Origin of the sequence: Desulfurobacterium sp. (assembly GCF_027028515.1) — a bacterium.
GTDB lineage: Bacteria > Aquificota > Aquificia > Desulfurobacteriales > Desulfurobacteriaceae > Desulfurobacterium_A.
Map to the genome: position 1 here is coordinate 1 of NZ_JALVIW010000013.1, position 43,836 is coordinate 43,836.

Sequence of the window (43,836 nt, forward strand, 5' to 3'; positions counted from 1 at the left end):
CTCAACGGCGTTGTTTACCTTCTCTATGGCTTTTTCTATCTCTTCATCTGAAAGAGTTGGTCTGAGTATGTAAACTGTTTCATAGTAGTATTCTCTCATTCTTTACCTCCTTTGTAGGTTAGAAGCTCGCACTTTTAGCTTCTGCGGGTTTCCCTTCAATAATTTCTGCTATCCAGTCTGCCGCTTTCTCAACTGCCTGTTCAGTCACAGGTAGTTGCTCTTCAGTAAATGGCTGCAGTACATAGTTTACAACTTCTTCTTTTCTTGCCGGTCTTCCGATACCTATCTTTAGCCTTGGAAAGTTATCAGTTCCAAGGTGCTTTTCTATTGACATTAAACCTCTATGCCCGCCGTGCTTTCCCTTAAGTCTCATTCTAACTTTTCCGACAGGCATATCTAAGTCGTCGGAAACGACTAATATCTCTTCCGGCTTGAGCTTGTAAAACTTAGCGGCCTCAATTACGCTTTCGCCGCTCCTGTTCATAAACGTTAACGGCTTTAGGAGCGTTACCTTCCCGTGTGTGCCGGGAATTTCCGCGACGATACCTTTAAATTTTTCTCTCGAAAATTCTTCGTTGAACCTTTCTGCAACCCGGTCGAGCACCCACCATCCTATGTTGTGCCTTGTTAATGCGTACTCTTTCCCGGGATTTCCAAGCCCAACGATGAGTCTAATCATCGTTATTCTGCTGCCTCTTCAGTTTCTTCTTCACCCTCTTCCGGTGTTACCTCTTCTGTTTCAGAAACAACAACAACTGCCGTTTCCAGGTCTTCAAGAATCTTTACACCTTCAGGGACAGGTATATCGCTGATGTGGAGGGCATCGCCTGCGTGCAGGTTAGAGATATCTATAACCAGTTTTTCTGGAATGTTTCTTGGAAGTGTTTCAATTTCAACTTCTCTGAAGAAGATTTCGAGGACTCCATTTTCTTCTTTAACGCCAATAGGTGTTCCTACAAATTCAAGTTCTACTGTCGTTACGATTGTTTCGCCGAACGTTACTTCATGGAAGTCCACATGGATTGGTACATCGCCGAGGTAGTTGTACTGAATCTCTTTGAGAATGCAGATCCTTTCGTCACCCTCGATGTTGATGTTGATAAGACCTGAGTGGTGTTTAAGTTTTTTCAGGTCGCTCGCTTTTATTGCGATTGGTGTTGCTTCCGGTCTCCCTCCGCCGTAGATAATTGCTGGAAGGAGGCCTTCCCTGCGTAACTTCCTTGCTACCCCTTTGCCTGTCTTTTCTCTGCGGGTAGCCTCCAACTTTACTGTCTCCATTCTTACCTCCTGAAAAAATTTTTGCGGGAAAGCACGCAATATTTACATTCAAATTGGCAATTTGTCAAGGGGTAAAAGCTGTTGTTGATTGTATGGTATATTCTTTATTAAAGCTGGAGAAAAATATGGAAGGAATACGGAGTCTAAATACAAATGTAAAAACGCCTGCCGGTGATTTTCATGTCCAGACAGAGTTTTATCATACGTCTCAGAGAATAATAACCCTTCTATTTTATGCCGGGCAAGCCGTTATAAGAATAGAAGATTTACCCAATTTAGAGTCTGCGGACTTAGATGACGAAATAAAAAGGGTTCACGAGTCTATAGTCAGACGTCTTTCTCTCATAAGGGTTCCGGTTTCTATGGAGAGGGTTGAAGAGCTTTTAACTTTAAGGACAGGTTTAAAAAACGTGGCCTTTATAGAAGAGATAGTTTCTATTAAAAGGGCTGATGAGATTTTTGATTTTGGGATTCTTGTTGCAAGTGGAGCACCGGTACCTGCCGGAATTGTGGTTTTTCCCGGGGCTTCTGAGGAAGAGATAGAGAGAGGTTTTTACCTTTTAAAGGAAAAGTCAGGGGCTGAAAGGTTTATTGCTAAAACGGGGAAAAAAGAGGGGAGGGTGACTTTTTTCAACATCGGATCTTTAGGAAAGCTGAAAAGAGCCGTTTTGCAGATTATTGAAGAGATGGAGGATACGGCGATTGTTTCTGAAATGATAGATGCAAGGAGTTCGGGATTCCTGTACTCTTCTGATCCTCTTACCGGTGATAACACGGTGATAATTGAATCAAGCTGGGGTATATGTGGATATATAAAGGGTAACAAGCTCAACCTTGATAAATATAGGGTTGACAGGGAAACCTTTGAATTCTGGAGGATAAAGAAAGAGATTGTCAGAAAGTACACAGAGCTTTCTATAGATTCTGAAACCGGAAATATTACAGAGGCAGAAATATCCGATGATAGAGCTTTGATGGCAAGTCTCTCCGATGAGGAGGTGTTGACACTTGCCAAATTTGCCCTTTCCGTAGAGAAAAATTTTAGTAGAGCTATAAGGCTCGATTTTGTTATTTCGAGAGGGGGCGATTCCTATTTTACAGATGTTTGTGCTGTTGGAATCAAAGAAAAAAAAGAGCTGCTGAGAAAGATATCTGTTCTTGAAGAAGTTCCCTTTTATCCTACTGGTGTTAAGGTTTTTGCGGAAGCAACAGATGTTGACGTTGCCAGAACCTTAAGTTTCCTCCCTTGTGACGGGATATTCTTCAATATCGGTGGCGTTAACAGAGAGATTTTTGAGAAAGTTTTGCTTGAGACAGCGGAAACGGCCTTTCCAAAGCCGGTTATAGTAAATGTAGAGGAAGAAGCAGTGCTGAAAACAGTTAAAGAGGCAAGGAATAAAGGTTTTACAAATGTGTGGACTGCTTCTTCTCCCAGCGTTAAGATTCCGCCCGATGTTCCATCTTTTTGCAAGGAAGAGACACCATTTGTAACCGGTAGTGTTTTTAAAGGTAACTATGGAAAACTTTTTGTCAGTGGGGATACACTGCTTTCTCCAAACCTTTCCCTTATAAGAGAGCTTATTCGTTCCGGTTTTGATTTTATAGCGGTTCATCCTGATGAGATAGCGTATATAAAGAAGGTAGTGGCTTCTGAAGAAAAGAGACTGATGTTAAAGATGGCCCGTCGGTTTCTAAAGTTGGAGGAGCGTATTTGACTTTTTGACAAAACGAAAAGGTTGCATATAATTTCCTTCTACAAAATCTTAAATTCCGATAGGTTTGTCTATTTAGAGTTTTAGGAGGTGCAAATTGTCAACAAAGAGGACTTATCAGCCGAGTAGAATACACGGAAAGAGAGTTCACGGTTTTAGAGCTCGAATGAAGAGTAAGACTGGAAGAGAGATTCTCAGAAGAAGAAGGAAGAAGGGCCGTAAGAAGCTTACGGTAAGTGACGAGTGGAGAAGAAGATAACTTTTACCTTTTCCAGCGAGGAGAGGATAAGAAAGAGTTGTGATTTTAAATATGTTTTTGAATCTGGGAAGAGCCTGGGTGGTTCCACCATGGCTCTTTATTTTATTTTGAAGGAAAGTGGAAAGCCAAGGGCTGGTTTTATAGCTTCAAAACGTTTTTCAAAAAGAGCGGTTGATAGGAACAGAGCGAAGCGTTTAATGAGGGAAGTTTTCAGGCTTAACAAACACAGACTCCTTCCCTGTGATATAGTTTTTATAGCAAAAAAAGGTATGAATGGTGCTTCTTACCGTGAAGTAGAGGAAGATTTTTTAAAACTTGCTTCGAAAGCCGGCATTTTAAAGGATTGATGAATAATGGTTAAGAGAGTGCTAATAGAAATTATAAAAGGTTATAAAAGGTTTATTTCGCCCGTTTTACCTAAAAGCTGTCGTTATTATCCAACATGTTCTGATTATGCTATTCTTGCGATAGAAAAGTATGGAATTTTTAAAGGTGTTTTGAAGGCCCTTTGGCGCATTTTGAGATGCAATCCTTTTTCGTCGGGCGGTGTTGATTATCCATAAAATTTGAGGAATGGAGAGAGAGTATGAGTCAAGAGCAGAATAAGAAGTTGCTTGTAATCATGCAGGCAGTTGCTATAACTTTCTTGGTTTTTGCCCTTTTTACAAGATTTACTAAGGGTAAGCAGCAGATTAAAAAGGCCAGCACGACAGCTTCAACGGTTAAAGAGAATGTTTATAGATTTCCCGTTAAAGGACTTGAAAAGACCGGAGCTTTTATTAGAGTTGATACACCCCTTTACACGGCTAAAATCTCAAAAGTTAATGGCGCAGTTGTGAGCTTTTACGTTAAAAAGTACAAGGCGGAACTTGTTTCTGATGCGGCGGAGAGATTAAAGCTCTTTCCTCTTACGACCGTTTCAAGCAATGAGACGGTTAATAGGTGGCTTCTTTCGGAACCTCTTGAAGCTTCTGCCTCTTCTATTTCCCTTTCTAAATCACCTGAGAAACTTGTCCTTAAGGGAGCTTTACCCGACGGAAGGGTCTTCGTTAAAGAATTTACCTTTCATCCCGATAACTACGTAATTGATGTTAAAGAGAGCTTAAAAGGCACAAAGCTTTCGGTAATAATCGGACCTGACATAAAGATTAACGAGGCTCACACATCACGTATGGGACATATAGGTCCTGTAGTTGAGCTTTCAAACGGAAAGGTGGAGAGGATAGACGTTAAAAAGATTACATCTGCATCTTTTAACTCTGTAAAATGGGCGGGAGAAGAAGATAAATACTTCTTATGTGCTGTTAGGGATTCGGCCTTTTCCGTTGACATTGTTGCCTCAAAGGGCAAGTCCATCGTAAATAGCCACGTGGCTTCCTTTAAGGCGTTTTTTGGACCCAAGGAGCTTTCTCAACTTGAAAAACTTGGTATGGATAAGGCTATCGATTTTGGTATTTTCGGTTTTCTTGCCAAACCGCTCCTTAAATTCTTTCTCTTCCTTCATCAATTTATTCCAAATTACGGCCTTGTAATTATTGTTTTAACTCTGATTATAAAAATTATAATGCATCCTCTTACTCATAAAAGCTTTGAATCAATGAAAAAAATGCAGGTTCTTGCTCCAAAAATGGAGGAGCTGAAGAAGAAGTATGCAAAGGATCCTAAAAAACTCAATGAAGAGATGATGAAACTATATAAAGAAGAGGGCGTTAACCCCATGGGCGGCTGTCTGCCCATGATTCTTCAGATTCCCATTTTCTTTGCTCTTTACGAAATATTTCTTAATGCCGTTGAGCTGAAAGGTGCAAGTTTTCTGTGGATTAAAGATCTTTCAACACCGGATCCTACGTTTGTTCTGCCTATACTTATGGGTCTTTCAATGATTCTTCAGCAGAAGTTAACGCCAAGTGCCAATCCTGAGCAGCAGAAAATATTTTATGTTATGGCGATAGTTTTTACGTTCATGTTTGCAAAATTTCCGGCAGGACTTGTCCTCTACTGGATGACAAACAACCTGATTACCGCCGCCCAAAACTTTATAATAAATAAGATGATTCATCACGGAGAGTCGTAAAAGATGGATCCGGGCGGTGGTAGTAGCGTAATAGCTGAAGGATTGATTTTAGCAGTTCTTCTGCTGTTTTCGGCTCTCTTTTCCGCTTCTGAAACGGCATTCTTTTCTCTGAACCGTTTGAGGGTTGAGAGGCTTGCTCTTGCGGGAGATAAAGCAGCTAAAGAGATATACGACTTTCTTCAGAATCCTGCGGAACTCATAGCCACGATCCTCATAGGAAACGAGATGGTAAATATTGCCATCTCTTCAACGGCTGCCCTCCTTTTTATAGACCTCTTTGGTGAGAAGGGTTCTATCTATGCCGTTCCATCTACAGTTGTTGCTCTTTTGCTTTTTGGCGAGGTTACGCCTAAAACTTTTGCTGTTAAATACAGTGAAAAGTACGCGTTTTTTGTTGTAAAGTTTATTAAATTTGTCAGTTTCATACTTACGCCTGTAAGAATTCTGCTTATAAGTTTTGTTTCCTTAATTTTAAAGCCTTTTGGTATTGAACTTTTCAGTGAACAGAAAGTTATTTCTGACGAAGAGTTTATGATATTAGTTGAAGAGGGTGCGAAAGAAGGAGTTATTGCTAAAGAGGAAAAGGATTTGATTGACAGAACTCTTGACCTTGATGAGAGTGATGTCAAAGAGATAATGATTCCAAAACATGAAGTTTTCGCTCTCCCTGCCGGTATGAAGGTAAAAGACGCTTTAAAAAGGATAAAAGAAAGGCGGTTTTCCCGTATTCCCGTTTACGGTAAAGACTTTGACGATATAAAAGGGATCCTCTATACAAGGAGGATAATTCCTCTTCAGTTGAAGGAGGAAGACTTTGAAAAGCCCATCGTTGAGTTTACTGACAAGCCATTTTTTGTCCCTGAGTTTAAAGAAATTGATGACCTTCTTGAAGAGATGCAGAGGAAGAAGAAGCACCTTGCTATAGTTGTTGACGAGTACGGGAACACGGCTGGCATTGTGACGCTTGACGACATTCTCTCTTCTCTTATCGGTGAAATTCCAGATGAGCGGCAGACTGAAGAGAAGGATTTTGAAAAGATAGGGAATAAGAAATACAGAGTTAATCCAAGTGTCAGTATAGAGGATTTTAAAGAGTTTTTCGGTATAGATGAAATGACGGAAGAGGAAAAAGAGGTTGATACTGTAGGGGGTCTTGTTATGAGACTCCTTGATAGGATTCCCAGAGAAAGAGATTGCGTAGAGTGGAGTGGTTTGAAGCTCAAGGTTGAGAGGATGGAGGGCAACAGGATTAAATCTCTTATCGTGGAGCGGATGTGAACAGTTTTTACGTGGTTGCCATACTGATCTGTGTTGCCTTTGAAGCTTTCTTTTCGGGAAGTGAGATAGCTATCATATCTGTCAGTCGCGTTGAGCTTAAAAAGCGCCTGAAAAGAGGTGACAGGACCGCAATGCTTTTAAATCAGCTCTTGAAAGAGCCCGAAAAGATTCTTGCAACGACTTTGGTCGGGACGAACATTTCAACAGTTTCAGCCGCTACACTATTTACAGCGCTTGTAGTAAATAACGTCTCTTCTGTTTATCCTTTCGTTAGAAATTATCCTGAACTTTTTACCGTTGTAACGCTTACGCCTTTAACAATCACTTTTGGTGAGCTTATACCTAAAAGTCTATTTCAGAAGTATTCGGATAAGATTGCGTTTAAAATAGTTTATCCCCTTTACTTTTTCCATCGATTGTTCAGACCGTTGACGTTACTTATCACCTTTGTTGCTGCGTTCCTTACCAGCCTTTTTGGTGAAGAGACGAAGAAGAATCCTTTTGTTACTAAAGAGGAACTTGAACTTCTTGTTGAGAGTGCCTCCCGCTCAGCTTTTGAAAAGACGGAGAGGAAGATACTTAAAAATGTTTTGAGGCTTAAAGAGAAGACGTTAGGCGACATATATGTGCCTCTTGTAAATGTGGTTGCCGTTAACATGAATTCAAGGGTAAAAGAGGCTTTGAGACTTTTTAATAAGACCGGATTCTCAAAGCTTCCCGTATATAGGGAGCGGTTTGACGATATAGTCGGTTACATTCTGATTACAGATCTGCTTGATGCCGCTGATAAGTTTGTCTCTGTCAAAAACTTTTTGAGGCCCATTCTTGTTCTTCCCGAATACATGAGCCTCATTGATGCTTTAAAAGAGTTGAGAAGGGCAAAGACTCAGATGGCCGTCGTGGTTGATGAGTTCGGTTCAACGCTCGGGATAGTTACGATAGAGGACATACTTGAGGAAATAGTCGGAAGAATAGATGATGAGTTTGGTGGTGAGCATTCGCTGGTTAAAAGGCTTTCTGACGGTTCTCTCCTTGCAGATGGTTCTGTAGAGATAAGTGAAATAAACAGATATCTTAAAACTTCTCTGCCTTCGAAGGCGGACTACGTAACACTTGCAGGCTTCGTTCTTAAAACTCTTGGAAGATTTCCGAAGGAGGGTGAAAAGGTGAATTATCACAACCTTACGATAGAGGTTGTTGACGTTGATAAAAGAAGGATAAAAAAGCTAAAGCTGAAGGAAAGTTAGTTCTTGGTTGCATTATCACTGCCGTTTTTCCTGCACTTTTTGCATTTATACATGTTTTTATCCGCTCTTAAAATGGCTTCTTCGGGGTCTTCGTAAGCTTTTAAGATTTCGTAACCTATCGATACGCTTAAGTTGAAAGGCAGACCAAAGATAGATGCAGACCTTGCTACATTTTCTTCTATCCTTTCTATGATCTCTTTTACCTCTTTTTCTGTTATTCCAGGGAGAACTATTATGAATTCGTCACCGCCCATCCTGACGACTACATCGTTCCTTCTGACGGCCGATTTTACTGCTCTCGCTACGGCGTAAATGGCTTTGTCGCCCATTTCGTGACCGTAGCTGTCATTGATTTTTTTAAGGTCGTCCATGTCAACTAAAATAAAGGCGACAGGGGCAAGGCGCAGCTCTTTTATCTTTTTGATTTCTTCTTCAAGTACGTACCTGTTGTAGACGCCCGTTAAACTGTCGTGGTAAGCTTTCCACCTTATAGATTCTGATAGTGTTACTTTAAGTATTTCCCTGCAGGTTTTTTTGGCAAGTTCAACAAGTTTTAGTATCAATTCTTTTTCTGTATCGCCGTCGAACTTTTCCGGAGATGGGCTGAAGTTCCCGGCTATTAAATATTCTATTGCATCCATAAGGTCATTGGTGTAGGGACATTCGGGGGTTTTTTTCTTTAAGGCCATCCTTATATTGAGGACTTCTATGAATTTTTCAAGTGATTTCATTATACATTCGTTGTTTTTAATTTCTCTGAAGAATATGTTTCTATTGCTGGTCATCAGATAGCGCTTATTTATAAACTCTTCTTCGGCAAGTTTTAAAAGCTTTCCTTCTGGAATGTTAGCCTTTCTTGCTATCTCTATTAATTTTCTCCGTCTCCTCCGGGAAAAGCTTGCCACCCCTATAGCACCTGTTCCTATACCTTTAAATTTTCCTTCAATGTATAGCGGGATGGTATATACCAGCTTTCCTATGGGACATTTTGTTATGAAGGGTTTGTCTGTTCCTTTTGCTCTCTTGAAATTTTCTTCAAGAAATTCGGAGCACATTTTTGTGTCTTGCCTTCTTAAAATGTTGCACAGTGAGGAGATTCTCGCTGCGTATCGAATCTTTCTTTTTTCGTCTGTGATAATGCAGGAGCCCCCGAGAGGAAGGACAAACTTTTCTAACAGATACCCTATTTCTTTGTAGCTTACAGAGTTTTTCTTCTCCTTTTCCATCTGTTCCTTTGAGTAGGTTTAGTCTATTTTAGTAAATTCACATTTTAGCAATATTTCCTTATGTTTTCAATTCCCATAGAATATAGTTGTTTTTCTGTGAATTTATCATAAGTTGAAAGAATGTTGATAATCATTAGCATTTATCAGGAGGATTTGATGGCTGCAAAAGAGATAAAGAAAGGTATTCACTGGGTAGGTGCAGTTGACTGGGACAGGGTTCTTTTTGATGAAATCGTGGCTCTTCCCGAAGGGACAAGCTACAATGCCTATCTTGTCTTAGGAGGTGAGAAGGTTGTACTTATTGATACAGTGGAGCCTTACAAGAGAACTGAGCTTTTTGAAAACCTGCAGGAGCTTGGAATCGAAAAAATTGATTATATTGTTTCTAATCATGCTGAACAGGACCATTCCGGTGCTATACCATATGTTCTTGAAAGATTTCCGGAGGCTAAAGTTGTTACAAATGCTAAGTGTAAAGCAATGCTTCAGGACTTGCTTTTCCTTTCCGATGATGTTTTTAAAATTGTATCTGACAGAGAAACTTTGAATCTTGGCGGTAAGACGCTTCAGTTTTTCCTGGCTCCGTGGGTTCACTGGCCGGAAACAATGTTTACCTATGCTGTTGAAGATAAAGTGCTTTTTTCATGCGATTTCCTTGGTTCTCACATTGCAACGAGTGAGCTTTTTGACACTACTGACGAAAGCAGAGCAAAAGTTTATCTGGAAACAAAGAGGTATTATGCAGAAATAATGATGCCTTTCCGGAACTTTATAAAGAAACATCTTTTATTAATAGAGGAACTTTCTCCTGAAATAATAGCGCCGAGCCACGGCGTTGTCATAAAAGAGACAGAATTTATTTTGAACGCTTACAGGGAGTGGGTTTCTGATAATGTTAAACCGCTGGTTTTAATTCCGTTTGTTTCTATGCATGGGAGCACGCGGACGATGGTTGAATTTTTAACCAGAGAACTTTCAAGGAGAAACATTGAAGTTCGTCCGTATAACTTAATAACTGCTGATTTGAGCAACATTGCTATGGAACTGGTTGATGCCGCGGCCGTGGTTTTTGCATCTCCGGCAGTTCTTGCAGGTGCTCATCCTTCCGTTATCGGATTTGCTTACCTTATGAATGGTTTAAGACCCAAGACGAGGTTTCTCTCCATTATAGGCTCTTACGGATGGAGCGGGACTGTGGTTGAAAAACACCTGAAGGCGGTTTTATCTTCCATTAAGGCAGAATGGATAGAGCCTGTAATGATTAAGGGATTTCCCGGAAGGGATGACTTTGAAAGACTGGAAACTCTGGCTGAAATTCTTTCTGAAAAGCTAAAAACCGCATGAAGCGCCTGCTTTATGCGGCCGTTTAAATGGGCAACTATAAGAAAACCATGTCGTCTCTATGAATGCACTCCTTGTCGAAGGAGTAAAGTTCTCTGCTGCTGCACCTGACGATACCTTTGAAAAGGGTCTTCCCGTTTACGTCTAAAACTTCAACAACATCGCCTTTTTCAAACGTTCCTTCTATTATTTTTACACCTTTAGGTAGAAGGCTTTTCCCTTTGTTAATTACGGCTTCGGCAGCCCCTCTGTCTATTATCAATTTCCCCTTTGGTTTCTCAAGGTAGAGAATTCTGTACGCTTTTGCTTTAAGTTCCTTTTTAGGTAGGAAGAGCGTACCTCTTTTTTCTCCTTTCAGGATTCTTACCGTTATTTTCTCTTCCCTTCCGTTGGCTATGATGACAGGTATCCCTTTTCTTGCTGCTTTGAAGGCGGCTTCAACTTTCGTCCACATGCCGCCCGTTCCGAAAGAGCTCTTTCCGGAAAAGTCGCAGGTAAGCTGAAGTTCACTTATGTCATTTACAATATCTATCTTTTTTGCATCAGGAAAGGTGTTTGGATCCCTGTCAAATATGCCGTCTGTTGTTGTTAACATTATCAGGAGGTCTGCTTCAACGACGACAGATACGTGGGCGGCAAGGTTATCGTTGTCTCCGATTTTTATCTCTTTAACGGAAACGGTATCGTTTTCGTTTACTACTGGTATGACGTTAAGTTTAGACAGGGCGTGGAACGTATCTTTTGCGTGGGTAAACCGCCTTTTTGAGCGCAGGTCTTCCGCCGTCAGTAGAACCTGCGCTATGTTGTATCCGTGCTTTTTAAAGGCTTCTGTGTATGCTGCCATCAGGTACGGCTGTCCAACTGCTGAAAGTGCCTGCTTTTCCTGGAGAGACTTGGGCTTCCTTGAAAGGTTTAAAACTTTTATTCCGGCAAGGACGGCACCAGAGCTTACCAGGATAACCTCGTTCCCCTCTTTTTTAAGAATGGAGAGCTCTTCTGCTATTTTCGCAATGAAGTTCCTGTTAAGTCCGTTTTGTTCTGCTAACAGTTGACTTCCAACCTTTACAACAACTCTTTTAACCTGACGGAGCATCAAAGTACCTCTTAAAATTTGTGGCGCTTAAAGAATATCATTTTTCTTTCCGATTGCTCAAACGGAAAACTTTTTATAAACTTGTTCTGTAGTGTGAACGGAGGTTCAGATGGATACGCTTCTTCGTGTTGAAAACCTGTCAGTTACCTTTGAAAATAGGGGAATATTCAGCTCGGAAGTTTTTCACGCCGTTAAAGGCGTGTCGTTTTCGCTGAGAAGGGGAGAAGTTTTAGGTATAGTTGGTCAGAGTGGTTCAGGTAAAACGACTGTTGGAAGGGCAATTTTGGGGCTTGTTCCTTATGAAGGAGAGATAGAGTTTAGCGGAAAGACCATGTCATGCATGTTTCAGGATCCTCTTGCTTCTCTACATCCTTATCTCTCTGTCAGGAGGCAACTTCTTGACATTCTACCTGACGAAGAAAAGATAAGAGAACTTTTTGTTAGTTTTAACCTTAACTATGATAGGCTTTCGGTTAAAAAACCTTCTGAGCTCTCAGGTGGTCAGAGACAGAGAGTCATTATCATAAGGTCGCTCCTGGTTTCACCTGATCTGATAATTGCAGATGAACCAATTTCAATGCTTGATGTTACGCTTAAAATGTGGGTTTTAAAAACGCTTAGAGAGCTAAAGGAGAATTTTGGACTCTCTATGCTCTTTATTACTCATGATCTTTTAACGACAAAGTATATCTGTGATCGAATTATGGTTATGAAAGACGGTGAAATTGTTGAAGAAGGAACACTTGAAGAGATTTTTGAAAATCCAGGGAAAGATTACACGAAAGAACTTTTAGATGCTATTCCAAGATTGTGAAAAAATTGGTTGCGGGGGAGGGATTTGAACCCTCGACCTTCGGGTTATGAGCCCGACGAGCTACCAGACTGCTCTACCCCGCGTCAGTGCAGTGTATAATATAGACATCTGGTTCCGGGTGTCAAGTGGGTGTACAAGTTCAATACATGGCGGGCACTCTTATATTTTCCAGTATAACCCTAAAACTTCTCAGCGAGAGCCGTATTGAGGTTCATAGAATTGATCCGGATAATTGTTCTAAGTCTGTTTGAGGTTGCCTCTATCTGTGAGAGGCTTTTACCGGATTAATGTTTTTTTCTTTCTGAATCTTTAACAGTACACTTTTGTTTTGCTGAGTTATAAATCCACACTTCTTCTCTTTTGTATTTAAAGCAGGCAGATAAATGATAAACTTTATTTATAAACACTTATGGACTTGCAGGAGGTTATTTATGGGAGTTGCCTTCATATTTCCTGGACAGGGTTCTCAGTATGCAGGTATGGGAAAAGAGCTTTACGATGCGTTTCCTGAGGCACGTGAAGTTTTTGAGATGGCGTCTGAGGGTGCCAAGATTGATATGGCAAAGCTTTGTTTTGAGTCTTCTGAAAGCGAATTGACACTTACATATAACGCCCAGCCGGCGATTCTAACTGTTAGTATGGCTGTGCTTGCAGTTTTAAGGAAGAACGGATTTTCAGTTGAACCTGAACTTGTGGCCGGACACTCTTTAGGCGAATTTTCTGCTTGTTGTGCAGCTGGTGGTTTTTCTGTTACAGATGGTGCTTATCTTGTTAGAAAGAGAGGTGAGTTTATGCAGGAGGCTGTACCAGAAGGTGTAGGTGGCATGACCGCTGTTATTGGTCTTCCTGCAGAGAAGATAGAGGAAATTTTAAAGACGGTAACTTCAGGATTTGTACAGGTGGCAAACTTCAACAGTCCCGAGCAAACAGTTATTTCCGGTGAGATAGAAGCGCTAAAAGAGGCAGAGTCTAAGCTTGAAGAGGCGGGTGCTAAAAGAATAGTGAGGCTTGCCGTTTCTGCTCCTTTCCACTCTGAACTTATGAAACCTGCTGCTGAGAAACTTGCAGAAGAGATGGAGAAAGTGGCGTTCAATACGCTTACCGTCCCGCTCCTTAACAATGCTGATGTAAAGGAGTTAAAGGAACCTGAAGAGTTGAAGGATTCTTTCTATAGACAGATGTTTTCCCCTGTCAGATGGGTTGAGGATGTTAGATATATGGAAAGTAAAGGTATAGATTTATGTTATGAGATAGGTCCGAAAAATGTTTTGAAAGGTTTGATGAGGCGAATAACGAGGAACATAAAGGTTGTTAATGTTGAGAAGCCGAAGGATATTGAAAAGCTTCTTGAAGGGTAGAAGATGAAGGTGAAGTTGACAGGAAGGGATGCTTTAATCGTTGTTGATGTTCAGAAGGACTTTTGTCCTGGCGGTGCTCTGCCGGTTCCCGATGGTGATAAGGTAGTTGAGCCTTTAAACATCTATATAAAGCTGTTTTCAGGAGCCGGTTTGCCTGTCTTTGCGACGAGGGACTGGCATCCTGAAAATCACATATCTTTCAAGAAAAATGGCGGTATTTGGCCTGTTCACTGTCTTCAAAACGGTAAAGGTGCTGAGTTTCACGATGATCTTATGCTTCCGCCGGATGCTTTCATAATAAACAAGGGAGACAGGCCGGAGCTTGAGGCCTATTCCGGTTTTCAGGGAACAATACTTGATTCCCTTTTGAAAGAGAGGGGAGTAAGGAGGATTTTTGTAGGAGGTCTTGCAACAGATTACTGTGTTAAGCATACTGTCCTTGGTGGATTGAACCTTGGTTATCATGTTTTCCTCCTCTCTGATGCTGTTAGAGCAGTTAATGTTAATCCTCATGATGGTGATAGAGCGGTTGAGTTAATGCTTGAAAAAGGTGCGGTTAGTATCGTTGCGGGGGATATAGATGTATAGTTATGATCTTTCTAAACTTGATGAAAATAGAATAAGAAAGGCTACTCTTGATTACCTTTTAGGAATGGAGTTTGATAAAGATACATCTGAGGTGATAGCAAACACCGGTGTTGAGAATTTGAGGGAGAATATTGAAGAGCTGATAAATACTTTAAATGGTGGCGACTTGCAGAAAGCTGCCGACGTCGCCCACACGATTAAAGGCATACTCTGGAATATGGGACTTCAGGAGGAAGGCAGCCTTTTTAAAAAGGTTCAGCTTGCCATTCTTGATGGTGCATCTGAAGATATTGTAAAAGATTTGCTTAGTAAAGCCTTAGATGCAATTTCTAAGTAGCTATCGGAGGTGGCTTGAAGTCTATGTAGTCGTTAAAGAGGGAGTGGGAGGCTTTACCATCGGGAGTTAAGCGCTCTTTTATTTTAAGGATTTCATCTTTTACTGAAAGGAAGACCTTGACAATTTGTGGGTCAAATTTTTTACCTGCATTTTCCTTTATGAATTTGAAAACGGACTGAATATTCCATCCTTTTTTGTATGGTCTTGCTTCACCGAGGGCGTCAAACACGTCAGCAACAGAAACGATCCTTGCTTCAACAGGAATTGCCTTCCCTTTCAGTCCGTATGGATATCCACTTCCATCCCAGTTTTCATGATGGTAAAGGGCAATTCTTGCTGCCATTTCGAGAACTTTAACTTTACTGTTTGCAAGGAGTCTGTAACCGTATATCGTGTGTTTTTTCATTATTTCCATTTCTTCCGGTGTTAGTTTACCCTTTTTCTTTAAAATGCAGTCAGGTATGGCAATTTTTCCTATATCGTGGAGAGGAGCAGCAAGGTAGATATCCTCGCAGAAGGCATCACTATAGCCAAGGTTTTTTGCTATTAACTGTGAGTACAGAGCAACTCTTTCAATGTGGTGTCCGGTCATTTCATCTCTAAATTCTGCTGCCATTGAGAGTCTCAGGATAATTTCCCGGTCTCTCATTTTTATCTCTTTTAGTGAGCGGTCAATTTCATATTTCAACAGCTGGGCTTTATTTTTAAGGAGACACTCTTTGAGGCGCAGTCTTAAAAGATTTCTGACCTTTGGAATGAATTCCAATTTATCCAGAGGTTTTGTCAGAAAATCGGTAGCCCCGAGAGCAAGGGCCTTTCTCTTTATGTTTCTTGCATGTTCTGCCGTAACCATAATAAATATTACAGATTCTTTATCCGGAAGTTGCCTTACCTCTTGAAGAAGTTCTATCCCGTTCATCTCAGGCATTACGTAATCGGATATGATCATATCCACGTTGTTTTCTTCTATGAAGTCAAGAGCATCCTCGGCATTGCGAAACGACTTTGTTTCTATAGGAATTGGAAAGTCAATTTTTTTTATCATCTCTTCCATAAAAAGGAGGAAAAATGGCTGGTCATCTATCAGTACTATTGTCATTGTTTTCATCTGGATTTTCCTCTACCTTCACCTTAAAGAACTTCTTTATCCGGACAACTTCAAGACCTGCTTCCCGGGCTATCTCTCCTGCGAGCCAATCCGGATAACCTTCAACGTATATGATTTTTTTGATACCTGCATTTATTAACATCTTTGTGCACAGGCTGCATGGACAGTGGGTGCAGTAAAGAACGGCACCTTTGGTTGAGACGCCGTGGAGAGCAGCCTGTATTATTGCGTTCTGTTCAGCGTGTAATCCTCTGCACAGCTCGTGCCTTTCACCGCTTGGTACGTTTAACTTTTCTCTAAGGCATCCCACCTCATCAGGATGCTGCAGTCCTGACGGTGCACCGTTGTAACCGGTTGCAATTATTCTTTTGTCCTTGACAAGCACGGCACCAACTTTCCTCCTCAAACACGTGGAACGGCTGGAGACCATGTAAGCTATGGATAAAAAGTAGTCGTCCCATGAAGGCCGTTTCATCGTCTCACGCTTTTAAAACAGTTTCAACTATGGATTTGAACATTCTAAATCCATCTGTGCTTCCAAGGACTTCTTCGGATGCCCTTTCGGGGTGAGGCATAAGACCGAACACGTTGCCTTTCTTGTTGCATATTCCCGCTATGTTGTTTAGGGAACCGTTTGGGTTAAACTCTTCGCTTACCACTCCTTCCGGCGAACAGTACCTTACCACCACCTGTCCGTTCTTTTCGATTTCCTTCAGGATTTCCGGCGTGCAGGTGTAGTTTCCCTCTGCGTGGGCGATTGGTATTCTTACGACTTCACCCTTTTTGTACAACGAAGTGAAGGGTGTTTCGTTGTTTTCTACTTTCAGGTAAACAAATTTACAGATAAAGGAGAGGCTTTTGTTGGGCATCATTGCTCCCGGAAGGAGTCCCATCTCAAGAAGTATCTGAAAGCCGTTACAGATGCCCATTACAAGGCCACCTTTTTCGGCAAAATCGCATATTGCTTCTGATATTGGAGAAAGTTTTGCCATTGCACCGGCTCTTAAGTAGTCGCCATAGGAGAACCCACCCGGGACTATTATGCAATCGATGTCGGAAAGATTCCTTTCTTCATGCCAGAGGTACTTTACCTCTTTGCCTAAAACTTTCTCTACAACCCATCCTATATCTTTGTCGCAGTTGCTTCCCGGGTAAACTGGTATGCCAAATTTCATCTTTAACCTCTGTTATTTTTCTGAGATTTCAAAAGTGTACTCTTCAATTACAGGGTTTACTAAAAATCTCTTTGCCATTTCTCTTATTTCCTGCTCCACTTCCTCTTTTGAGTTAGCTTCTATTTCCAGTGTGATGTATTTTCCAACGCGGACGTTTTTTACCTTTTCGAAACCGAGGCTGTGAGCTGCCTTCTCCACTGCAACACCTTGAGGGTCAAGGATGCCCTCTCTATAAGATATGAAAACCTTAACACTGTAATTTGCCATTTCTATCACCTCTGTTGCATAATTTTAGTGAAAATTTTATCACATGGAAGGTTTGTCGTGTTTTTGAAGCGGTGTGAAAGGTGTCAGTTTATGAAGCCTTACTTCGCCTTTTTTGTAGGGGAAGGATTGTCCGTTACGCTTTATCCGCCTTTAGAGCCTCTTGTTAACGTTATCTGTCTTGTTGCTGTTCCTGTTCTGATTTACAAGAAGCGGTTTGAAGAACTGGGATTTAAAAACTTTAAAAAGGGATTTGTTTATGGTCTCTCGTTCCTTATTTTTCTCCCATTTGCGAGCTGGATTTATCTTCCCGTAGCGGTTATTGATGCTTTTTCTCAGGAATTTTTCTTTAAAGGATTTTTCTACTCTGTCTTTGAAAATGAATATATCTTCTGGAGAGTGTCAAGGTTGAACCTTATTTCCAGTTTTCTTTATTTTCTTGTTTTTTTGTCAATTTCAAGGAACCTGTGTTCCGTTTCTTATTTTTTCATTTCTATTGTTTGTGGTATTCTTTACGAGGAAAGCGACTCAATCATTGCACCCTTTCTTTTTCATCTTGGATTTTTTCTCAGTAGATTTTCAGGTATATGGAGGTGATGTTTGATCCCTTTTTTGGTTGTTAGTGCAGTTTTTATTATTGATAGGATAACCAAAATATTCGCTATGAAATTTTTGAAAGGGAAGGTTGTTACTGTTATTCCTGGTTTTTTTAGCCTTGTATTTGCGGAGAACAAAGGTGCCGCTTTTAGTATTTTTTCATCGTCAACGGGTGCTGGCAGATTTTTGATGCTTATCGCTTTTCCGGCTGTTATTATAGTGGCTCTAATTTATCTTCTTTTGACAAAAAAAGAGTATCCTCTGTATTTAAAAATTTCTTTGTCTCTTATTCTTGGCGGTGCACTTGGTAATCTCTATGATAGAATTGTCTACGGAACGGTCGTGGATTTTCTTGACTTTCACGTGGGGAAGTATCACTGGCCTGCTTTTAATGTTGCCGATATTGCTGTCTTTATAGGAACGGTTATGTTGATTCTTAATGTGTCTGGGAAAGAAGAGGCTTAGTTCTGATGTGATAAAATAACTATCCCTTCCGTTTCATAAATTACACTTTCAGGAGGCGAAAATTGGAAAGAAAAAAAATAACAATAGTTGGAGCCGGAAACATAGGTGCTACTCTTGCACTTCTTCTTGCCAGGAGAGAAGTTGCCGATGTGTATCTTATTGACATCGATGAAGGAATTGCAAAAGGGAAAGCTCTTGATATTATGGAGGCTTCTCCGATTCTAGGCTTTAACTCAAGAGTTATAGGAACTGGAAATTACGAAGATACTGCAAATTCTGACCTTGTCGTAATAACGGCCGGTTTTCCAAGAAAGCCAGGTATGAGCAGGGATGACCTTCTTTTTAAAAACTTTCAGGTTGTTAAGAGTGTAACGGAACAGATTAAAAAGTACTCTCCGGAAGCGTTCATTATCGTTGTTACGAATCCTCTTGATGCTATGACATATACGGCACTCAAAGTATCAGGATTTCCGTCTCACAGAGTTATGGGAATGGCTGGAGCTCTTGACGCTGCCCGTTTTGCTTATTTCCTTTCGGAAAAGACAGGAATATCCGTTGAAAACATAAGGGCTTTTGTTATAGGAAGCCATGGTGACGACATGGTTCCTCTTAGAAGATATACAACGGTTAGCGGTATTCCTGTTAAGTATTTCCTTTCCGATGAAGAGCTTGACAAACTTGTTGACAGAACAAGGTTTGCCGGTGGTGAAATAGTTTCGCTGCTTAAAAGGGGAAGTGCTTTTTACGCGCCAGCTGCTTCCATCCTTGATATGGCAGTATCAATTCTCTGGAATAAGAGGAAGATTATTTCCTGCAGTGTCTATCTTGAAGGTGATGCAGGAGAGTATTACGGTGCTGAAGGTCTTTGTGTTGGCGTGCCTGTTGTTCTTGGTAAGAATGGTGTGGAGAAGGTTATAAAGCTGGAACTTTCTGACGAAGAATGGGCTCAATGGAGGAAATCTGTTGAGTCTGTTAAGAACCTTGTTGATAAACTTCCTCTTTAGGAGATGGAGAGATGAGAGAAATTCATGTTGATAGAATAAGGGAAGCGGTTAAGAATCTCTGTATGGATGTTAATTACTATCTTCCGAAGGATGTTCTTGCATCCTTTGACAGAGGGATAAAAGAAGAGAAATCATCTGTTGGAAGAAACGTTTTTGAAATTCTGAAGGAAAATGCTGCCATAGCTTCGGAGAAGAAAATTCCCTACTGTCAGGATACTGGATTTGCCGTTCTCTTTATTGAAATAGGACAGGATGTCAGGATTGTTGGTGGTGATATAAACGAGGCAATAAAAGAAGGTGTTGCCGAAGGTTATACGGAAGGTTACCTGAGGAAGTCCATCGTTACAGATCCGCTTTTTGACAGGAAAAACACGGGAGACAATACGCCACCAATTATTCACTACTCAATTGTTTCAGGTGATAAGTTGAAGATTAAGATGGCTGCTAAGGGTGGTGGAAGTGAAAATATGAGCCGTCTTGCGATGCTTAAACCGGCTGATGGTGTAGAAGGTGTTAAGAGGTTTGTCCTTGAAACAGTAAGTGAAGCTGGGCCCAATCCGTGCCCACCAATAATTGTTGGTGTCGGTATTGGTGGAACGTTTGAAAAAGTGGCCTATCTTGCAAAAAAATCTCTTATGAGACCGATAGGTGACAGAAATCCCGATCCAAGATATGCAGCGCTGGAAGAGGAACTCCTTGAAAAGATAAATAAGTTAGGAATAGGACCGGCCGGATTTGGTGGGACGGTTACAGCGCTTGATGTTAAAATAGAATGGTATCCATGTCACATAGCTTCTCTACCTGTTGCCGTTAATATTCAGTGTCACGCTTCAAGACATAAAGAGATAGAACTTTGACGATAAGCGGGGTGTTTCCCCGCCTTTCAATTTCCTTTTCTCCCCTGCCCTGTGGTTAATAAATATAAGTTATAATTTTCTTTAGGAATGTTCCAATTTAATTATCTGGAGGATAAGAATGGTAAAACTTTCACGACGTGTTGTTAATATGAGTCCTTCACCTACAATGGCAATTACTGCCAAGGCAAAGGAGATGAGAAGAAAAGGTATTGATGTTATTGGTTTTGGTGCAGGAGAGCCGGATTTTGAAACGCCGTCACATATAAAAGAGGCAGCAATAAAAGCCATGAATGAAGGTTTTACAAGATATACGCCTGCTGCTGGTATTCCTGAGTTGAGGGAGGCCGTTGCTGAAAAATTGAAATTGGATAACGGTATAGATTATTCCCCTTCACAAGTTGTTATAACCGACGGTGCAAAGTTTGCCCTTTTTTCACTTATGCTTTCTGTTATAGAGGAGGGAGATGAAGTCATTATTCCTGCACCTTACTGGGTAACCTATCCCGAACAGGTTAAGTTTGCTGGCGGAAAACCCGTTTTCGTTGAAACATCTGAAAAGAACGGTTTTGTCTTTACAGTTGAGCTTTTGGAAAAAGCTGTTACAGATAGAACGAAGCTTTTAATTCTCTGTTCTCCAAGTAATCCTACAGGTGCTGTTATTCCTGTTGAAGAGTTAGAGAAAATAGGAAAATTTTGTGCCGAAAGGGGAATACTAATCGCTTCTGACGAGTGTTATGAGAAACTTCTCTACGATGGAGAAAAGCACGTAAGCATTGCTTCTCTTTCACCTGAAATTAAAAACGTTACTGTTACGATAAACGCCCTTTCAAAGGCCTATTCAATGACAGGCTGGAGAGTAGGTTACGCTGCCGGTCCTGAGGAAATAATTTCTTCTATGATAAAGATAAATTCTCAGTCTATTTCAAATGTTAACGCAATAGCGCAGAAAGCTGGAGTCGCCGCTCTTAAGGGGCCTCAGGATTTCCTAAACGATTGGCTTAAAGCTTTTGATGAAAGAAGACGTTACATGGTTGAAAGGTTAAATTCAGTTCCCGGTGTTAGGTGCACAATGCCAAAAGGGGCTTTTTATGCCTTTCCAAATGTTAAGGAGGTAATTGAAAAAGGTGGCTTCAAGGATGATTTTGAATTTGCAGATTTCCTCCTTGAAAATGCAAAAATTGCAGCTGTTCCGGGTTCAGCATTTGGTTATCCCGGGTATATGAGGTTTTCTTACGCAACATCGATGGAGAACATTAAGAAAGGCCTTGAAAGATTTGAAGTTACCGTTAAGGCTATAATGGAGAAGTAATGAGAAGATTTAGAAGTTTACCCCTCTATATTGCTGCTTATGCTGTTTTGACATTATTATATGTGGTTTTCCTCGTATCTGTTGCTGTGAAATATGGTGTGAACATCAACTTTTTCGTTCTTGCGGTTCTGGTTGTTCCCGTTCTTTTAAGGTTGGTGGCACTTTTGAAGCGTGAAGTTGTTATTTCTGAGGAAGGGATAGAGATAAGGGATCTTTTTAAGAGCGGTTTCGTTAAGTGGAGCGACATTGAATCCGTTGGGTTCTCTTCCCGCCGTCGGACATTCCTGTTTATTGTTACCGGAAATAAGGATGGTTATTTAATTGATGATTCTGTAGAAAACTTTAAAAATCTTCTTGAAGAGGTAGGGAAGCGTGTTGATAAAGGTAAACTTCCTGAAAACTGGGAAGATATCGTTAGCGGTTATAAGCCATCTTACGGTGGCATAGTTCTTGTTACCCTTGCCATTCTTGTTATAGGTTATGTTGTTCTTAAATCTCTTTCGGGTTAGTTGTGATTGACATTTCCGGGTTAGACAGGACAACTTTTTTAAAAGAATCGCTTGTTATATATCAGAAGAGGAGAGGGTTTCGTTTTGGGACGGACACCTTTTTGCTTGCCGATTTTGTCCGTTGTCACCCCGGTGAACGTTTTATAGACCTTGGAACCGGCAGCGGCGTTATTCCTCTGCTTTTGCTTGAAAAGTACGAAGATATTACAGGTGCAGCAGTTGACGTTGTTAAAGAGTATGTGGAACTTACAAAACTGAACGCGGAAGTTAATGGTTTTACGAATAAACTTGATGTCTTCTGTCTTAATGTAAAGGATGTTAGGAGCTGTTTCCCCGCGGAAAGGTTTGATGTTGTTGTTACAAATCCTCCTTTTAAAGAAGTGAGGAGGGGATTGATAAATCCGGATAACTATAAAGCAATAGCAAGACATGAGATTGAGGGTACGTTAAAAGACTTTATAGAGGCAGCGGCTTACCTTTTAAAGTGGAAGGGGCGATTTTATCTGGTCTGTCCTGTTGAAAGATTTGTGGATACAATCTTTTTCTGCCGCAGTAAAAATCTTGAGCCTAAGAGAATAAGATTTATACAACCTTCACGGGAAGAAAAGGCCAATCTGTTTCTTTTGGAGGCAAGAAAGGGTGGTGGAAAGGGCATGGAAGTTCTCCCACCCCTTGTCATATATGAGGATAAGAAAAATAGAATCTATACTTCTGAAATGAAAAAGAAATACGAGGCGTTCTTTGAAAGTAAGTAGGCATACGCTTTTCGTTCTTTTCCTTTTTCTTCTGTCAGTAGCTATAAAATTGAAAGCGTTGTTTTTAGTTCCTTTCATAGGTGTTGTTTTTATTGTTTACACTTCAAAGTACGGTATTAAAGAGATCCTGATCACAGCCGTTTTCGTTTCACTGTTTGTTTATTTTCTCTCGCTCTTTTCATCCCCTTTCGTTCCGAAAGTTAAGTGGATTTTTGAAAGCGGAGAAAGAAAAGTTGCACTTTTAACGGATGGCAGGTATTTACCTGTTTTTGATTCTGTTTCTGTCGGTGATGTAGTTTCTGAAAAGGACGGAAGTGTTGTTGAAAAAGGAGGGCTTTCTTCTTTCTTTGAGAGGGCTCGATTTGCCCTGTCTCAGCGTGCTGAAACTTCCTTGGATTATCCCGTCTCTTCCCTTGTGGAGGCAGTTACTCTTGGCGTTAGATACAACCTTCCTGAGAGCATTAAAGCTTACATGGCACTGACGGGAATTTATCCGCTGCTTGCCATATCTGGTCTTCATGTTGCTGTCGTTTTTGGATTCATAGCGGTCTGGCTAAAGCTCTTCAGGATGTTTTCTCTTAAAAGAGCGATTTTTATTTTTACTCTTTTAATGCCTTTTACAGGATTTCCCGTTTCTGCTGTTAGGGCTTACCTTTTTATCCTTTTTGCCGTTTTTCTGAAAATCCACGGCAGGAGGGTTGACTACGTCTATATAACTGTCTTGACTGCCTTTTTGATGACTCTCTTTTTTTCCATTTCTGCAGGTTTTATACTTTCTTTCCTTGGTGCTTTGGGAATTTTTGCCGCCATGCAGTCAGATGGTTTTAAGAAGAAGATTTTTCTGGTGCTCTTTCCTTTTTTATTTACACTTCCTTATGTTGTTTTTAGATTTAAAACGGTAAATCTTCTTTCGCCAATTTCTGTGTTTGTTATAACACCTCTTTTCACGCTTTTTCTTCTGCTTTGTTTTCTTTCGGAAGTTACGCTATTTAAGATTAAGTTTTTAACCGCTTTGACGGAAAAGGCTGGAGAGATTTTGATAGTCTTTGTGAAATGGCTTTTTAAAGTTTTACATCCCGGCGTTATTCATGTTTCTGTACCCTTTACAATCATATTTATTGTTTCTTTTATCGTGTTTGTGATTTTGATTTTCGAACTTGATGTAAAGTATGTTTTCTTTGTTTTCTCAGCTTTTCTTGTTTTTCTCCTGTTTAATCAATTTTACCTTTACGGTGTTACTGAAAAGATTTCTGGAAAAGACTTAAACAGTTCTTACTTTCTATCTGGAGAGGGACAGAAGTTCAGGAATTCAACACTTGTAGCAGATTACATTTTTCCATATACAGAAACTATTCTTGGCTTAAATGGGGTAACTTTTAAACAAAGTGTAAAATAGCCTTTACAAAATTCTGGAGGTTATCATGGAAGAGATTTTCCCGTTTATAGGATATAGAGGCAGAAGACTTTTTGTTGAGGATGTTGATGTTCAGGCGGTAGCTAAAAAGATAGGGACACCTGCTTATGTTTACAGTAAAGCTGCTTTTTCCTATTGGTTTAATGAGTTTGATTCTGCATTTGGTGATGTTGAACATCTTACTGCTTTTGCCGTTAAGTCTTGTTCAAACATTGCTATTCTTAAACTTCTTGCAGAGATGGGAGCAGGTGCTGATACCGTTTCAGCTGGTGAGATATTCCGTGCTGTTAATGCTGGAATACCATCGGAAAAAATTGTTTTCGCAGGTGTTGGGAAGAGAAGAGATGAAATGGAATACGCTCTCTCTTGCGGAATACTTATGTTTAACGTTGAATCTCGTCAGGAATTAGAAACACTTAATAGGGTGGCAGAAAAAATTGGAAAGAAGGCAAAGATAGCTGTTAGGGTGAATCCTGATGTTGACCCGAAGACTCATCCTTATATCTCAACCGGATTGAGAACAAGTAAGTTTGGTATTGACTACGGTGAAGCTTTTGATGTTTACATGAAAGCTAAAGAGATGAGATGGATAGAGCCTGTTGGCATTCACTTCCACATAGGTTCTCAGATACTTGATGTTTCTCCATTTAAAGAAGCTTCGTCAAAGGTGGCAGATTTAGTTAAGGCTTTAAGGGATAAAGGTCTTGATATTGAATATTTTGATGCAGGTGGAGGTCTTGGGATAAACTATCATCCGGAAGAAAAACCGCCTGCTGCTTCCTCTCTTGCCGAGATGATTGTTCCTTTTGTAAAAGAGCTTGATTGTAAGTTGATTTTAGAACCGGGAAGGAGGATTTCCGGTAATTCAGGTCTTCTTCTTACAGAGATTCTGTACGTTAAGAGGAAAGAAGGAAAAACATTTTACATCGTTGATGCTGCAATGAACGACTGTATGAGACCTTCTCTTTACGATGCCTATCACCACATTGTTCCTGTAGAGAAGAAGGAAACTGTGGAAATTGTGGATGTTGTGGGTCCTGTCTGTGAAACCGGTGATATTTTTGCAAAGGACAGGAGAGTGGGAAGGTGTGAGCAGGGGGATATCCTTGCGATTTTAAGTGCTGGAGCGTATGGGTTTTCAATGGCTTCAAACTACAATTCCAGAGTTAGACCGCCTGAAGTTCTTGTCTCTAACAGAGATTTTAAGGTTATAAGGGAAAGGGAAACGTTTGGTAGCCTGATAGAAGGTGAAAAAATTCTGTGGCTTTGAACTTTAGAAAAATAACGTTTTAACATTACAAAAAGGAAAGTATCACCATGTATTGAACCCGTACATTGACTTGCCAAAGGAAGGAACATTTCCTATATTTACCTCTGTCAATTCGGGGCATAGCTCAGCTTGGTTAGAGCGCGTGCCTTGGGAGCACGAGGCCGCCCGTTCAAATCGGGCTGCCCCGACCATTTTCTTCCACCGGGGCCCGTAGCTCAGCTGGATAGAGCAACGGACTTCTAATCCGTAGGTCGGAGGTTCGAATCCTCCCGGGCCCGCCACTAATCAAGATACGAAATAACTACCCTTTCATAGATATCGTAAACATCGTCCGGTGTGCAAAGTTTTGGCCCTTCTCTCATAACCGTTGCAGTTCCACACGAAACTGCAAAAGCTACTGCTTCTGCAAGATTTTCACCTTTATCAAGTGCATAGATAAAACCACCGACAACAGAATCGCCAGCACCAACTGTATTGACAACCTTAACTTCAGGTGGAACAACCCTTATGACTTTTTCTTCCGTGACAGCAACGGCACCATACCTGCCAAGAGAAGTTATAACCACCTCAACACCCTGAGTTACAATTTCTTTAGACGCTTTAACAATGTCATTAAAATCAAATAAAGGTCTGCCGACAAGTCTCTCAAGCTCGTGCCTATTAGGTTTGATAGCAAAAGGCAGTGCCATTATCGCCTTCCTTAAAAGCTTATCATCCGCATCAACAAGAACGTTACACCCTTCCTTTTTAAAGTGCTTTATAACCTTTGCATAGAAGTCATCAGGAAGCCCGGGTGGGACACTTCCGCCTAAAATCAGGAAATCCGGCGAATGACTGCATATTCTATCTTCAAGCTCTTTTATCTCCTTCTCATTGAGAACAGGTCCTCGACAGGCTATGAGAACATGACTCTTTTTCCCTCTCTGTTCAAGAATTGTATTTACCCTACTTTCACCCTCTATCTTTACATACTCAAACGGGACAGATTCCTCCTCAAGTCCTCTCATTATGCACTCACCAACACAACCACCTATCGTCGTAATCAGATGGGGTGATGTACCAAGTCTGCTTATAACCCTTGCTGCATTAAGTCCTTTTCCACCGGGGCTTAAATAGGGATTTTCTACCCTGTTTGTGTCATCTTCTATCAAAACCGTTGTATAGTAATAAACATCAAGACAGGGATTTGGACATACAGAAGCAATCATAAGCCCCCCTCAGGAAATCTCCGTTCCTATACCTTCCCTTGTAAATATTTCAAGCAAAACGGCATGAATAATCCTTCCATCTATTATATGAGCCTTTTTAACACCTGCCGCAAGTGCAATCTGACATGCTCTAACTTTAGGAATCATACCGCCCGAGATAGTACCGTCCTCTATGAGTGGTGGTATGTCATCCTTTGAAAGCGTTGAAATCAGATTTCCATTTTTATCCTTTATTCCCTCTATATTGGTAAGCATTATCAATTTTTCCGCCTGAAGTGCTGCCGCAACTTCTCCTGCCACTATATCTGCATTTATGTTATAAGCCTCAAAATCCTTACCAGCACCTACAGGCGCTATTACCGGGATGAACTTTGACTCGAGAAGCTTAAGTACAATTTCCGGATTGACCTTTTCGACCTCTCCAACAAACCCAAGGTCTGCAACTTCAGAGGACTTAACCTCTGAAAGGTACTTTTTTGAATCCATCTTTCTTGCAACAATAAAGTTTCCATCCTTTCCAGAAAGTCCTACTGCATTGCCACCGTGGGAATTTATAAGCTTCACTATTTCCTTGTTAACCTTCCCTACAAGAACCATCTCAACAATGTTCATAGTCTCTCTGTCTGTAACCCTCATTCCACCGACGAACCTTGTTTCTATGTTTAACCTTTTAAGAAACTCTCCTATCTGAGGGCCACCACCATGAACGATAACAGGATTTATCCCAATGTACTTCAATAGAACAATATCTTTGGCAAAACTCCTCTTTAGCTCCTCCTTCACCATTGCGTTACCACCGTACTTTATGACCACTGTCTTACCGTAAAAACGTTTTATGTAAGGAAGAGCCTCCAATAAAACAGAAGCCTTTTCAATCAGCTTTTCCAAAAGACACCTCCCCGATAAGTTCAGCTGCTGTAAATGGAATAACCTCTTTTATGCTTTCCTTTCCTGCAACCTTCATTAAAAGTCTATCAAATCCAAGTGCAACACCTTCAGATTCAGGCAGAGGTCTGTCTTTTAAGAGACGGAGAAAACCTTTATCCACCGCCTTAACTCCTTTTTTTAAAAACTTACCGAGATAAGAATTGTAGTCGGTAAGTTCAGAGTATCCATTGGCGATTTCAACACCCTTTATGTAAAGCTCAAATCTTTCAGCTTTGCCGTTTTTAACTTTTGCCATGGCAGAAAACCTTTCAGGGTAATTGTGGAGAAAAACGGGACTGTTTATACGGGAAAGTCCCTTCTCAACCTTATCAACAAGGAGAAAGAAAAAGGCATCTTCGTAACTGTCTAAATTGACTTTTCTTTTAACTGCATCTTCGTCAAAGACGTCAACACCTGCAAATTCTCTAAATGCCTCTTCAACAGTCATTTTCTCAAAATCAAGGGAGAAATCGGGATTAAAGCCAAGCTCCTTTCCCTTTTCAAATACCGCTTTTACTATACTTTCAGTCTCTTCCATACCGTCACTGTAATTGCCGCCTACTCTATACCACTCAACCATCGTAAACTCTACATTGTGCAAATCACCTGTTTCACCGTCTCTGAAAACTTTACAGATTTGAAAAATTCTCTCACATCCATGCCATACGAGCCTTTTCATAAAAAATTCTGGAGATGTATGGAGAAAAAACCGGTGCCTTTTCCCTGAAAAATCTTTAAAAACAGCCCTTACATTATCTACGTTATCATCGGGATTTTCATAGGGGACAAGTACGGGTGTATCTACCTCTATAAACTTTCTCTCCCGGAAGAACAATCGGATGACGTCAAGCAGAGAATCCCTTAATTTTAAAATACCCAGGTCAAGCAAGCTTTATCACCTCCTCTACCGAAACGGGACGATAACCGGTAAATTCCAGATTAACGTTAAAACATTTTATTCCGTAAAGAAAGCAGCCGCAGTGTATTCCTGCCAAATTCCTGTGAACATGTCCGTGAACAAGGTAGTCACACCTGTAAAAATCAAAAAGCCATCTTACCCTGCGAATTCTATCTATGTACCGCCTCTTTTTTCTCAAATCAAGGGCAGGATAGTGACTAAGTAAAAGCCTTTTTCCTCTGATGTCAAGTATTTTAAAAAACGGAATAATCTCGTCAAAGTAAATGGGCAGAACGGAAGATGTGACCTCATCGTGATTTCCCTTTACAAGTACTTTTCTGCACGGAAGCGCCTGCCATCTTTTTAGAAAACCTTTTTTATCTTTTCCGTGCCAGGTAAAATCGCCCAAGTGGTAAAGAATGTCCCTTTCTGTTAAAATTTTCTCAAGGTTTTCAAGTATCCTGTTTTCAAAACCCTCAAAACGGAAAGCACTTAAATTCACGATGTTTCGGTGGTAAAAATGGGTATCGGAAATAAAAAAAATCACGAAACCTCCTACCTTAAAGAGAGGTGGCAAAATCGTAGCGAAATAGTTCCGCCTGACATAGAAGATTTTACCAGCCAATTTAACGAAAGAGAGTTTCTCCTTAAAGAGATAGAAACCTTTGCTTCTGAAAATAAAGTTCCCATACTCCTCCCCTCAGCAGCACGGTTTCTCCAGATCATATGTAGAACAAAACAACCTGAAGAGGTTTTAGAGATAGGAACAGGAATTGGATACAGTACACTTTCAATGCTGTTTGCCCTGAACGGAAGATCCAGAATTACTTCAGTTGACTTTAACGGTGAAAGAGTGCAAATTGCAAAAGAGTTCATACAGAAATCAGGATTCTTTGTAAACTTAATCTATGACGATGCTTTCAACGTGATAAGTAATTTCATTGCCGAAGGAAAGCAGTTTGATTTTATCTTCGTTGACTCAATGAAGTCAGAATACATATTTATGAATTTTAAAATTCAGACTCTCCTGAAAAACAACGGCATTGCTGTTTTTGATAACGTTCTTTTTAGAGGTTACGTATGCGGCAGATACCCTGAAAAATACAGAAGAAGCGTAAAACTGCTGAAAACATTTTTAAAACACGTGAAAGAATATCCGGGGTTTACAGCATCAATAATTCCAGTAGGTGACGGACTATTGATACTCGAAAGGAAGGGATAATCAGTACATAGCAACCTTATCAAGGGAATGGAGATAATCTTTTATGCCCTCGGCTATTCCACGGGCTATCTCCCACTGGTACTTACTCTGAACGAGTCTGTGCCTATCTTTCCTATTTGTCATGAAACCTGTCTCTATCAACACAGCAGGACGCCCCGGTGTTTTAAGAACAAGAATATTACGTTTCATATCTTTAATACCTTTGACGATATTCTCATTTGTGTTAGCCTTAAGCCTCTTTACAATAGACTCTGCCAGACGCCCACTCTCCACGAAAGTAACGGTACTTGATAGGGAAACAATGACCGGTGTGATGCTCCAGCACATCGTATCGGAACACAATTTGACATTTTTGGCAATTTCCTCAGCTGTGTCCTCAGCCTTTGCAAAGAGCGTGGGCGATGCCTTGAAAACGGTAACTCCGCTACAGTTTGGGTGGCTTGGTATAGAGTCAGCATGAATGCTTACAAATGCGTCTGCACATGCTTTCGCCGCTATTTCAGCCCTCCTTAAAAGCGGAACAAAAACATCCCTGTTACGCGTCATTATTACTGTAATGCTCGGGTCTGTCTCAAGAATGCGTTTAACTTTCCTTGCAATGGCAAGTGTAATGTACTTCTCTTTGTACTTTGGATGCCTCCAGTGAATAGGCCACACAGCTCCAGGATCCTTTCCGCCGTGCCCGGGATCAATAACGACTATTCTCTTACCAAACCTCGGTTTACAATTAGAAGAGACAAAATCGGGAAAAATATCAATGACAAGGCGAAAAGGGCGAAAAGGCTTATGATGCCTTGCTTTTAAAGCAAATATTTTATACCTGTGGGGCGCATCAAGTTTTATTCTTATTTTCGTCTTGCTTCTTGTAAGAGGAATGAGCTCGACATACTTGGCAAATTCACTATATATCCTGTATTTCTTCCTATTTGTTCTCAAACCTTTAACAATAAAAACTAGATAGTTATGTTTTATGTAATCTGAAATGCGCTTTTTATCAACTTTGCCACTTAAATCTAAAACGATTCTAACCCGTTTCGACGAGGAAGAGTGCCTCAGGCGTTTAATATAAGGAATGTATCTCCTTGCCTCTGCAACATCAAAGAATGGAATAGAAAACAGACCCCCTAGCGTTATAACTTTTAGAAAATCGCGCCTTTTCATCATTCAATTCCTTTTAAAACTGGCACCTGCAAAATTCCATTGTAATATATTACTAAATATAATCAGAATTAATGCTTCTTGCCAAAAAGAACAGCTCTCCTTAAAAGCTGCAGTGCCAGAGCCGGATCGCAACCTTTTCCACATACGGCAGAACAGCTTGCCGCAAAATGGCACCTGAAAACACCTTCCGGCGAAGCTACCACATCAAGCCTCTCTTCAAATCCGTCATCTCTTGAATCAAAAGAGTACCTGTAAGCCTGCGCAAGTGCCTGAGGACCAAGGAACCCTTTCTTAAAACCTTCTGAAAGATCGGGCGTTCCCATACAAACACTGTAACAACTTCCGCATTTAATACAGTAAGCAAACTGAAGATAAAGTTCCAGCTCTTCCGGTGTCTGCTTTAATGCAGAATCCGGTTCAATAGTTGAAATATTTTCTTTTTTGTTTATCAAAAATGGTTTAACAGCTTTATGCTTCTCAAAAAATGGCTCAAGATCAACAACAAGATCCTTTATCACAGGATATTTGGCAAGTGGTTCAAGTTTTATGGAATCCGTACCAAGATGAACGATCTTCGTAATACACGCAAGAGCAGGCTTACCATTTACCCTTACAGCACATGAACCACAAATAGCCATTCTACAGGAATGGCGATATGAAAGAGAAGAGTCAATGTTCTCCTTTATATAATTAAGAGCGTCCAGTATCGTCACAATACTTGCAAGCTTCGGAACTTTATAGACCTTTTCGTAAGGTTCTTTATCTTCTGCCGGATCAAACCTTCTAATAGTAAACGTGTACTCTGCCATTTCAAACTCCCTCTCAAATAACCTTGTGCTTTGCCGCTATGAGGATGACTGCAAGAACGACACCAACAACGGCAAAAAATAGGTCAACACCTTTGCTGTATCCCTTTTTCTCAACAACAATTGATCTTAGACCGTAAAGACCGTGATAGAGCATAACAAGAATGGAGAAATCAAGAACGTATATAAAGTAAGGTGTATGTGGATGAAGTGCCTCTTTAAGAGGTTTAATATGCATCATAAGGTTGTGTACTATAAAGAAGAAAAATACAAAAACTGCAGCACTAAGGTAGAGTGCGTAAAAGAGTCTTTCACTTCTCATGATGTCATCCCCTTTCCAATGATAACAACGGTAAGGAATAAAACGGCAAGCGCCATAAAGATGTAAAAGAGTAACCTTGAATACTTAATAGAAACGGGAGAGTAAGGATACTCTATGAAGGCGGGCTTTCCAATTAAAAATCCAAGTTCGAGTATTATCAACCTCATACCGTTAAAGGCATGGAATGCAAAGGCGAAAACGGCCGTCCAGTCAGCAAAGAAACAGACAGGTCCTTTTGAAAGCACATGGACAATCATGTAGATAAATAGATAAATACCTGTAATCCTGTGCGCTTTTGATAACTTTTCTTCCATCACCATCATCAGTACTTCCTTTCCACTGGTTTGTATTTTGTAACCCTTACATTTCTGTAAGAGATTTTAAGCTCTTCACCTTCTTTCCTGACAAGCGTATGCTTTAAGTAATTCTCATCGTCCCTTGAAGGATAATCTGTTCTAAAGTGAGCCCCTCTTGACTCTTTCCTGTTAAGGGCTGAAAGGGTAATAACCTCAGCAACATCTACCATGTTTAGAAGTTCCTGATAGTTTACAAGCTCAAGATTGTAAACCTTTGATGTATTTAAAACCTTAGCACTTTTCGCCTCTTCTTTTATCTTTCTTATCTCTTCAAGTGCCTTTTCAAGCTCTTCCTGATTTCTTTCAATACCTACAAACCTATCCATCGTTTCTTTTAATCTCTTTCTCAAGGCATAAACGGAAACGTTAGAACCAGAGCCTATATGAGAAAAGAGCATCTTTTCCTTTTCCTTAAGGAGAGATTCACTCAGCTCCTTTTTACCTGAAAACTCTTTGAGATTTTCAACGACTTTTTCACCACAGAGTCTACCACATACAAGACACTCTGCCGTAGAGTTGGTTCCAAGCCTGTTTGAACCGTGAATTCCAGCATTGGCATTCTCGCCTACTGCATAGACACCAGGCTTTTCCGTGACGCCGTAAACATTAGCGGCTATACCACCCATAGAATAGTGGGCAGCAGGCCTAATGGGAATAGGTTCGTTTACAGGATCTATTCCTAAAAACTTCATACAGACTTCCCTGATAAGGTGAAGCCTGTGTTTTACTTTTTCCTCACCAAGATGTGTAAGGTCAAGGAGAACATAACTTAAACCATCCTTTTCAAAAGCTCTGCCCTTTTTGATCTCCTCAAAAATTGAACGGGAAACGATATCTCTTGGGGCAAGTTCCATGGCTGTCGGTGCGTAATACTTCATAAACCTTTCACCATCCTTGTTAAGGAGATGTCCGCCTTCACCTCTGGCCGCCTCAGACATGAGAATTCCTGAAGGAATAAGACCGGTCGGGTGGAACTGGATAAACTCCATATCCTCAAGCGGAAGTCCCATTCTCAAGGCGTAAGCAAGCCCGTCACCTGTAGAACTATCAGAGTAAGTTGTAAACGAATAGATACATCCGGAACCACCGGTGGCAAGAACAAGCTGATTACCAACGATAAAATCGACCTCGCCGGTTTTCAATTTATAGGCAGCAAGAACATAAGCACCGTTATTTTCAAAAATATCATAGATAAAATACTCGTCATAGCGGGTGTAGTTTGAAAACCTCAAAAGATTATCATAAAGCGTTTGCATTTCAAAAAATCCAGTCTTATCACTTGCATAGGTCGCCCGTGGATAAGAATGACCGCCGAAAGGTCTCTGGGCTATTTTGCCATCTTTCGTTCTGGACCAGGGACATCCGAGGTGGTCAAGGAAGTAGATCTCCCCTGGACAGTTTTCGACAAACACCTCAACGGCATCCTGGTCAGCGAGAAAGTCGCTTCCCTTTACCGTATCGTATTCGTGTTTTTCAAAACTATCTTCAGATGATAAAACTGCTGCAGTTCCACCTTCAGCACATACAGAGTGAGCCCTCATCAACTGAACCTTTGAAACAAGACCCACAGAAACGCCATCTTCTGTCTTTCTCAAAATTTCAAGAGCCGCTCTTAAACCAGCAAGCCCTGTCCCGAGAATTACAACATCATGATAATAAACAGCCATATCAACTGCCTCTTCTACATAAATTTAATTTGCGGATGGGAATTATACCATAAGCAGAAATTTAAAAACTACAAATAGTATAACAAAAACGGAAACAGTTACTAAGCACCATTAGAAATAAATTTTAAACTTGAAACTTGTTAGACAATAACAAAAACCTTTGCTTTAAAATCCTTCGTCGTTTATAATTAATTAGCAAGTCGTTTTCTAATCTTAATATCTGAGGTATGGAGGTAAAAATGGAACCTAAAAGGATAACAACACCAATTATTGACAATTCCGTAATAGAAAACCTTAAAGCCGGAGACTTCGTTCTGATTTCGGGAGTAATATATACTGCAAGAGATGCTGCTCATAAAAGGATAGTAGAAACTGTTGAAAAAGGCGAAAAACCACCGTTTGATATAAAGGGACAGATAATCTACTATGCTGGTCCGGCTCCGGCCAAACCAGGAATGCCTATAGGTTCTGTAGGACCTACAACAAGCTACAGGATGGATCCCTTTGCCCCTAAAATGCTTGAGTGGGGACTTAAAGGAATGATAGGAAAAGGAAAAAGAGACAAGGCCGTAAAAGAGGCCATTCAGAAATACAAAGGTATCTATTTTGGAGCAATAGGTGGAGCTGCTGCATACCTTGCAAGGTGCGTAAAATCTGCAGAAATTATAGCTTACGAAGATTTAGGACCTGAAGCTGTTAGAAGATTGGTTGTTGAAGATTTTCCCGCTTTTGTCGTAAACGACATATACGGCAACGACCTTTACGAAATGGGAAGAAAAGAATACCAGGAGCTGTTTGATTTTTGATGAAAAAGAAATTAAAAAAGATAAAATGTCCTATATGCGGAAAAGAAACGGAATGGGAAAACAACCCATTCCGTCCTTTCTGCAGTAAAAAGTGTAAATTGGCAGACCTCCACAAGTGGCTGACGGAAGAGTATGTTGTAGAGGCAAAATCTGATATTGACAAAAATTAATTAAACCCTTAAAACAACACCACCCCTTCTTGGATCACCAGCCCCTTCAAACTTACCGTTCACTGCCTGAACACCACCAAAAAAGAGGTTCAACGAGGAAAACTCCACCAGTTCAGGATAAATCTCTTTTAATTTACCAATAACTTTAGCTTCAAACCCTGGCTCTACAAAAACAGTTCCCTTTTCATAGTGAACTCTCGGCGATTTTACCGCTTCCTTTATATCCAGTCCAAAAACGATACAGTTGAGAATAACGTTAACAATGGCACTCCTTATCCTGTTGCTACCCGCGCTACCAAGAACAAGTCTTGGTTCCTCATCCTCAAGGACAACAGTCGGCGACATCATTGATGGAAGTCTTACATAGGAGGGCCATTTAAAGAACCCTTTGGGATTCAAATCCTCCTCACCCAGCATATTGTTCAATATAACCCCTGTTTCAGGAATAATGTACCCGGAACCTTCACCGTTTGTCGTTGTAATTGAAGCGGCGTTACCATCACCATCAATTACACTTATATGGGTCGTATTACCAAAACGGTTAAGATTTTCTCTATATTCTGATAGAAAATCCTCTCTCAAAAACTTATAAAAATCTCCTGAAATACCCTCATCGACAAAGACTTCTCTAAACTTTTGAGTCTCCTCCATAGATTTAATTAACTTCAGGAGGTGCCTTTTAGAACCAAAACAACCAAGGTCTTCATTTTCAAGGAGTTTAAGCGTGAAAGCAATCAGTATCCCTCCGGGAAAGGGGGGTGGGTTTGTTAAAACTTTAAAACCTTTGAAATCAAATTTTAAAGGTTCTCTTTCTACCACTTTATACCTTTTAAGGTCTTCCTTTCTTATGTGACCATGATGCTTTACGGAAAGTTCATCAATTCTATCGGCTATTTCCCCTTCGTAAAAAGCCCACTGTCCCTTTTCCTCTATTAATTTTAAAAACTCTCCGTATTGAGGATTCCTGAAAGTGGTCCTCTCATCAATAAGTTTTCCATCAGGGGCAAAAATCTTCCTTGAATCCTCAGTGGCGGTGAAAATCGGTGAAAGGAGTTTTACAAAGGAGGCCTGAAGAGGTGAAAGTTTTATTCCTTCAGTAGCATATCTGATTGCCGGTCTTAAAACTTCCCCTAAAGGAAGTTTCCCCTTTTCTTTATGAACCCTTAAAAGACCTGCGACGTTACCGGGGACAGCAACGGCACCACAACCGATGTGAAAATCCTGAAGGGCATCACCGAAATCGACCGTTATCTTGAAGAAATCAGGATTCTCTTCTCTGTAAGGTGGAACATCTACAAAAAAGTCGTAAACAACAGGTTCTTTGTCAGTTTCAACGGCAAGGAGAAAACCGCCGCCTGCAGGACTTGTAAGGGCAGGCTCTGCCATATAAGACGCAAAAACGGCCGCAACTACAGCATCAAAAGCATTACCACCTTTCTTAAGAATCTCAATACCGGCTTCAGCAGTCAACCTGTCACCGGCAGCAATAATTCCTTTCATTCAACCAACCCAAATCTTGCAATCTTCCTGATAGATACACCATTCCTATAAGCTTCAATCATCTTATAGGAAATCGGATATCTGCTGAAGATATTGTATAGATTATCAGCCCTTATTCCAAGCCTCTCTATCAATCCTTCCCTATCAAACTCTTCAACAAGTCCATGAATCTTACTGTTTATGTTTTCCACTCCATCTAAATCAATGAACATTCCATCAAGACCATGCCTGACAGCATTCCACCTGTTCTGCCTGACAATTTGATGGTAAAAGCGTTCCACTTTTTTATCTTTTGACCAGGCCACGAGCAATCTAAAGAAGTCAGCAACAGCCTCTATCCTGTTAAAGTCGGGAATGGAATCACAAACCCTGAGCTCTATTGTCCCGAAATCGGGTCTCGGCCTTACATCCCACCAGATATCCTTTAAACTATCAACAAACCCGGCAATTTTAAGGATGTTAAACATTCTTTCAAACTCTTCCGTTGAGAAAAACTGCTCTGGAACACCCGCTCTCGGTAGTTGCTCAAAAATCTTAAGCCTATAACTATGAAGCCCTGTAAACCTTCCCTTGTAAAAAGGTGACGAAGAGGAAAGGGCTATAAACAGGGGAAGGTACTTAAGCGTCATGTTGTAAGCTTCCCAGAGCTGCTTTTCTGTTTCAACACCTATATGAATATGAAGTCCAAATATCAAAAAGTTCTTTAAAACTATCTGGAATTCTTTTAGTAATCTCTCATACCGCTTATCCCTGGTAATCCTTATCTCACATGGATCGGCAAACGGATGCGTTCCCAGTAAAAGTGGATGGAATCCTTCTCTTTCTCCTATCTGCTTCACTTCTTCGTACGCTTCTCTGATAATATCTGTTGCCTCTTTTGAAGAGGAAGAGGGTGGTGAAACGAGCTCAATCATAGACTGAAGAAATTCCTTGTGGAGAACTGAAGAGAGCTTCCTTGAAGCCTTCTCAAAAATAACGGAAGATTTCTCCGTCAACTCAAATGTAAATGAATCTACAAGCTGAACTTCAAGTTCAAGACCAACTGTATAAGGTTTAGAAGGCTTAAATCTCACAACAAACCTCTCAAATATAATATTAGAATAATATTTTACCATAAGTGCTAATGCTTACAAAATTTAAATGGCAGAAAAATAGGGTAGAATTATTTCTACTTTTTCTATAAATTACTATCCTGTAAATCGGCTGATGGAGGCTTAAAATGTCAAAGAGAATTCCACTTGAAACGGTTGTTAAAAAGGTAGGCAACTATTACAAAACTGTCCACGTAGCAGCAAAAAGGGCCCGTTACCTCTACGAACAGGACTCTTACACGTTCGGCGTTGACATTAAAGGTGAAAAACACAAAAAAACAGTAATCGCTCTACTTGAAATAGCTGAAGGGAAAATCTGCCCCAAGGAAGAGTAATGAGAGCAAAAGTAATAGAAAACAGACAGCTGTCTGAAAAAGACTTTGTTATATCTGTTCAACTTTCAGAAAGTGAAATACGAAAGATAAAGCCCGGGCAATTTGCCATGGTTCAGGTTAGAGATGAAACACAGCTTGATCCTTTACTTAGAAGGCCTCTTGGCATATTTGATGTTGAAGATAACGTGGCGAGTTTTATCTACAGAGTTGTCGGTAGAGGAACAAGGCTTTTAACAAATGCAAAAAATGAAATAGATGTAATTCTTCCTCTTGGTAATTACATAGAAGAGACAGCTCAAAAGTACCTGTTCATAGCAGGTGGAATAGGTATTGGAGGCCTCTTTTTAGCAGCCAAAAGATTTTACCAAAAGGGTAAAGAGGTTGTTGTGGTTTACGGCGGAAGGAGAGAGGAAGACCTCTCTGCACTACCTTTCATAGAAAAGTACAAGATACCATGCATCGTTGTAACAGAAGACGGCTCTAAAGGAAAGAAAGGTCTGGTTACCGACGTTTTAGAAGAATTTAAAGACTTCAGATGGATAGCCTGTGGTCCTACAGGAATGCTTAAAGCTGTTCAGGAAAAAGCAGGAATCCACAACGCAGACTGTCTTTTATCCCTTGATACAAGAATGGCCTGTGGTGTTGGAAGCTGCCTTGGATGTGTTATAAAAACTAAGGAAGGATACAAAAGAGTCTGCGTTGATGGACCAATATTCAAAGCCGATTTTGTTGAGCTTTAACTATAAAGAGGAGTTTTATGGATAAAAAGTTCCTTCAGATAAAGCAGGAATGGCTTGATAGATGCGTTCGCTGCGGTTCATGCAGAAACGTCTGTCCTGTATTTAACGAAACAAAAGAAGAGCCTTCTGTATCAAGGGGTAAAATTTCTCTCATAGATATGATACAGAAAGGATATGGAAAGTTAGATAAAGAAGCCGCTCTCCTGTTTAAAAAGTGTACAACCTGTTTAAGATGCCAGGAAATATGTGCAATGGATGTTCCTTATGAAGAAATAATCCTCAAGGCGAGAGAAGCCGCTACTGAAAAATTTGGTCTATTCCCTCAGGAAAAATTAGTGACAACCTTGCTTAAAAACGAAAAACTTTTTGACAGTGCTGGAAGTTTCTCAAGGCTATCTTATCTCTTGTTCAGGCCGTCAAACAGCCCTCAAAATGTCGTAAGCAAATTTTCGGTACTCGGTAAAGGTACAGCAGTAATTCCAGCAATAAAAGAGGGAAAATTTAATTATAAAGATAAACTTTTTCCATCTAAATCGGAAAAAAAAGGAAAACTTATATACTTCCCGGGATGTATGTTCAGCAGAGCCTATGTCAAAACTTCGAAAAACATAGTAAAAGTTCTTAATCACCTTGGTTACGACGTATTTGTCCCGTCACAGATAGTCTGTTGTGGTGCACCATCTCTCCATGCCGGTGATAGAAAAGGTTTTGAAGAACTTAAAAAGAAAAACGTAGAAGTGCTTAACGATATAGAAGCAGATGGAATAGTAACCGGCTGTGCAACCTGCTGCCACAACCTTAAACATAACTATGGTGAATTAAACAAGCCTGTGTTTCAGTTTTTGGAAATCGTAGCCGAAAACATTGACATTATTAAAAACTGGCGGGCTAAAAAGCCCTTAAAAGTAACCTGGCATCATCCGTGCCACATCGTTAGAGGACAGAACATACCTAAAGATACACCTAAGAAAATATTTGAATCAATAAATGGTATAATGTACGTCGAAATGGAAGAATCAGATAACTGCTGCGGAATGGGAGGATCCTTTAAAATGCTCCACCCGGCGGTTTCTGACAGGATACAGAAAAGAAAAACGCTAAACATAATAGCAACCAGCGCCGACAATGTAATAACTGAATGTCCGGGTTGCATTATGAATATTGCAGAGGGGCTTGAAAAGGCAAAAAGTAATATCTCTTGTAAACACACTGCTGATATCTTAGTAGAGTGCCTTTAAGGAATTTTATTTTAAAGGGTGTTTATGGTTAAAGTTTTAAGGGGCGGTCTAATTATTATAATAATAATAATGGTAGCATTTTCTATTCTGATCTTATTTTATGGTTGTAAAGAGTATACACAAATAAATATCCTTGCTGAAAATGAATATATACTGCTGCCTTTTTATGCTGAAAAAGCTTACGGAAAATTAAATATAAAAAATACAATCATAAATCTAAGTTATGTAGAAAATACTGCAGATTTTATAAGATTGCTAAATCTCAGCAAATATAATGTTATTATAATTGACAACGTGACATATAACTTTATAAGGAAAGTGGATAACAGCTGGATTAAAGTTTGTACTGTCGGAGAAAAAAAACCAGCTGTGTATAAGTTAATTAAAAATAAGCAGTTTTCTGATGGCTATTTTTATGCTTTGAATACACCGCTATGCAGAAATTTTGCTGGTAGAAATACCATATTTTTAGATTCTTTCAGCGATCTCATCAAAAAAAATAATATCTATTTTAAAACACCTTTGCCTGGCTTTCAGGTAATTCGGAAGATAGGAAGGATTTCTTATTTGCTTTGTATAAGAAAGAACAGTGAAGCAGCAGAAAAGGAAAACCTGAAAAACATACTTCTGCTGTGGGAAGATGGAGTAACTTATATGTATGATCCTTTAGCTATTAAGTATATTTTATACAAAAATAGAATGAAAGAGCGAACTGATATTACTTTTGGAAATTGTATGTAACTGGGGTGCAGTACAATTATGAAAAAGCAACTTGAACAGATAGAAATAACAAAATACCGGATTTTGTTAATAGTGTCTCTTGCAATATCAATAATGATAAGTATGCTTTCTTTTATACTTGTTAAAAAGAGCATCAAATATTTTATGGAAAATAGGATTATTCACTTAGTTGAGGCTGATTTTGAATCTAAAGCACTAATTCTAAAAAGTAAAAAAGATTTACGTCCGGAAATACTAAGAGAGATACCGTGTATAAAAAAGATTTTTGTAGGTAAACTGCCTTTTAAACCTCCTAGTGTGCAAATGAAAGTAATAAAAAAAGGGGCCCAAATAATTATATATAAAAAATTCATTTTTCCTGATGGTGCTGTTCCTGTTGCCGTAGAATTGGACAGAGAAAAGATAGAGAATGAAACCTCTGTTCTTGCAGCAAGAATAAGTATGGCTGAATTTATTACTGTTCTTCTTTTCCAGGTAGCGCTATTGCTAACAATAAGAGGCTTGTATTTAAAGCCCTTAAGACAAATAAAAAATGATATTGAAAAAATCTCAAGCGGAAAGTTATCAGTCCTTCCACTTTCAGGCACTGATGAATTCAGCGGGATAAGAAGAAAAATAAATGAGATGATAGAAAACATAAAAGACAAAATTCAAAAAGAGGATATTATGTATCAATTTATTCATCTTTTAACTGCCGGTAAGGGTTTTAACGGTGAATTTGTAGAATTAATGAGAAAATTAATAAAAGCTAATGAAATAGACGGTGTAATTATCGGACTGCCCAAAAGAAAATTTATAGAAACAAAAATAATAACTAAAAACGACAAAAAAACAAAAAAAGTAATCCCCGATCAGCTTGAAGGAATAGAAAGCTATATGAATACTGTTAAAAAAGAGATAGAGCTAACCCACAGTAAACTTAACTATCTGAGTGAATCTGAAAGGCAGCTTGGAATAAAGTATTTAATCGGGTTTCCGCTTTCTACGTTTGCAAAAAACAACGGGTACATAATATTTTTCAGAAAAGATACCACCCCTTTAAATGAAGATGAAAAAGTATATTTAAAGAACATTGCAAAATCCATTGCAGTAGCTGCCGAACTTAAAGAATTAATAGAATCTCTCGAAGAGAAGATAAAGGAAGAAAAAGAACTCCTTGAATCAACGATAAAATCAATGGTAAGAGGTATAGAAATCAGGGATTCTTACACAAGAGGCCATTCTGAAAGAGTTGCATTTTATTCTAAAGAAATAGCAAAGAACATGGGACTAAATGAAAAGCTTATCGAAGAAATATACATGGCGGCACTCTTACACGACATTGGAAAAATAGGAATCCCTGACAGCATTCTTTTAAAACCGGGTAAACTTACAAATAAAGAGTTTGAAATTATCAAGCTACATCCGGTACTGAGTTATGAACTTTTAAAAGATATAAAACCTCTGAAACCGGTAATCGACAGCATAAAATATCACCATGAAAGAATTGACGGTTCAGGTTATCCTGAAGGGCTGAAGGGCAGGGAAATACCGCTTGCTGCACGTATTATAGCCGTTGCTGACTCTTTCGACGCGATGATAAGCGACAGAATATACAGGAAGGGAATGCCTAAAGAAATGGCCATAAAAGAACTCATAAATCTTGCAGGTAAGAAGTATGATTCGGATGTAGTTCATGCTGCAATACCAATATTTAAAGAAGAAACCCCTATCATTATGAAAAGTCAAGACTTTAAAAGTCTGTCAGAAATTGAAAGACGGAGACTTGACTACTTCTTTAGAGATTCTCTTACTGACGCGTTTAACAGAAACTATTTATTCTTCCTGTTCAACAATTTAAAGGAAAGCAACACACCTTTTAAAATCATTACCGTTGACGTTCTGAAACTAAGAGAACTTAACCTTGAAAAGGGTTGGGATTACGGGGATACCATACTTAAAAGACTAAAAGAGCTTCTTGAAAAAACCTTTAACCCTATTGCCATAATAAGATATTCAGGCGATAACTTTGTTGTCTTTATTGATAAAAGCTTGAAAGATGCTGACATTAAGGCCAGGATGAGAAAACTTGAAGAGGAACTTGGCATAATACTTAGTCTTCATATAATAGATGAAAAAGATACTGAAGATATTGACCGTCTGACGATGACTCTCACCAAAATAGAGACGAAAGGATATTCAGAAAAAACTTGAAAAATCTGCTCCAAACACTAATTTAACTGTGAAAATGTTAAAGCAGGGAGGTATTATGCTTATTGAAAAGCTTCAAGAACTTAAAGAAGAATACGGAAAGGTTAAGGATAAATATAACGAACTCCGGGGGTATTTTTGACCTGGCTAAGGAAGAAGAAAAACTAAAAAGAATTGAAAAAGAGATGTCTGCCTCCGACTTCTGGAATGATAGGGAAAAGGCTCAAAAAATCTCTCAAGAAAGAAACCGCATAGAGTCTGAAATAAAAATGTGGCAGAACCTTGAAACTGATATTGAGGACATCGAAGTTCTCTTTGAGATGGCTGAAGAAGAAAACGACGAAAGTCTCCTTGAAGAAGCTGAGGAGACAATTAAAAAACTCAAGAAGAAACTAAGTAACCTCGAGGTGAAAACACTCCTTTCGGGAGAGATGGACAAAAACAATGCCATTGTTACAATACATGCCGGCGCCGGTGGAACAGAAAGCTGTGACTGGGCAGGTATGCTCATGAGAATGTATCTAAGGTGGGCGGAGAAAAAGGGATTTGAAACAGAAATTATAGATCTTCAAGAAAATGAAGAAGCAGGAATAAAGAGTGCCACCATCGCGATAAAAGGACCTTATGCTTACGGACTTTTAAAAGCTGAACACGGCACTCACAGACTTGTGAGGATTTCCCCGTTTGACTCAAATGCAAGAAGGCACACATCGTTCTGTGGCGTTATAGTTGTTCCAGAAATTGAGGATGATATAGAGGTAGAAATAAGAGACGAAGACCTGAGAATTGACACATACAGGGCATCAGGCGCAGGTGGACAGCACGTTAACAAAACAGACTCAGCCGTTAGAATAACCCATCTACCGACAGGTATTGTCGTTACATGTCAGAGTGAACGTTCACAGATACAGAACAGAATGAGAGCGATGAAAATACTGAAGGCAAGACTCTTTGAACTTGAGATGAGGAAGAGAGAGGAAAAATTGGCCCAGGCAAAAGGGGAGCACAAAGAGATATCTTGGGGTAACCAGATACGCTCCTACGTTTTCCAGCCGTACCAGATGGTGAAAGACCACAGAACGGGCATAGAAACATCAAACATAAACGCTGTGATGGACGGTGATAT

48 protein-coding genes, 3 tRNA genes and 1 pseudogene are annotated in these 43,836 nt (G+C 39.9%); 32 read left to right on the forward strand and 20 right to left on the reverse strand.

Features of this window, described 5'->3' with window-relative positions; genetic code table 11:
• Positions 1-118: 118 nt before the first annotated feature.
• The gene (gene pth / locus MV676_RS01475) at positions 119-679 is read right to left on the reverse strand and encodes an aminoacyl-tRNA hydrolase (RefSeq protein ID WP_022847265.1); all 561 of its coding nucleotides are present in this window, start codon (positions 677-679) and stop codon (positions 119-121) included.
• Positions 680-681: 2 nt separating this feature from the next.
• Positions 682-1,278, reverse strand: a complete 597-nt coding sequence (locus MV676_RS01480; protein ID WP_297444626.1) for a 50S ribosomal protein L25 — start codon at positions 1,276-1,278, stop codon at positions 682-684.
• 125 nt (positions 1,279-1,403) lie between these two features.
• Here MV676_RS01480 and MV676_RS01485 point away from each other — a divergent pair, with 125 nt between their 5' ends.
• From MV676_RS01485 to MV676_RS01515, 7 genes are all read left to right on the forward strand, one after another.
• A complete protein-coding gene (locus MV676_RS01485) occupies positions 1,404-2,993 on the forward strand; it encodes a PEP/pyruvate-binding domain-containing protein (protein WP_297444627.1) in 1,590 nt (529 codons plus the stop codon).
• 94 nt (positions 2,994-3,087) lie between these two features.
• Complete coding sequence (gene rpmH, locus MV676_RS01490; RefSeq protein ID WP_022847262.1) at positions 3,088-3,249, forward strand: 50S ribosomal protein L34; 162 nt, start codon at positions 3,088-3,090, stop codon at positions 3,247-3,249.
• Positions 3,234-3,596 (forward strand): ribonuclease P protein component, encoded by a 363-nt coding sequence (rnpA, locus tag MV676_RS01495; protein ID WP_297444630.1) that lies wholly within the window; start codon positions 3,234-3,236, stop codon positions 3,594-3,596. Before rpmH ends, rnpA begins: the two co-directional genes overlap by 16 nt.
• 6 nt (positions 3,597-3,602) lie before the next feature.
• Positions 3,603-3,812 (forward strand): membrane protein insertion efficiency factor YidD, encoded by a 210-nt coding sequence (gene yidD / locus MV676_RS01500; protein ID WP_081638834.1) that lies wholly within the window; start codon positions 3,603-3,605, stop codon positions 3,810-3,812.
• A gap of 23 nt (positions 3,813-3,835) precedes the next feature.
• A complete protein-coding gene (gene yidC / locus MV676_RS01505) occupies positions 3,836-5,323 on the forward strand; it encodes a membrane protein insertase YidC (RefSeq protein ID WP_297444633.1) in 1,488 nt (495 codons plus the stop codon).
• Positions 5,324-5,326: 3 nt separating this feature from the next.
• Entirely contained in the window at positions 5,327-6,601 is a 1,275-nt protein-coding gene (locus tag MV676_RS01510) for a hemolysin family protein (RefSeq protein WP_297444635.1), read from the forward strand.
• The gene (locus MV676_RS01515) at positions 6,598-7,848 is read left to right on the forward strand and encodes a hemolysin family protein (protein WP_297444637.1); all 1,251 of its coding nucleotides are present in this window, start codon (positions 6,598-6,600) and stop codon (positions 7,846-7,848) included. Before MV676_RS01510 ends, MV676_RS01515 begins: the two co-directional genes overlap by 4 nt.
• Here the strand turns inward: MV676_RS01515 and MV676_RS01520 are convergent.
• Positions 7,845-9,074: a GGDEF domain-containing protein gene (locus tag MV676_RS01520; RefSeq protein WP_297444639.1), complete on the reverse strand. Its 1,230-nt coding sequence runs from the start codon at positions 9,072-9,074 to the stop codon at positions 7,845-7,847. The two genes, MV676_RS01515 and MV676_RS01520, sit on opposite strands and share 4 nt — an antisense overlap.
• A 156-nt stretch (positions 9,075-9,230) precedes the next feature.
• Between MV676_RS01520 and MV676_RS01525 the strand changes: the two genes are divergently transcribed.
• On the forward strand, positions 9,231-10,418 hold the full coding sequence (locus MV676_RS01525) for an FprA family A-type flavoprotein (RefSeq protein WP_297444641.1): 1,188 nt from the start codon (positions 9,231-9,233) through the stop codon (positions 10,416-10,418).
• Between the two features lie 34 nt (positions 10,419-10,452).
• Here MV676_RS01525 and proB read toward each other — a convergent pair whose 3' ends face one another.
• A complete protein-coding gene (proB, locus tag MV676_RS01530) occupies positions 10,453-11,508 on the reverse strand; it encodes a glutamate 5-kinase (protein ID WP_297444643.1) in 1,056 nt (351 codons plus the stop codon).
• Positions 11,509-11,617: 109 nt separating this feature from the next.
• Between proB and MV676_RS01535 the strand changes: the two genes are divergently transcribed.
• Positions 11,618-12,322 carry an ABC transporter ATP-binding protein gene (locus tag MV676_RS01535; RefSeq protein WP_022847254.1) on the forward strand — a complete coding sequence of 235 codons (705 nt, stop codon included), beginning with the start codon at positions 11,618-11,620 and terminating at the stop codon, positions 12,320-12,322.
• A 6-nt stretch (positions 12,323-12,328) separates the two neighbouring features.
• Here the strand turns inward: MV676_RS01535 and MV676_RS01540 are convergent.
• Positions 12,329-12,405 (reverse strand) — tRNA-Met (locus MV676_RS01540).
• Between the two features lie 348 nt (positions 12,406-12,753).
• Here MV676_RS01540 and fabD point away from each other — a divergent pair.
• From fabD to MV676_RS01555, 3 genes are read left to right on the forward strand one after another with little or no spacing between them, the layout of a single operon-like run.
• Positions 12,754-13,680 (forward strand): ACP S-malonyltransferase, encoded by a 927-nt coding sequence (gene fabD, locus MV676_RS01545; protein ID WP_297444646.1) that lies wholly within the window; start codon positions 12,754-12,756, stop codon positions 13,678-13,680.
• Between the two features lie 3 nt (positions 13,681-13,683).
• Positions 13,684-14,268, forward strand: a complete 585-nt coding sequence (locus MV676_RS01550; RefSeq protein WP_297444648.1) for a nicotinamidase — start codon at positions 13,684-13,686, stop codon at positions 14,266-14,268.
• Complete coding sequence (locus MV676_RS01555; protein WP_297444650.1) at positions 14,261-14,605, forward strand: Hpt domain-containing protein; 345 nt, start codon at positions 14,261-14,263, stop codon at positions 14,603-14,605. Before MV676_RS01550 ends, MV676_RS01555 begins: the two co-directional genes overlap by 8 nt.
• Here the strand turns inward: MV676_RS01555 and MV676_RS01560 are convergent.
• Genes MV676_RS01560 through purS form a run of 4 tightly spaced genes read right to left on the reverse strand, consistent with a single transcriptional unit; the run spans position 14,598 to position 17,155 of the window.
• Entirely contained in the window at positions 14,598-15,713 is a 1,116-nt protein-coding gene (locus MV676_RS01560) for an HD domain-containing phosphohydrolase (RefSeq protein ID WP_297444652.1), read from the reverse strand. The two genes, MV676_RS01555 and MV676_RS01560, sit on opposite strands and share 8 nt — an antisense overlap.
• Complete coding sequence (locus tag MV676_RS01565; RefSeq protein WP_022847249.1) at positions 15,682-16,188, reverse strand: cytidine/deoxycytidylate deaminase family protein; 507 nt, start codon at positions 16,186-16,188, stop codon at positions 15,682-15,684. Before MV676_RS01565 ends, MV676_RS01560 begins: the two co-directional genes overlap by 32 nt.
• Before the next feature lie 4 nt (positions 16,189-16,192).
• Complete coding sequence (gene purQ, locus MV676_RS01570) at positions 16,193-16,888, reverse strand: phosphoribosylformylglycinamidine synthase subunit PurQ (protein WP_297444653.1); 696 nt, start codon at positions 16,886-16,888, stop codon at positions 16,193-16,195.
• Between the two features lie 12 nt (positions 16,889-16,900).
• On the reverse strand, positions 16,901-17,155 hold the full coding sequence (purS, locus tag MV676_RS01575; protein WP_022847247.1) for a phosphoribosylformylglycinamidine synthase subunit PurS: 255 nt from the start codon (positions 17,153-17,155) through the stop codon (positions 16,901-16,903).
• Between the two features lie 90 nt (positions 17,156-17,245).
• Between purS and MV676_RS01580 the strand changes: the two genes are divergently transcribed.
• The 11 genes from MV676_RS01580 (at position 17,246) to MV676_RS01630 (ending at position 25,613) form a co-directional block, all read left to right on the forward strand.
• Positions 17,246-17,749, forward strand: a complete 504-nt coding sequence (locus tag MV676_RS01580; RefSeq protein WP_297444656.1) for a CPBP family glutamic-type intramembrane protease — start codon at positions 17,246-17,248, stop codon at positions 17,747-17,749.
• Positions 17,750-17,752: 3 nt separating this feature from the next.
• On the forward strand, positions 17,753-18,214 hold the full coding sequence (gene lspA / locus MV676_RS01585) for a signal peptidase II (RefSeq protein WP_297444658.1): 462 nt from the start codon (positions 17,753-17,755) through the stop codon (positions 18,212-18,214).
• A gap of 62 nt (positions 18,215-18,276) precedes the next feature.
• Positions 18,277-19,218 carry a malate dehydrogenase gene (gene mdh, locus MV676_RS01590; protein WP_297444659.1) on the forward strand — a complete coding sequence of 314 codons (942 nt, stop codon included), beginning with the start codon at positions 18,277-18,279 and terminating at the stop codon, positions 19,216-19,218.
• A gap of 11 nt (positions 19,219-19,229) precedes the next feature.
• On the forward strand, positions 19,230-20,075 hold the full coding sequence (locus MV676_RS01595; RefSeq protein WP_297444661.1) for a fumarate hydratase: 846 nt from the start codon (positions 19,230-19,232) through the stop codon (positions 20,073-20,075).
• Positions 20,076-20,193: 118 nt separating this feature from the next.
• Positions 20,194-21,384 carry a pyridoxal phosphate-dependent aminotransferase gene (locus MV676_RS01600; RefSeq protein WP_022847242.1) on the forward strand — a complete coding sequence of 397 codons (1,191 nt, stop codon included), beginning with the start codon at positions 20,194-20,196 and terminating at the stop codon, positions 21,382-21,384.
• Positions 21,384-21,893: a PH domain-containing protein gene (locus MV676_RS01605; protein ID WP_297444664.1), complete on the forward strand. Its 510-nt coding sequence runs from the start codon at positions 21,384-21,386 to the stop codon at positions 21,891-21,893. The genes MV676_RS01600 and MV676_RS01605 overlap by 1 nt, the downstream gene beginning before the upstream one ends.
• 2 nt (positions 21,894-21,895) lie before the next feature.
• Positions 21,896-22,648 carry a methyltransferase gene (locus tag MV676_RS01610; RefSeq protein ID WP_297444666.1) on the forward strand — a complete coding sequence of 251 codons (753 nt, stop codon included), beginning with the start codon at positions 21,896-21,898 and terminating at the stop codon, positions 22,646-22,648.
• A complete protein-coding gene (locus tag MV676_RS01615) occupies positions 22,635-24,044 on the forward strand; it encodes a ComEC/Rec2 family competence protein (protein ID WP_297444668.1) in 1,410 nt (469 codons plus the stop codon). Before MV676_RS01610 ends, MV676_RS01615 begins: the two co-directional genes overlap by 14 nt.
• 25 nt (positions 24,045-24,069) lie before the next feature.
• On the forward strand, positions 24,070-25,332 hold the full coding sequence (gene lysA, locus MV676_RS01620; RefSeq protein ID WP_297444670.1) for a diaminopimelate decarboxylase: 1,263 nt from the start codon (positions 24,070-24,072) through the stop codon (positions 25,330-25,332).
• A gap of 113 nt (positions 25,333-25,445) precedes the next feature.
• Positions 25,446-25,523: transfer RNA gene (locus MV676_RS01625), tRNA-Pro, on the forward strand.
• 13 nt (positions 25,524-25,536) lie between these two features.
• Positions 25,537-25,613 (forward strand) — tRNA-Arg (locus tag MV676_RS01630).
• Here MV676_RS01630 and MV676_RS01635 read toward each other — a convergent pair.
• Genes MV676_RS01635 through MV676_RS01650 form a run of 4 tightly spaced genes read right to left on the reverse strand, consistent with a single transcriptional unit; the run spans position 25,614 to position 28,912 of the window.
• A complete protein-coding gene (locus tag MV676_RS01635; protein WP_297444672.1) occupies positions 25,614-26,540 on the reverse strand; it encodes a 1-phosphofructokinase family hexose kinase in 927 nt (308 codons plus the stop codon).
• Between the two features lie 9 nt (positions 26,541-26,549).
• Positions 26,550-27,428: an acetylglutamate kinase gene (gene argB / locus MV676_RS01640; RefSeq protein WP_297444674.1), complete on the reverse strand. Its 879-nt coding sequence runs from the start codon at positions 27,426-27,428 to the stop codon at positions 26,550-26,552.
• Positions 27,412-28,356, reverse strand: coding sequence for an amino acid--tRNA ligase-related protein (locus MV676_RS01645; protein WP_297444676.1), 945 nt, complete (start codon positions 28,354-28,356; stop codon positions 27,412-27,414). The genes argB and MV676_RS01645 overlap by 17 nt, the downstream gene beginning before the upstream one ends.
• Positions 28,349-28,912 (reverse strand): metallophosphoesterase, encoded by a 564-nt coding sequence (locus MV676_RS01650; RefSeq protein WP_297444677.1) that lies wholly within the window; start codon positions 28,910-28,912, stop codon positions 28,349-28,351. Before MV676_RS01650 ends, MV676_RS01645 begins: the two co-directional genes overlap by 8 nt.
• Here MV676_RS01650 and MV676_RS01655 point away from each other — a divergent pair.
• Positions 28,886-29,587, forward strand: a complete 702-nt coding sequence (locus MV676_RS01655) for an O-methyltransferase (RefSeq protein WP_297444679.1) — start codon at positions 28,886-28,888, stop codon at positions 29,585-29,587. The two genes, MV676_RS01650 and MV676_RS01655, sit on opposite strands and share 27 nt — an antisense overlap.
• Here MV676_RS01655 and MV676_RS01660 read toward each other — a convergent pair whose 3' ends face one another.
• The 5 genes from MV676_RS01660 to MV676_RS01680 form a co-directional block, all read right to left on the reverse strand.
• The gene (locus tag MV676_RS01660; protein ID WP_297444682.1) at positions 29,588-30,751 is read right to left on the reverse strand and encodes an N-acetylmuramoyl-L-alanine amidase; all 1,164 of its coding nucleotides are present in this window, start codon (positions 30,749-30,751) and stop codon (positions 29,588-29,590) included.
• A gap of 65 nt (positions 30,752-30,816) precedes the next feature.
• Positions 30,817-31,557 (reverse strand): succinate dehydrogenase iron-sulfur subunit, encoded by a 741-nt coding sequence (locus MV676_RS01665; RefSeq protein WP_297444685.1) that lies wholly within the window; start codon positions 31,555-31,557, stop codon positions 30,817-30,819.
• 13 nt (positions 31,558-31,570) lie between these two features.
• Complete coding sequence (locus MV676_RS01670; protein WP_297444686.1) at positions 31,571-31,876, reverse strand: hypothetical protein; 306 nt, start codon at positions 31,874-31,876, stop codon at positions 31,571-31,573.
• Entirely contained in the window at positions 31,873-32,199 is a 327-nt protein-coding gene (locus MV676_RS01675; RefSeq protein WP_022847229.1) for a hypothetical protein, read from the reverse strand. The genes MV676_RS01670 and MV676_RS01675 overlap by 4 nt, the downstream gene beginning before the upstream one ends.
• Positions 32,199-33,899 carry an FAD-binding protein gene (locus MV676_RS01680; RefSeq protein WP_297444690.1) on the reverse strand — a complete coding sequence of 567 codons (1,701 nt, stop codon included), beginning with the start codon at positions 33,897-33,899 and terminating at the stop codon, positions 32,199-32,201. Before MV676_RS01680 ends, MV676_RS01675 begins: the two co-directional genes overlap by 1 nt.
• Positions 33,900-34,138: 239 nt before the next feature.
• Here MV676_RS01680 and MV676_RS01685 point away from each other — a divergent pair, with 239 nt between their 5' ends.
• Positions 34,139-34,705 carry a Fe-S-containing hydro-lyase gene (locus MV676_RS01685; RefSeq protein WP_297444692.1) on the forward strand — a complete coding sequence of 189 codons (567 nt, stop codon included), beginning with the start codon at positions 34,139-34,141 and terminating at the stop codon, positions 34,703-34,705.
• Positions 34,705-34,875, forward strand: a complete 171-nt coding sequence (yacG, locus tag MV676_RS01690; protein ID WP_297444694.1) for a DNA gyrase inhibitor YacG — start codon at positions 34,705-34,707, stop codon at positions 34,873-34,875. Before MV676_RS01685 ends, yacG begins: the two co-directional genes overlap by 1 nt.
• Here the strand turns inward: yacG and MV676_RS01695 are convergent, their stop codons facing one another.
• The gene (locus MV676_RS01695; protein ID WP_297444696.1) at positions 34,876-36,375 is read right to left on the reverse strand and encodes a gamma-glutamyltransferase; all 1,500 of its coding nucleotides are present in this window, start codon (positions 36,373-36,375) and stop codon (positions 34,876-34,878) included.
• On the reverse strand, positions 36,372-37,448 hold the full coding sequence (locus MV676_RS01700; protein WP_297444699.1) for a YbdK family carboxylate-amine ligase: 1,077 nt from the start codon (positions 37,446-37,448) through the stop codon (positions 36,372-36,374). Before MV676_RS01700 ends, MV676_RS01695 begins: the two co-directional genes overlap by 4 nt.
• A 146-nt stretch (positions 37,449-37,594) precedes the next feature.
• Between MV676_RS01700 and rpoZ the strand changes: the two genes are divergently transcribed.
• From rpoZ to prfB, 6 genes and pseudogenes are all read left to right on the forward strand, one after another.
• Complete coding sequence (gene rpoZ / locus MV676_RS01705; protein ID WP_022847223.1) at positions 37,595-37,801, forward strand: DNA-directed RNA polymerase subunit omega; 207 nt, start codon at positions 37,595-37,597, stop codon at positions 37,799-37,801.
• Complete coding sequence (locus MV676_RS01710; protein WP_297444701.1) at positions 37,801-38,541, forward strand: dihydroorotate dehydrogenase electron transfer subunit; 741 nt, start codon at positions 37,801-37,803, stop codon at positions 38,539-38,541. Before rpoZ ends, MV676_RS01710 begins: the two co-directional genes overlap by 1 nt.
• A 17-nt stretch (positions 38,542-38,558) precedes the next feature.
• Positions 38,559-39,779 carry a (Fe-S)-binding protein gene (locus MV676_RS01715; protein WP_297444703.1) on the forward strand — a complete coding sequence of 407 codons (1,221 nt, stop codon included), beginning with the start codon at positions 38,559-38,561 and terminating at the stop codon, positions 39,777-39,779.
• Positions 39,780-39,803: 24 nt separating this feature from the next.
• Positions 39,804-40,520 carry a hypothetical protein gene (locus MV676_RS01720; RefSeq protein ID WP_297444705.1) on the forward strand — a complete coding sequence of 239 codons (717 nt, stop codon included), beginning with the start codon at positions 39,804-39,806 and terminating at the stop codon, positions 40,518-40,520.
• A gap of 18 nt (positions 40,521-40,538) precedes the next feature.
• The gene (locus tag MV676_RS01725) at positions 40,539-42,713 is read left to right on the forward strand and encodes an HD domain-containing phosphohydrolase (protein WP_297444707.1); all 2,175 of its coding nucleotides are present in this window, start codon (positions 40,539-40,541) and stop codon (positions 42,711-42,713) included.
• Positions 42,714-42,768: 55 nt separating this feature from the next.
• Positions 42,769-43,836: pseudogene (gene prfB / locus MV676_RS01730) on the forward strand (peptide chain release factor 2); the annotation flags it as partial.

What these genes read in the sequence shown, in the direction of transcription:
- MV676_RS01675 (WP_022847229.1), bottom strand. Translation starts at nt 32,199, where the DNA reads ATGATGGTGATGGAAGAAAAGTTATCAAAAGCGCACAGGATTACAGGT.
- MV676_RS01580 (WP_297444656.1), top strand. Translation starts at nt 17,246, where the DNA reads ATGAAGCCTTACTTCGCCTTTTTTGTAGGGGAAGGATTGTCCGTTACG.
- MV676_RS01485 (WP_297444627.1), top strand. Translation starts at nt 1,404, where the DNA reads ATGGAAGGAATACGGAGTCTAAATACAAATGTAAAAACGCCTGCCGGT.
- MV676_RS01725 (WP_297444707.1), top strand. Translation starts at nt 40,539, where the DNA reads ATGAAAAAGCAACTTGAACAGATAGAAATAACAAAATACCGGATTTTG.
- MV676_RS01600 (WP_022847242.1), top strand. Translation starts at nt 20,194, where the DNA reads ATGGTAAAACTTTCACGACGTGTTGTTAATATGAGTCCTTCACCTACA.
- MV676_RS01550 (WP_297444648.1), top strand. Translation starts at nt 13,684, where the DNA reads ATGAAGGTGAAGTTGACAGGAAGGGATGCTTTAATCGTTGTTGATGTT.
- MV676_RS01680 (WP_297444690.1), bottom strand. Translation starts at nt 33,899, where the DNA reads ATGGCTGTTTATTATCATGATGTTGTAATTCTCGGGACAGGGCTTGCT.
- proB (WP_297444643.1), bottom strand. Translation starts at nt 11,508, where the DNA reads ATGCTCCGTCAGGTTAAAAGAGTTGTTGTAAAGGTTGGAAGTCAACTG.
- rpoZ (WP_022847223.1), top strand. Translation starts at nt 37,595, where the DNA reads ATGTCAAAGAGAATTCCACTTGAAACGGTTGTTAAAAAGGTAGGCAAC.
- MV676_RS01660 (WP_297444682.1), bottom strand. Translation starts at nt 30,751, where the DNA reads ATGATGAAAAGGCGCGATTTTCTAAAAGTTATAACGCTAGGGGGTCTG.
- yidD (WP_081638834.1), top strand. Translation starts at nt 3,603, where the DNA reads ATGGTTAAGAGAGTGCTAATAGAAATTATAAAAGGTTATAAAAGGTTT.
- pth (WP_022847265.1), bottom strand. Translation starts at nt 679, where the DNA reads ATGATTAGACTCATCGTTGGGCTTGGAAATCCCGGGAAAGAGTACGCA.
- lysA (WP_297444670.1), top strand. Translation starts at nt 24,070, where the DNA reads ATGGAAGAGATTTTCCCGTTTATAGGATATAGAGGCAGAAGACTTTTT.
- MV676_RS01510 (WP_297444635.1), top strand. Translation starts at nt 5,327, where the DNA reads ATGGATCCGGGCGGTGGTAGTAGCGTAATAGCTGAAGGATTGATTTTA.
- MV676_RS01695 (WP_297444696.1), bottom strand. Translation starts at nt 36,375, where the DNA reads ATGAAAGGAATTATTGCTGCCGGTGACAGGTTGACTGCTGAAGCCGGT.
- MV676_RS01555 (WP_297444650.1), top strand. Translation starts at nt 14,261, where the DNA reads ATGTATAGTTATGATCTTTCTAAACTTGATGAAAATAGAATAAGAAAG.
- MV676_RS01605 (WP_297444664.1), top strand. Translation starts at nt 21,384, where the DNA reads ATGAGAAGATTTAGAAGTTTACCCCTCTATATTGCTGCTTATGCTGTT.
- MV676_RS01595 (WP_297444661.1), top strand. Translation starts at nt 19,230, where the DNA reads ATGAGAGAAATTCATGTTGATAGAATAAGGGAAGCGGTTAAGAATCTC.
- MV676_RS01480 (WP_297444626.1), bottom strand. Translation starts at nt 1,278, where the DNA reads ATGGAGACAGTAAAGTTGGAGGCTACCCGCAGAGAAAAGACAGGCAAA.
- MV676_RS01525 (WP_297444641.1), top strand. Translation starts at nt 9,231, where the DNA reads ATGGCTGCAAAAGAGATAAAGAAAGGTATTCACTGGGTAGGTGCAGTT.
- MV676_RS01520 (WP_297444639.1), bottom strand. Translation starts at nt 9,074, where the DNA reads ATGGAAAAGGAGAAGAAAAACTCTGTAAGCTACAAAGAAATAGGGTAT.
- MV676_RS01535 (WP_022847254.1), top strand. Translation starts at nt 11,618, where the DNA reads ATGGATACGCTTCTTCGTGTTGAAAACCTGTCAGTTACCTTTGAAAAT.
- MV676_RS01560 (WP_297444652.1), bottom strand. Translation starts at nt 15,713, where the DNA reads ATGAAAACAATGACAATAGTACTGATAGATGACCAGCCATTTTTCCTC.
- MV676_RS01565 (WP_022847249.1), bottom strand. Translation starts at nt 16,188, where the DNA reads ATGAAACGGCCTTCATGGGACGACTACTTTTTATCCATAGCTTACATG.
- MV676_RS01715 (WP_297444703.1), top strand. Translation starts at nt 38,559, where the DNA reads ATGGATAAAAAGTTCCTTCAGATAAAGCAGGAATGGCTTGATAGATGC.
- fabD (WP_297444646.1), top strand. Translation starts at nt 12,754, where the DNA reads ATGGGAGTTGCCTTCATATTTCCTGGACAGGGTTCTCAGTATGCAGGT.
- yidC (WP_297444633.1), top strand. Translation starts at nt 3,836, where the DNA reads ATGAGTCAAGAGCAGAATAAGAAGTTGCTTGTAATCATGCAGGCAGTT.
- yacG (WP_297444694.1), top strand. Translation starts at nt 34,705, where the DNA reads ATGAAAAAGAAATTAAAAAAGATAAAATGTCCTATATGCGGAAAAGAA.
- MV676_RS01635 (WP_297444672.1), bottom strand. Translation starts at nt 26,540, where the DNA reads ATGATTGCTTCTGTATGTCCAAATCCCTGTCTTGATGTTTATTACTAT.
- MV676_RS01685 (WP_297444692.1), top strand. Translation starts at nt 34,139, where the DNA reads ATGGAACCTAAAAGGATAACAACACCAATTATTGACAATTCCGTAATA.
- MV676_RS01655 (WP_297444679.1), top strand. Translation starts at nt 28,886, where the DNA reads ATGGGTATCGGAAATAAAAAAAATCACGAAACCTCCTACCTTAAAGAG.
- MV676_RS01720 (WP_297444705.1), top strand. Translation starts at nt 39,804, where the DNA reads ATGGTTAAAGTTTTAAGGGGCGGTCTAATTATTATAATAATAATAATG.
- MV676_RS01670 (WP_297444686.1), bottom strand. Translation starts at nt 31,876, where the DNA reads ATGAGAAGTGAAAGACTCTTTTACGCACTCTACCTTAGTGCTGCAGTT.
- MV676_RS01710 (WP_297444701.1), top strand. Translation starts at nt 37,801, where the DNA reads ATGAGAGCAAAAGTAATAGAAAACAGACAGCTGTCTGAAAAAGACTTT.
- purS (WP_022847247.1), bottom strand. Translation starts at nt 17,155, where the DNA reads ATGGCAAATTACAGTGTTAAGGTTTTCATATCTTATAGAGAGGGCATC.
- MV676_RS01665 (WP_297444685.1), bottom strand. Translation starts at nt 31,557, where the DNA reads ATGGCAGAGTACACGTTTACTATTAGAAGGTTTGATCCGGCAGAAGAT.
- purQ (WP_297444653.1), bottom strand. Translation starts at nt 16,888, where the DNA reads ATGAAATTTGGCATACCAGTTTACCCGGGAAGCAACTGCGACAAAGAT.